We start from the raw sequence: 52,062 nt of genomic DNA, 5'->3' as shown, positions 1-52,062 counted from the left end.
GCCCCACCCGCGCAGTCCCAGAGTCGCGAACTCACGGGACGCACTCAAGAAGGTAGGGCGGCATGACCCCAACCCTCAGCGAACTCACGCCCGAACAGGCCCTGAAACACCTGGAGTTGCTGTTCACCCGGCACCCGTACGGCCTGCTCCAGGGCGACCATTCCGGCCTGCTGCCCGGGCCCGGCGGCGAGGTCGCGGAGACCCGGCCGTACATCATCGGCGACGACGTGCGCCACATGGACTGGAACGCCACCGCCCGCACCACCGTCCCGCACGTCCGCCTCACCCTCGCCGACCGCGAACTCACCACCTGGATCGTGCTTGACGCCTCCGCGAGCATGGACTTCGGCACCGCACGGATGGAGAAACGGGACCTCGCGGTGGGTGCGGCGGCGGCCGTCGCGTTTCTCACCGAGCGCGCCGGGAACCGGCTCGGCGCGCAGCTCACCGGGCCGTACGGCATCCGGCGCATCCCGCCCCGCACCGGGCGGCGGCAGCTCCTCACCATCCTGCGCGCCGCCCTCGACCGGCCGCGGGTGGCACCCGGCGTCCCCGAGCACACGCTGGCCGACGCCCTGCGTGCGCTGCGGGTGCTGCCCGCGCCCGGCCTCGTCGCCGTCGTCTCCGACTTCCTGGAGACCGGCTGGGAACGCCCGCTGCGCACGGTCGCCCGGCGCCACCAGGTCCTCGCCGTCGAGACCGTCGACCCGCGCGAGCTGGCACTGCCCGACGTCGGCCTGCTCACCGTCGTCGACCCGGAGTCCGGACGCCGGCGCGAGATCCCCACCCATGTCCGTGGGCTGCGCGAGCGGTACGCCGCCGCCGCGCTGGAGCAGCGGGCCCTGATCAAGCGGTCCATCAGCCGCGCGGGCGCCGGACACCTCAGGCTCCGCACCGACCGGGACTGGGTGCGTGACGTCGTGCGGTACGTGGAGGACCAGCGACGCCGTGCGGGAGGCGGTGCCGCGTGACACCCATCGGCGCGGGAGAGGAGGAACCATGGGCCTGCGTTCGCCCGGCTGGCTGCTGCTCCTGATACCCCTCGCCGTCCTCGTCGCCGCGTACGTCCTGACACAGCGCGGGCGCGGCCGGTACGCCGTCCGCTTCACCAACCTCGACCTGCTGGACAAGGTCGCCCCCAGCCGGCCGGGCTGGCGCAGGCATCTGCCCGCCGGGGTCTTCTGCGCCACCCTCGGTCTGCTGGTCGTCGGCTTCGCCCGGCCCACGGCCGACGTCCAGGTGCCGCGCGAGCGGGCCACCATCATGGTCGCCTTCGACGTCTCCGGCTCCATGGAGGCCACCGACGTCGAACCCACCCGCATGGAGGCCGCCAAGCGAGCCGCCCTGACCTTCGTCGACCGGCTGCCCGAGCGGTTCAACGTCGGGCTCGTACCGTTCAGCGGCACCACCACGGTCGCCGTCCCGCCGACCACGGACCGCGAGGTGCTGCGCCGGGCCATCGAGACGCTCACCCCCGGCCAGGCCACCGCGATCGGCGACGCGGTCATCGCCTCGCGCGACGCGATCCGGCGCCTGGACCGGCAGGCCGAGACCGACCCGCCGCCCGCCCATGTCGTGCTGCTCTCCGACGGCGCCAACACCTCCGGACGCTCGGTGGAGTCGGCGGCCGAGGAGATCGCCGCCGACCGCATCCCGGTCTCGACGATCGCGTACGGCACCGAGGACGGGATCGTCGAACTGCCGGGCGGCAACGTCCTGCGGGTCCCCGTCGACGGCCCCGCGCTGGAGGACCTCTCGACCCGCACCGGCGGCGACTACCACGAGGCCGCCTCCGGAGCGGAACTGGAAGCCGTGTACGAGGACATCGGCAGCTCCGTCGGCCATCGCACCGAGGAACGCGAGATCTGGCAGTGGTTCGTGGCCGGCGGGCTCGTCACCGCGCTGATCGCGGCCGCGATGTCGCTGCTGTGGTTCTCGCGCCTGCCGTGACATCACCCCTGGAGGTGCAACGACCGTGACCGACCCGTCCCCTCCCGATGCCCGCCCCGGCCTGGGCACGCCGCGCGGCCCGTCGTTCGTGCCCGGCCGCCCCCTGGACCGCCGGGCCCCGAACCCGCCCGCCACACCGGTCACATCGCTCCCGCCGACCTCGTACGCCACCCCGCCACCGTCACCCCCACGGACACCGCGCACCACCCGGCCCCTCGTCGCCACTCTCCTTGCCGCCGCCCTCGCGGGCGGTCTCGCCGGCTACGCGGCCGGGACGCTCGGCGACGACGACCCCGCCGCCCCGGCCGCCTCCCGCGCCTCCGGAGACCTGGAGGCCGTGGCCGCGCGAGTCCTGCCCAGCGTCGTCTCCGTCCGCACGGACGACGGACAGGGCTCCGGGTTCGTCTTCGACGAGCGGGGCCGGATCCTCACCAACGCCCATGTCGTGGCCGGGAGTTCACATGTCCGGGTCGAGTTGCAGGACGGCCGCCGACTCAGCGCGGAGGTGATCGGCGACGACCCCGCGCACGACGTGGCCGTCCTGGAGCCGGAGACCTCGCGCGGACTGCGGGCCGCCGAACTCGCCACCGGCACCCGGCCCGCCGTGGGCGACACCGTCCTCGCCATCGGCTCCCCGCTCGGGCTCAGCGGCACCGTCACCTCCGGCATCGTCAGCGCCCTGGACCGCTCGGTGCGCCTCGGCGACGACGGCGGACAGCGCCGCGCTCTGCAGACCGACGCCTCGATCAACCCGGGCAACTCCGGCGGACCCCTGGTCGACGACGCGGGACGGGTCATCGGCATCAACACGGCCATCGCGACGTTGGACCAACAGAGGGCCGGCTCCATCGGCATCGGCTTCGCGATCCCCGTGGCCGACGCGGCGACCGCCGCCCGCACCATCATCGACGGAGGATGACAGGGGGCAGATCATGCGACTGCTCGTGGTCGAGGACGAGGAGGACCTGGTCGTCGCGCTCAAGGTCGGCCTGGTCAGGGGCGGCTACGCCGTCGATGTCGCCCCGGACGTCGACACCGCCACCGAGAAGCTCGCCGTCAACGAGTACGACCTCGTCCTGCTGGACCTGAACCTGCCCGACGGCGACGGCTTCACGGTCTGCCGCGCCATCCGCGCCACCCCCGGCGGACCCCGCATCCTGATGCTGACCGCCCGCGACCGCCTCGCCGACCGGGTGCGGGGCCTCGACGAGGGAGCCGACGACTATCTCGTCAAACCCTTCGCCCTGCCCGAACTGCTCGCCCGTATCCGCGCCCTCCTGCGCCGCGAGGACGGCGGCACCGCGGTCGTCGAGGTCGGCCGGCTCCGCCTGGACACCGCCCGCTTCGAGGCGTACCGCGGCGAACGCCGGCTCCGGCTCACGCCCAAGGAGTTCGCCGTCCTGCACTACCTGATGACCCGCCCCGGCCGTGTCGTCCCGGCCGAGGAACTCCTCGAACACGTCTGGGACGAGTACGCCGACCCCTTCACCAACACCGTGCGCGTCACGGTCGGCTCCCTGCGCCGCAAGGTCACCGGTGAGGAGGAGCCGCTGATCGAGACGGTGATACGGCAGGGCTACCGGCTGAAGGAGACGCCATGAAGCTGCCGTCGCCGAGGATCCCGCGGCGGATCCGGCTCCCCGCCTTCACCCACACCATCCGCTTCCGTCTCACCGTCCTGTACTCCGGACTGCTCTTCGTCCTCACCGCCCTCGTCCTCGGCGGCACCTACCTCGCCGTCGAACGCAGTGGCGAGGCACGCCCCGTCACCAAGCAGTTCTCCGTCACCAAGATCGTGAACGGGCGGGAGGTGGGGGAGTTCGACGCCGTCAAGGTCGCCGAGGTCGAGGCCGCCGTGAACTACGAGACCCTCGCCAACCTGCGCGGCTTCTCCTTCGCCGTGCTCGGCGGCGTCGCCGTCGCCAGCCTCGCCCTCGGCTGGATCCTCTCCGGCCGCGCCCTGCGCCCGGTCCGCGCCATCTCCCGTACCGCCGCCGAGATCCAGGCCACCGACCTCTCCCAGCGCATCCATCTGCAGGGACCGAAGGACGAACTGCGCGACCTCGCCGACACCGTCGACTCCATGCTCGACCGGCTCGACGAGGCCTTCCGCGCCCAGCGCCAGCTCATCGACGACGCCTCGCACGAACTGCGCAGCCCGCTCGCCATCATCCGCGCCAACCTGGACGCCGTACTGACCGCCGAGGAGTCCGACGAGGCCGAGCGCCGCACCGCGGCCCGCAGCGTGGACCGTGCGACCACCCGGATGACCCGGCTCGTCGAGGACCTCCTCGCCACCGCCCGCCGCAACGCACCCGCCCTCGCCGACACCGACGTCGACCTGGCCGCCGCGGCGGACGATGCCTGCGAGGAGTTCGCGCCGCTCGCCACCGACCGCGACCTCGCCCTGCGCCGCCGCCTCGCACCCGGCCTGACCGTCATCGGCGACCACGACGCCCTGCGCCGGGCCGTGGGCAACCTGCTCTCCAACGCCGTACGCCTGGCGCCGCCGGGCACGACCGTCACGGTGGCCGCCGGCCGGGCCGGCGCCTGGCTGTGGGCCGCGGTACGGGACGAGGGCCCGGGCATCCTCGACGACGACCAGGCCCATGTCTTCGACCGCTTCTGGCGGGCGAAGGGCAAGGCAGGCCATCGGGACCGGCACGCGGGGCTGGGCCTGGCGATCGTCCGGCAGATCGTGGAGTCGCACGGGGGGCAGGTGCGGCTGTTCTCGAAGGTGGGGGAGGGGTCGACGTTCGTGCTGTGGCTGCCGGCGCCGGGAGCGGAGCACACGAACGGCGGGCCGCCCGAAGGGCAGCCCGCCGTCTGAAGTCCCGTTCCGGCGAAGTCCTGTTCCGAGTGGCTACGCCGCCTCTTTGGCCTTGCTGGCGTACATGTCCACGTACTCCTGCCCCGACAGCCGCATGACCTCCGCCATCACGGAGTCCGTCACCGCCCGCAGCACATACCGGTCCCGGTCCATCCCCTCGTACCGGGAGAACTCCATCGCCTCACCGAACCGCACCGTCACCTTGCGCGGCCGCGGCATCCCCGCCCCGCCCGGCTGGATCTTGTCCGTGCCGATCATGGCGAAGGGAACGACCGGCGCACCCGTCATCAGCGTCAGACGCGCGATGCCGGTACGGCCCCGGTACAGCCGGCCGTCGGGAGACCGGGTGCCCTCGGGGTAGATGCCGAAGACCTGGCCCTCCTCCAGGATGCGCCGCCCGGTCATCAGCGCCGCCACGCCGCCCCGGCCGCCGTCCCGGTCCACCGGGATCATGCCGACGCCGGTGAAGAACCAGGCCATCAGACGACCCTTGAAGCCCTTGCCGGTGACGTACTCGTCCTTGCCGATGAACAGCACCTGACGGTCGCAGACCAGCGGAAGGATCATCGAGTCGATGAACGTGAGGTGGTTGCCGGCCAGGATGACCGGGCCGTCGCCCGGAATGTGCTCCGCGCCCTCCACCTGTGGGCGGAACATCAGGCGCATGATCGGTCCGAGCACTGCCTTGATGAGCGCGAAGCGGGACAACGGGCCCTCCGGTGTCAAGGGATTCGTATGAGTCTGTGCAGGTGAGGACGATACTCGCGGTTCAGGGGGTCCCGCACATCGGGTGGGCCGACTTCACCGAGGTCTTACTCGCCGTTGACGCACCTTTACCTGTGGTGATCCGCCGCCGACCGTCCGTAACGCGCGCGCAATGTGTGACGGACATCGCTCCCGGGCGCCGCCGTACGGGTGCCCCGCGGGTCCGCGACGAATCCGACGTGCCGTCACCTCGCCCTTCTCATGCGACATCCGGAGTCCCCCGCGAGTTATGCCCCAGGTCTCCCCCCTGTCATGGACGCGCACTTACCATCGGCCCGCACCGATGAGGAGAAGGCAGGAAGGGCGCTCATGGGAACCCAGGAGAACGAGCAGACGGCGGTCACCGGACGGCGGATGCTGCTCGGCGCGGCCGTACTCGGCGCGGGCAGCGCGGTCCTCGGGCTGTCCGGTACGGCGAAGGCCGCGGAGGCCCGGCACGGAGGCGGTGGAGTGAAGAGCCTGCCCAAGCCGACGATCATCGGCCACCGCGGTGCCAGCGGCTACCGCCCCGAGCACACCCTCGGCTCCTACCAGCTGGCCCTCGACATGGGCGCGGACATCGTCGAGGCCGGAGACCTGGTGCCCACCAGGGACGGCCATCTGGTCTGCCGGCACGAGCCGGAGATCGGCGGCACGACCGACGTGGCGGACCACCCCGAGTTCGCCGACCGCAGGAAGACGAAGTCCCTCGACGGTGTCGCCACGACCGGCTGGTTCACCGAGGACTTCACGCTCGCAGAGCTGAAGACCCTGCGCGCGACCGAGCGCATCCCGGCCAACCGCCCGCACAACACCCTCTACAACGGCCGCTGGGAGATCCCCACCTTCGAGGAGGTCCTGCGCTGGCAGGACGAGCAGACCCGCAAGCGCGGCAAGCAGGTCTGGATCTACCCCGAGCTCAAGCACCCCACCTACTTCCGCAAGCAGGGCCTCGCCCTGGAGGAGCGGGTCGCCAAGGTGCTGCACAAGTACGGCCGCGACCGGCGGAACTCCCCGGTCATCCTCCAGTCCTTCGAGCCGACCAGCGTCCAGCGGCTGAACAAGCTCGTCGACAACCCGCTCGTGGTCCTGCTCTCCGGCGCGACCTCCCGCCCCTGGGACTTCGTGGAGACGGGCGACCCGCGCACGGTGGCCGACCTGATCAAGCCGGCCGGCCTCAGGGAGATCGCCTCCTACGCCCAGGGCATCGGCCCCACCCTGGACCTGGTCATCCCGAAGGACGCGGCCGGCAACCTCACCACGCCCACCACGCTGGTCGCGGACGCGCACAAGGTCGGGCTGATCCTGCACCCCTACACGATGCGCAACGAGAACCCCTTCCTCCCCGCGAACTTCCGCAAGGGCACCGACGCGGACGCCTACGGCGACGTCTTCGGCGCCTACAGGACCTACTTCGCGACCGGCATCGACGGTGTCTTCACCGACAACCCGGACACGGGCCTGCTGGCCCGCGAGGACTTCGTCAACGCCTGAGCCCCCCGCCCCGATTGGGGTGAGCGTCGACCGCCCGGGCAACCTCCTGCCCGGGCGGCCGCGTCGTGCCGGACATGAGGGACGACCTGGTTTCCGCCCTGCGCCCGCTGCTCGTCGCGGAGGCCCGTGCCGAGGCACCCGCCTCCGGAGCGGAGCCGGGCGACCTGGAACAGGCGGTCTGGCTCCGCCTTCTGGAACGCCTCGACTCCGACGGTCCGCCCGTCGACCCGCCCGCCTGGCTGCGCAGGGCGGTCCGCTCCGAGGCGCGCCGAAGCCGCCGTACGGCCAGACATGAGCGGCCCTACGAGAACGAGCCCGTGGACGACACCGATCGCCACGACCCCGAGCACCTCGCCCTCGCCGCCGCCCGCGGCCGGGCCCTGCGCGAAGCGGTCCGCCGGCTGCCCGGCCGCTGCCCCCGTCTCATGGAGGCGCTCCTCTCCCCGAACGACCTGACATACCGGGAAATCGCGGGGGAGTTGGGTATCTCACAGGGCAGTCTCGGCCCGGAACGTTCCAGATGCCTGGGATGTCTGCGCCGATTGCTCACGCCGGAGGTTGCGGCCCGCGGTGCGCGGGGATAGGAGTGAGGGACGACAGGCGATCAGGTGAGCGGGAGGCGTGCGCACATGGGCATGAGCGTGACCATCTCTGCGGCGACCGAGCAGGACGCGGAGCAGATCTTCAGGTTGCAGTACCTGTGCTTCCAGAGCGAAGCGGCGCTGTATGGGAACTACCGCATCGACCCGCTCGTCCAAACCCTGGACTCCGTCCGGGGCGAGGTGGCCGCGGACTGCGTCTTCGTGGCACGGCTCGGCGAAGAGGTGGTCGGCTCGGTACGCGGCAGCGTCACCGCGGACGGCGCCGCCGCCATCGGCAAGCTCTGCGTCCACCCCCGCCTCCAAGGGCACGGCATCGGCGCGCGGCTGCTGCGCGCGGCGGAAGCGGCCCTGACCGAGCAGCGCGGCGCGAAGAGGTTCCGCCTGGAGACCGGCCACCGCAGCGAGGGCAACCTCCGCCTGTACCGCAAGGTCGGCTACGAGACGGTGGGCACGTCGAAGGGCGCCGACGGGGTCCCGATGATCGTCCTGGAGAAGACGGCCGGCGCCTTCGTCGCTACGGCTTGAGGGTTCGCGCCTTGCGGAGCCAGTAGATGGCCGACAGCGGCAGCAGTACGGGGATGAACAGATACCCCATGCCGTAGTCGGACCACACCGTCGCGTCGGGGAACGCCGAGGGCTCCACCAGGGTCCAGGTACCGACGATCAGTACGCCCGCGAGCTCGGCGGCGCAGCACACCAGCGCCGCCCTGCGGGCCGTTTCGCCCCCGCGCACCAAGGTGTAGGTGATGAAGCCGTACACCAGACCCGCCACCGCCGACAGCGAATAGGCGAGCGGCGCCCGGTCGAACTCCGTCGCGATCTGGTACGCCGAGCGCGACACGGCGCCGACGACCATCACGCCGTACAGCCACACCAGCAGCACCCCGGGCCCGCTGATCAGCCGCGTCGGCTTGTCCTCGGCCACGGCCACCTCAGCCTCCCCAGATGTCATAGAGCCGTACCTCGAGCACGGCCAGCACCACACCGCCGGCGGCGACCGTCACCGAACCCCACTTGGAGCGTTCGGCCAGCGACATGAAGCCCGCGGCCGGAATGCACGCGAACGACCCCAGCAGATAGGCGACGAAGATCGTCGTGCCCTGCTCCGGCTTCTCGCCCCGCGCCAGCTGCACGATCCCGACGACCAGCTGCACCAGGGCCAGCACCGTCACCACGGCCATCCCGATGAAGTGCCAGTCCTTGGTCGGCTGGTCACGGTAGGCCGCCCAGCCGCACCACGCGGCGAGCAACAGCGCGGCGACCCCGGTCACCAGCGTCAGGGCATCAAACATGCGGCGAGCCTATTACGGCCCAAAAGACCTGATGCGGCCGCCCCCGGACGGCACCGTAGGGTCGGGGGCATGAAGATCCGTGCACATGCCCTCCTTTTCGACAACGACGGCACCCTCGTCTCCTCCCTCGCCTCCGTGGACCGCTGCTGGGCGCGGTGGGCCGAGGAGTACGGCATCTCGGAGGAGTTCGGCAGGGTCGAGCTGCACGGACGTCCGGCCGTCGAGATAGTCGCCGAACTGCTGCCCGCCGACATCGTGCCCGAGGCCCTCGCCCGCATCGAGGCGATGGAGATCGAGGACGTACCGAACGACGGTGTGCACCTGCTGCCCGGCACCAAGGCCTTCCTCGGCTCGCTGCCCGCCGACCGCTGGGCCGTCGTCACCTCCGCCACCCGCCGCCTCGCCGAGGCCCGGCTCGACGCCGTCGGCATCCTGCCCAAGACGATGATCACCGCCGACGACATCACCCGCGGCAAGCCCGACCCCGAGCCCTACCTCCTCGCCGCCCGTGAACTGGGCGTCGACCCGGCCGACTGCGTCGTCTTCGAGGACGCCCCCGCCGGTCTCGCGTCAGGTCGCGCCGCCGGCATGACCACCGTGGCGTTGACCACAACCCACCCGGCCCACGAGGTCGACGCCGATCTGGTCGTGAAGGACCTGTCGGCCTTGTCCGCGCTGGTCAACGACGGGGCGGTGGAGATCTCCGTCCGAGGCTGACGCCTGTCCACCGCTGTCCGCAATGCGGACAGCGGTTCTTGGTCACCGCAATACGTCTGATTTACTGATCGCATGACCACGACGAGCTGCCGCACCACTGCGACCGAGGCGACCATGACGCCCGGTGCTCGTTGTATGTGTCGCGTGCGCCGAATGTGCGCCTTCTAGAGGGCCCCCGCACCACTCCCTGAGCTCGCGCCCCGAAGCGAGCCGCCGTGGCACGTCCGTACGCCTCATGCCGTACGAGACCGAGTTGCCCGCGCATGACTTCCCTCCCGTACCAGGGCACACCCACGCCCGCGTACTCGACAGTGACGGAACCCCCTGTGATCACGACATCAGGCCTGACCAAGGTCTATCGCTCACACGGCCGCGAGGTCACCGCCCTCGACGGCGTCGACCTGCACGTCCGCGAAGGCGAGGTGTACGGCGTCATCGGCCAGTCCGGCGCCGGCAAGTCCTCGCTCATCCGCTGCGTCAACCTCCTGGAGCGCCCCACCGCCGGCACGGTCACCGTCGCCGGACAGGACCTCACCGCCCTCGCCGGACGCGGTCCCCGGGCCGGCAAGGAGCTGCGGCGGGCGCGCAGCCGTATCGGCATGGTCTTCCAGCACTTCAACCTGCTGTCCTCCCGGACCGTCCAGGACAACGTCGAGCTGCCGCTCGAAATCCTCGGCAAGTCGGGCAAGGAGCGCTCCGACAAGGCGCGCGAACTGCTCGACCTCGTCGGGCTCGCGGACAAGGCCAAGGCCTACCCCGCCCAGCTCTCCGGCGGCCAGAAGCAGCGCGTCGGCATCGCCCGCGCCCTCGCCGGCGACCCCAAGGTGCTGCTCTCCGACGAGGCCACCAGCGCCCTCGACCCCGAGACCACCCGCTCCATCCTCCAGCTGCTGCGCGACCTGAACCGGCAGCTGGGCCTGACCGTCCTGCTCATCACCCACGAGATGGACGTCGTGAAGTCGATCTGCGACTCGGCCGCGCTGATGGAGAACGGCCGCATCGTCGAGTCCGGCACGGTCAGCGAACTGCTCGCCACCCCCGGCTCGGAACTCGCCTCCGCGCTCTTCCCGGTCGGCGGCGAGGCCTCCGCGGACGACCGCACCGTCGTCGACATCACCTTCCACGGTGAGGCCGCCACCCAGCCGGTCATCTCCCAGCTGTCGCGCACCTACAACATCGACATCTCCATCCTCGGCGCCGCCATCGACACCGTCGGCGGCCTCCAGGTCGGCCGGATGCGCATCGAACTGCCCGGCCGCTACGAGGACAACGTCGTGCCGATCGGCTTCCTGCGCGAACAGGGCCTGCAGATCGACGTACTGGGCCAGGAGCCCGTACTGCTCAAGGAAGGTGCCCAGCTGTGACCTGGTCCGAAATGCAGCCCCTGCTGGAGCAGGCGTGTTGGGACACCCTCTACATGGTCGGCTGGTCCGCCCTCATCGCCGTCGTCGGCGGTCTGCCGCTCGGCATCCTGCTCGTCCTCACCGACCGCGGCGGGCTCCTCCAGAACGTCCTCGCCAACAAGGTCATCGGGCAGATCGTGAACATCGCCCGGTCGATGCCGTTCATCATCCTGATGGTCGCGCTGATGAGCTTCACGCGCTGGGTCACCGGCACGACCATCGGCCGTGAGGCCGCCATCGTGCCGCTCGCCATCGGCGCCATCCCGTTCTTCGCGCGCCTGGTCGAGACGGCCGTCCGCGAAGTGGACGGCGGGCTCGTGGAGGCCGTGCAGTCGATGGGCGGCAACACCTGGACCGTGGTGCGCAAGGTCCTCGTGCCCGAGTCCCTGCCGTCCGTCATCGCCGGCACCACGACCACGATCGTCGCCCTCATCGGCTACTCCGCCATGGCCGGCACGGTCGGCGCGGGCGGCCTCGGCGACATCGCCATCCGCTACGGCTTCCAGCGCTTCGAGACCGAGCTGATGTGGATCACCGTCGCGATCCTCGCCGTCGTCATCTCCCTCATCCAGTCCGCCGGCGACTACGCGGCCCGCTCCCTGCACCGCCGCGGCGGCCAGTCGGGCCCGGCGCCGAAGCTGCGGCTGCTGAAGGCATCGACGGCGACCAGCAAGACCGTCTGAGCCCCGCTCACCGCCCCCAGATCTCCCCGTAACACCACCACGGGGTTGCACCACCCTTTAGGAAAGGCACTTTTCGTGCGTAACACCGCCAAGATCACCACCGCCGTCCTCGCCGCCGGAGCCCTCACCCTCGGGCTCTCCGCCTGCGGCTCGGACAAGGACTCAGGCTCCGACGCGAGCGCCCCGCTGACGGTCGCCGCCACGCCCACCCCGCAGGGCGAGATCCTCACGTACATCAAGGAGAACCTCGCGAAGAAGGCCGGCCTCGAACTCGAGGTCAAGGAGTTCACCGACTACGTGACCCCGAACACGGCCGTCCAGCAGGGTGAGGTCGACGCCAACTACTTCCAGCACCAGCCGTACCTGGACGACTTCAACAAGAAGAACGGCACCGACATCGTCGCCGTGCCGGGCGCCACGGTGCACCTGGAGCCGCTCGGCGTGTACTCCCAGGGCGTCAAGAAGCTGACGGACCTGAAGAAGGGCGCCACCGTCGCCCTGCCGAACGACACCACCAACGAGGCCCGCGCGCTGAAGCTGCTCGAAGCCAACGGTGTGATCAAGCTCAAGGCGGGCGTCGGCTACGAGGCGACCCCGAAGGACATCGCCTCCAACCCGAAGAACCTGAACTTCAAGGAGCTGGAGGCGGCCCAGCTGCCGCGCTCCCTCGGTGACGTCGACGCCGCCGTCATCAACGGCAACTACGCGCTGGAGGCCGACCTCAGCCCTGCCGAGAACGCCCTCGTCGCCGAGTCACCCAAGGACAACCCCTACGGCAACTTCCTCGCCGTGAAGAAGGGCAACGAGGACGACCCGCGCGTCGAGAAGCTCGCCGAGCTGCTGACCTCGCCCGAGGTCAAGAAGTTCATCGAGGACAAGTACGACGGTGCGGTCGTCGCGGCGTTCTAAGAGGTCAAGCGTTATCTGACGGTGCGTTTACCGCGTATCGCCACGCACGGGGTCCACTCCTTCACTTGGTGTGGACCCCGTGGTGCAGTTCAGTGCTTTCATGCTGCATGCTGGGCAGTTCAGCAGGCCTTGAACGTTCGTCGAAGGTTACGGAGCGTCGCATGACTAGCACCTTCCCCAACATCTCCATCAGCACGGAGCGGTTGGTGCTGCGCCCCCTTGACGAGGACGACGTGCCCGCGCTGGCCGAGATGATGAACGACGAACAGGTCGGCGCCTGGACCGACGTCCCGCAGCCCTTCACCGAGGAGGGCGCCCGCACCTGGATCGCCGAGTACGCCCCGACGGAGCGCGAGGCCGGACGCGGACTCGACCTCGCCGTCACCGAGTTCCTCACCCAGCGCCTGGTCGGCGTGGTCCAGCTGACCAAGACGAACTGGCATGTGCGCGCCACCGAGCTGTCGTACATCGTCGCCCCCTGGGCCCGCGGCGAGGGCTACGCCTCCGAGGCCGCGCTCGCCACCGCCCAATGGCTGTTCACCGACCAGAAGTTCGAGCGCATCGAACTGCGCACCGCCGCCGACAACACCGCCTCCCAGCAGGTCGCTCAGAAGATCGGCTGCATCAGCGAGGGCGTCCTGCGCAACGCGTGCATAGCGCACGTCCGCACGGACGACGGCACCTGGGCCGACGTACGCACCGACTTCATCGTGTGGAGCCTGCTGCCGGAGGACCTCGACGGCGCCGGGGAGCAACTGGCCGACAGCGGCGGCTTCACCTCGTTCGGCGAGTGGAACTGACGAAAAACGACCCCACGGGCAGGGGCGGTACCGCACCGGTGACCAGGTACCCTCACGGAGCCTGCCCCTCGGGCCGACCTACGACGACCTGCGCAAACCCTGGAGACTGACGACGATGGCCGACCGCGTCACGGTGATCGGGTGGGACGGCTCGCCGCTGACCGCAGCGGCCCGCTCCGCCCTGGGAGCCGCCACGCTCGTGGCCGGTGCCGCCCACCACCTGGCGCTGCCCGAGGTGCCGCCGGCCGCCGAGCGCATCCGCCTCGGCAGCGTCGCCCTCGCCGCCCGCCGCATCGCCGGCCACCGCGGCACCGCGGTCGTGCTGGCCGACGGCGACCCCGGCTTCTTTGGCGTCGTACGGACCCTGCGGGCGCCCGAGTTCGGCCTGGAGGTCGAGGTCGTCCCCGCGGTCTCCTCGGTCGCCGCCGCCTTCGCCCGTGCCGGTATGCCCTGGGACGACGCGCAGGTGGTCGTCGCACACCGCCGCACCCTGCGACGCGCGGTGAATGTGTGCCGCGCCCACACCAAAGTCGCCGTTCTCACCTCGCCCGGCGCCGGACCCGCCGAACTCGGCCTGCTCCTCGAAGGCGTCCACCGCACCTTCGTCATCTGCGAGGAACTCGGCACGGAACGCGAGCAGGTCACCGTCGTCACCTCCGACAAGGCCGCCGACCACACCTGGCGCGACCCGAACGTCGTCATCGTCATCGGCGGCCCGGCCGGCGCCGCGGAATCCGGCGGCTGGATCGCCGGCCGCGACCCGGGCACCGGTCCGCGCGGCTGGACGCTGCCCGCCGAGTCCTACGGCGGACTCATGAGTGAGAGCGAACTCGAACCGCTGCGCGCGGCCCAACTCGCCCGGCTCGGCCCGCGCGTCGGCGACCTCGTGTGGGACATCGGCTGCGGCAGCGGCGCCTTCGCCACCGAGGCCGCCCGGGCCGGCGCCGCCGTCATCGCCGTCGACCGCGACCCGCAGGCCTGCAGCCGCACCGAGGCGAACGCACGCGCCTTCGGAGTGCAGCTCCAGATCGTCCACGGCACCGCCCCGCACGTCCTGGAGAACCTCCCCGAGCCGGACGTCGTGCGCGTCGGCGGCGGGGGAGCGGCCGTCGTCTCCGCCGTCGCCGACCGGCGCCCGCAGTGCATCGTCACGCACGCCGCGACCCGCGACGACGCCGAACTCATCGGCCGTGGACTCTCCGAACACGGCTACGACGTCGAGTGCTCCCTCCTCCAGTCCGTCGAACTCGACACCCGGGCCTGGACCGAGCGCGAGCGCAGTGTCGCCTTCCTGCTCACCGGGCAGTTGGGGCGGCGCGCGGCCTCACGTTGAGGAGCGACGGTCGCACGACGGGCGGAGACCGCCCGATCGCACGGTGTGACCATCCGCCCTCCCGGTGATCCTGTTGTCGTACCGCGCGCGGTAGGCTGGCCGATCGTTGTACCGCACTCGGTCGCCCGGCTATTCGTCGGTCAATGTCCGGAAAAACATGCCCTGTTTGGGGTGGGTGTGGTACGGCGAAACCGGGGGACGCGCAACGTGGCGCAGTCCACATCGGCCTGTCGCGGATCAAGCTGTCGCGACGGACGAATGGCCACGACAATGCCACTCAATGGCTTTGTCGCCTTTTTGGGACGGGTCGTTCGTGCCGCTGGGCATGCACGCTCGTTCTTCACTGCGGGGGCGGTCGGTGCGCCGTTCCCGGTGAGCTGGTCGTATAAGCACTAACCGATGGGCGAGGGGTACGCATGACCGACACCGGCCAGGTCCCGGGCGAGGGACTGCCGGAGAGCGCAGGCACGGTGGACCAGCCGGGCGCCCCCGCGGCGCACGGTACGTACACCTACCTCTCCGAGACCACCGCCGAGGACGAAGACCTGCTGATGCCCGGGCCCCAGGGCGCCTGGGGCAACGAGGTCGCCCCGCCCATGCCGGAGCCGGTCGTCGAAACCGTGCACGAGCCGGGCCCGCACGAGATCTCCGGCCGTGACAGCGGCTCGGTCGACCTCAGCGGCGTCCGCCTCCCGGGCCCGACGGCTCCGACGTCACCGATCCCGCCGATCACCCCGCGCCGCCCCCTGCACCTCGGACCGCCGATCCCGGACGCCTCCGCGAGCCCGGTCCGCTCCCTCGCCGACCGCGGCGCCGTCGGCGCACCGGTCCGCCAGGCTCCCGAGTACCTCGACGCCACGGTCCCGCAGCCGGCGGCGCCCTGGGGTGCGCAGGCCCAGACTCCGGCCCCCGGGCCGTCGAGCACCGAGGCACCGGCTGCCGAAACGGTTGTTCCCACCGAGCGGCCCGGTGGCGTGGCACGGACGGCTGCGACCCGGGTCCCCGCGCCCGCTCCACAGGAGGGCGAGGAGGGCGTTCACGCCGGACAGCAGCCGTCGGTCGCCGAGACGGCGCCCGGTCCGGACGGCACGCAGGGGCCGGCGGCCGCGGGTGCCGTCGGGGTCGCCGGGGGCGGGGTCGTTCCCGGTGCCGAGGGTGCCGGGGAGGGGGCCGGGGTCGTGCCGACTCCCGTCGGTGACCCGGTCGCGCCGGTGGCCGGCGGTGGCGGGGCCGGGGTCGTGCCGGCTCCTGGTGGTGACCCGGTCGTGCCCGTCGTCGGCGGTGGCGAGGCCCTGGCTGCCGACGTCGCGCCGGTGAGCGAGGCTGTCCCGGCTGCCGGGCCGATGCCCGGCGGGGACGGTGGTCAGGTTCCGGGCGTCGGCGGGGCTCCGGAGGGTGGCGCTGGGATCGGGCAGGCTCCGGTCGGGGCTGAGGCCGCCGGGGTTGCCGAGGTTCCGGCTCCGGACGCTGCCGAGCCGCTCGTCTCCGGAGAAGCGCCTTTGGATGCGGCCGCCCCGGTTGCCGAGGGCATGCCGGTTGCCGAGGTCCCGCCGGTCGTGGAGGGCACCGTGCCCGAGGCCGCCGCGCTTCCCGAGGCGTCTGCCGCCGAGGCCGGTGAGGCTTCCGGCGCCGGGGTCGCTGACGCCGGCCAGGTTGCCGCTGGCTCCGCCGGTGATGTCGCTGCGGTTGCCGAAGGCGGCGTCGCCGGGACAGGTCAGGTCGCCGAAGCCTCCGTGGACGGCACCGGTCAGGTCGCCGAACCCTCCGTGGACGGCACCGGTCAGGTGGCCGACGCTCCCGCTCCGCAGAGCCAGCCGCCTACCGGGGTATCCGCCTCCGATGCCGTGCAGGTGCCCGGTGGCCCGGTTGCTGACGCCGTGCACGTGCCTGGTGCCGCGGCTGCTGACACTGCTGAGGGTTCCGGCTCCGCCCCGGCTCCTGGCGCCGCCCAGGTTCCTGGCGCCGCCCAGGTTCCTGGCGCCGCCCCGGCTCCTGGCGCCGCCCCGACTCCTGGCACCGCCCCGGCTACTGGCGCTCCAGCTTCCGACACCGCCGAAGTTTCTGGAGCCCCGGTTCCCGGCGCTCCAGCTTCCGGTGCCGCCGAGGTTTCCGTAGCCCCGGTTCCCGGCGCTCCCGTTTCGGGCACCGCCCAGGCTCCTGGCGCCCCGGCTCCGGACGCCGCAGCCCTCGTACCCGCCGAGGCCTCCGCGCAGATCGCCGAGCCCCTCACCCCGCAGGCCGTCCCCTCTCCCGAGGCCGTCCCCTCTCCCGAGGCCGCCGCCTCTCCCGTGGCCGCCCTGCCGCCTGAGGCCGCGCTGCCGCCCGAGGCTCAGTTCCCGGACGCCGCGCAGGCACCCGAGGCAGCTCAAGCCCTCCCGGATGCCGCGCAGGTTCCCGAAGCCGAAGTGCCTGAGCACCGCGAGGCCACTCAAGCCCTCCCGGACGCCTCTCAGGCTCCCCAGCTCGCGGGAGCGGAGCCTGTCGCACCGCCCCCGCAGGCGGCCGACGCCGTAGCCGCGCCCGTTGTCCCGCCCGCCGACGCCGACGCCGCGGCCGCCGCCGAGGCAGAAGCAGCGCCCGCCGACGCCGTTGCCGCGCGCGCCGACGCCGCAACCACGCCCGCCGCCGGTGCCCCCGCGGCCGTAGCCGCCGATGCGACCCCGCACCCCATGGCCGCGGATCAGACCGCCCAGCAGAACGAACCCCCCGTTCCGGCCGAGCTGCCCGCTCAGGAGCCGCAGCAGGCGCAGGTCCCCGAGGCCGGGCCGGACGTCAACCTCGCGCAGGCCCAGCAGCAGCCGACGCAGGACGGAGTTCCGGTGAATACCGACGCCGACCCCGCCGCACAGGCCGTGGACGCGAGCGCGCCCGCCGCCGACGCGGAAGCCCCCGTAGCGGATCCCGCGGCAGCCGTGGTCACCCCGCCGGCTCCGCTCCCGGACGCCCCGCAGACTCCGGACGGTGCCGCCGAGTCGGCCGCCGGCCCCCAGCCGCTCGCCGCGGTCGGCGCCCCGGGCACCGTCGGATCCCGTACGACCCCGGCGCAGGGCGTGCCGGTCGAGAACCCCGAGCCGTTCGTCGCCGAACCCGCCGGCCCGCAGCTCCGATCCCAGGCGCAGCCCGTGCAACTCGCGGAGGACCCCGCGCGACCGGCCGTCGAGCCGACGGAGTCCGGAGGGGCTGGGGCCGTCGCCGTCCTGCCGGGTGGCATCCCGCAGGAGCCCGTGCCCGATCAGCCCATGGGGCAGTTCGTGCCGGTCGAGGGCTCGGTGCCGACCACCCCGCACCTCGCCCCGACCCCGCCGCAGCCGATCGTGCTGCCGGTGGCGGAGGGACCGGGCCCTGTCGTCACGGTGCCCGGGCCCCGTGACGGCGACCCCGAACTCGTACAGCACGCGGACGACCTGGACACCCGGGCCGCCGATCAGGAAGACCAGCAGGAGCAGGCGGAAGCGAGTACGGCCGTGGTCGAGGAAACACGACAGCCCACCGGCCCGGCGGCGCCCGCCTACGACGACGCCGAACGCGCGGCCGTCCTCAAGGTGATGCGCGAGCGCCGCGACATCCGCAACGGCTTCCGCAGCGACCCCATCCCGCACGAGGTCCTGCTCCGGGTGCTGGAGGCCGCCCACACGGCGCCCTCCGTCGGGCACTCGCAGCCCTGGGACTTCGTCGTCATCCGCTCCGCGGACACCCGGCGCACCATGCACGAGCTGGCGATGCGCCAGCGCGACGCCTACGCCAAGTCCCTCCCCAAGGGCCGGGCGAAGCAGTTCAAGGAACTGAAGATCGAGGCCATCCTCGACACCCCGGTGAACATCGTCGTCACCGCCGACCCCACCCGCGGCGGCCGCCACACCCTCGGCCGGCACACCCAGCCGCAGATGGCGCCGTACTCCGCGGCGCTCGCGGTCGAGAACCTCTGGCTCGCCGCCCGCGCCGAGGGCCTCGGCGTCGGCTGGGTCAGCTTCTTCGACGAGCGTGAGATGGTCCGCGCGCTGGGGCTGCCCGAGCATCTGGAGGTCATCGCCTATCTGTGCGTCGGGTACGTCGACGAGTTCCCGGACGAGCCCGAGCTGCTCCAGGCCGGCTGGTCCAAGCGCCGCCCGCTGTCCTGGGTCGTGCACGAGGAGACGTACGGCCGCCGCGCCCTGCCCGGCGAGGAGCCGCACGACCTGCTCGCCGAGACCGTCGCCCAGATCCGCCCGCTGGATGCCAAGGCGCTCGGCGAGGCGTGGGAACGGCAGAAGCGGATGACCAAGCCGGCCGGTGCGCTCGGCATGCTGGAGATCATCTCCGCGCAGCTCAGCGGCCTGTCCCGGCAGTGCCCGCCGCCCATCCCGGAGCCCGCCGCCGTCGCGATCTTCGCGGGCGACCACGGCGTGCACGCGCAAGGAGTCACCCCCTGGCCCCAGGAGGTGACCGCCCAGATGGTCGCCAACTTCCTCGGCGGCGGCGCGGTCTGCAACGCGTTCGCGGGGCAGGTGGGCGCCGAGGTGTGCGTCGTCGACGTCGGTGTCGCGGCCGACCTTCCCGCCACACCCGGCCTGCTGCCCCGCAAGGTCCGCGCGGGCACCTCGGACATGACGACCGGCCCCGCGATGACCCGCGAGGAGGCCAAGCAGGCCATCGAGGTCGGCATCGAGACCGCCCGCGACCTGGTGGCCGCCGGCAACAAGGCGCTGCTCACGGGCGAGATGGGCATCGCCAACACGACCGCGTCGGCCGCCCTGATCTCCGTCTTCACGGGAGTGGACGCCGCCGAGGTCACCGGCCGCGGCACCGGCATCAACGACGAGACGCTGGCCCGCAAGACCGAGGTCGTGCGCCGCGCGATCGAGCTCCACCAGCCCGACCCGGCCGACCCCATCGGCGTCCTCGCCGCGATCGGCGGCTTCGAGCACGCCGCGCTCGTCGGCCTCCTGCTGGGCGGTGCGTCACTGCGTACGCCGGTGATCCTCGACGGCGTGAGCGCCGGTGCCGCCGCCCTGGTCGCCCGCGCGATCGCCCCCGAGGTCCTCGCCGCCTGCATCGCGGGCCACCGCAGCGCCGAGCCCGGCCATGTGGCCGCCCTCAACAAGCTGGGCCTGCGCCCACTGGTCGACCTCGACCTCCGCCTCGGCGAGGGCACGGGCGCGCTTCTGGCCCTGCCGCTGGTGCAGAGCACGGCGCGGGCGATGCACGAGGTGGCGACGTTCGACTCGGCCGGGGTCACCGAGAAGTAGACACGCGACTGGGGGACCCGGGGGCGTGCAACCCCGGGTCCCCCAGTCACGTCGCTGCGGTCGCCCAGCCATCGGACACTTGAACCGCCGAAACCGGCCGCAGCATAAAATCCGCACGTCAGGGCATCGCACCGCCGCCGAAAGAGGAGCCGCACCCTCATGGCCGAACACCCCGCCTACCCCGTAGGCCTCCGCCTCACCGGCCGCAGGGTCGTTGTCCTCGGCGGCGGCCAGGTCGCCCAGCGCCGCCTCCCGGCCCTCATCGCAGCCGGCGCCGACATCGTCCTCGTATCCCCCGAAGCGACCCCGTCGGTCGAGGCGATGGCGGACGCGGGCGAGATCACCTGGAGGAAGCGGACGTACGAGGACGGCGACCTCGCGGACGCCTGGTACGCCCTCATCGCCACCGGCGATCACGAGGCCAACACCACCGCCTCCGCCGAGGCCGAGCGCCATCGCGTGTGGTGCGTCCGCTCCGACGACGCCGACGCGGCCACCGCCTGGACCCCGGCCACCGGCCACAGCGAGGGCGTCACGGTCGCCGTCCTGACCACCGACGCACGCGGCCGCGACCCCCGTCACACCGCAGCCATCCGCGACGCGGTCGTCGAGGGCCTGCGCGACGGCACGCTCGTCGCCCCGCACCACCGCACCCGCACACCCGGCGTCGCCCTGGTCGGCGGCGGCCCCGGCGACCCGGACCTGATCACCGTGCGCGGCCGCCGTCTGCTCGCCGAGGCCGACGTCGTCATCACCGACCACCTGGGCCCGCGCGACCTGCTCGCCGAACTGCCCGCGAGTGTCGAGGTGATCGACGCGGCGAAACTGCCGTACGGCCGCTTCATGGCCCAGGAGGCCATCAACAACGCGCTGATCGAACACGCCAAGCAGGGCAAGTCGGTGGTCCGCCTCAAGGGCGGCGACCCCTTCGTCTACGGCCGTGGCATGGAGGAGGTCCAGGCGCTCGCCGAGGCCGGCGTCCCGTGCACGGTCGTGCCCGGCATCTCCAGCTCCATCTCGGTCCCGGGCGCCGCCGGCATCCCGGTCACGCACCGGGGCGTCGCCCACGAGTTCACCGTGGTCAGCGGGCACATCGCCCCGGACGACGAGCGCTCCCTGGTCGACTGGCCCTCGCTCGCCAAGCTGACCGGCACGCTGGTGATCCTGATGGGCGTCGGCACGATCGGGAAGGTCGCCGAGACCCTCGTCGCGCACGGCAAGTCCCCCGACACGCCCGTCGCCCTGGTCCAGGAGGGCACCACGGCCGCCCAGCGCAGGGTCGACGCGACCCTCGCGACGGCGAGCCAGGCGGTGCTCGACCACGACGTCAAGCCGCCGGCGGTCATCGTCATCGGCGACGTGGTGAACGTAGGACCGAGACCTTCCGAGTAACCGCGGGTAACCCAACCCGTCCCGAACCGTTGGCACCACACCCAGGACAAGGCAGTATCACCCTGTGGCCGATCTCATCACCGTCGATGACCCGACCGACCCCCGCCTGCGCGACTACACGGGCCTGACCGACGTCGAACTGCGCCGCAAGCGCGAACCGGCCGAGGGTCTGTTCATCGCCGAGGGCGAGAAGGTCATCAGACGGGCGAAGGACGCCGGCTACGAGATGCGGTCGATGCTGCTGTCGGCCAAGTGGGTCGACGTCATGCGCGACGTCATCGACGAGCTCCCGGCGCCGGTGTACGCGGTCAGCCCGGAGCTCGCCGAGCAGGTCACCGGCTATCACGTGCACCGCGGCGCGCTGGCGTCGATGCAGCGCAAGCCGCTGCCGACCGCGACCGACCTGCTCCAGACCGCCCGCCGCGTGGTGGTCATGGAGTCGGTGAACGACCACACCAACATCGGAGCCATATTCCGCTCCGCCGCCGCCCTCGGCATGGACGCGGTCCTGCTCTCGCCGGACTGCGCGGACCCGCTGTACCGCCGGAGCGTCAAGGTCTCCATGGGCGCGGTCTTCTCGGTGCCGTACGCCCGCCTCGACACCTGGCCCAAGGGCCTCGAATCGGTCCGCGAGGCCGGCTTCACGCTCCTCGCCCTCACCCCCGACGAGAAGGCCAAGACCCTCGACGAGGCAGCCCCGCACCGCATGGACCGGGTCGCGCTGATGCTCGGCGCCGAGGGCGACGGCCTCTCCACCCAGGCCCTGGTGGCCGCCGACGAATGGGTCCGCATCCCGATGGCCCACGGAGTCGACTCCCTCAACGTCGGCGCGGCGGCCGCGGTCGCCTTCTACGCGGTGGCCACCGGCCGCCCCCGGCTCTAGAGCCACGGCACAGGAGGCGAAAGGGGAGACCCGGCGGACGCCGCCGACCGGGCGCTCTACTCAGGAATCTCGAACGTCGAGTCGTACTGCTCGGACATCGGCTCCTCGTCCAGCGGCTCGAAGTCCGGCTCCACCTGCTCCTGCTTCGGACGCACGACGTCACCGCCGCCGCTCCCTTCCCCGCCGAGTCCGCGGTCCGGCCCCTGACAGCCCTGGGCCGCCGCGATACCGAGCGCCACGAGCAGCGTCACCACGACGAACACGAACAGCCGCTGCCGGAGCAGCTGAGGATTGGCGGGCCGCCGCCCCGTCCCCGTGTTCCGGGGAGCCGGGCGTCCATTGCCGCCGCGCGGGGCGGGCCGGCCGCCGTTGGGCGAGCGGGGCGAGGTGCGGGGACCGGGCATCGACCGGGCCCCGGGGCGGGCCGACGCCGTCCCGCCCTGCGGACCGCCGTGACCCTTCGGCGGCCTTGCCGTGTCGCGCGCGGGGCCCGGGACGCGCGGGGTGCCGTTGCCCCTTGGCAGGCCGGTGCCACGGGACGGGGCAGGCCCCTGCGCCCGCCGCTGGGCACGCTGCTGATCGGCATAGGTGTCGGCGAGCCGCCCGGTCGGCCGGTCCGACTCCGGGGAACGCTGGGCCGGCGGGCGTACGTCGGCGAAGCCCTGCGCCTCACGGGCGGCGATCTCCTTCAGCCGCAACGACAGCTGAAGTGTGCTGGGCCGGTCCTCCGGGTCCTTCGCCAGGCAGGCGCGCACCAGCGGGGCCAGCGCATCGGGCACCCCGTGCAGCTGCGCCTCCTCATGCACGACGCGGTACAGCATCACCTCGGAACTGCCGTGCCCGAAGGGTGAGTCACCCATCGACGCGTACGCGAGCGTGGCGCCCAGCGAGAAGACGTCCGTGGCCGGGGTGACGGCGGCTCCGCGCACCTGCTCCGGGGCGAGGAAGCCGGGCGAGCCGACCGCCGTACCCACATGCGTCAGGGTCGAGGCCCCCGTCGCCCAGGCGATGCCGAAGTCGATGATCCTCGGCCCCTTGGGGGACAGCAGGATGTTGGACGGCTTGAGATCCCGATGAACGACCCCGGCCTCATGAACGGCGACCAGCCCTTCACTCAGCGCGGCCCCGACGGCGGCGACCTCCGCGGCGCCGAGCGGGCCCGCGTCGACGACCTTGTCGTGCAGGGAGGGGCCGGGCACGTACTGCGTGGCGAACCAGGGGCGGTCCGCCTCGAGATCGGCGGCCACCAGCCGTGCCGTACAGCCGCCGCGAATCCGCCGTGCCGCCGAGACCTCACGCGCGAAGCGCGAGCGGAACTCCTGATCCTCCGCCAGATCGGGCCGGATCACCTTGAGCGCGACCCGCTGGCCCTTCTTGTCGGAGCCCAGGTAGACAACGCCCATGCCGCCCGCGCCGAGCCGTCTGTGAAGCCTGAACGAGCCGACGACGCGCGGGTCCTCGCGCCTCAGGCGCATCATCGCCATGTTCATCCCCGCTGCCCGGTCCGTCTGACGAGCCACAGCTTACGTTTCCGCGGGCCGCCGTGCGCAGAGGCCGCGCCCTCTCGGCCCGATGGATTGTCAGTGGTGGGTGGGAGACTTGAAGGGTGGTCAGAGGGTGGGTGAGCAGGGCGACTTAGCGGCAGGTGTGCCCCCAACCACCCGTGACAGAAGGGGGATTGAGCCCGTGAAGGGTGATCGCGTGGAGATAGTCGTGGACGCCGGGGACACGACGCGCACGTACGAGGTGGTGGCGAGCAGGGCGGGCCGCAGGGTGGAGACGGCGGTGCGTCGAGGTGTCGTGGAAGTGAGCGAAGTCACCCGAAGCGGATCGGTCGTACGTACGGCCCGCTTCATGGCGAACCGGGTCCTCGCGCTGGTCGAGCAGCCGATCCCGCGCGAGGACGGCTCGGAGAGGAGCCATGAGAAAGCGGGGCACACCGGGCGTCCCCTCGGGGAAGACCCCGAGACCTAGGACCTCGTCTCCACCCAGGGGAGTACTCCGCAGGTCATGGCTCATCCTCCGGGAGGCCCGCCAATCGGTACGAGGGCATGACGTGCCGGGGCGGCCACGCGCCTAGATTTGAGGTCAAGCGGCGGGTGCAGCACTCGTCCCCCGAGGTCAGACACCCGCCGCTGCCAACGACAACTGACACAGGTCAGGAGAGGGACCATGGCCCAGACGGCACCGCGGACAGTGATCCGCATGCAGGAGCGCACGCTGCTGCGTCCCCGTCGCCAGGGCCGCCGCCACCCCCTGGTGGCGACACTCATGGCCCTTCCCCTGGCGGCCCTTCTCCTCCTCGTCTTCGACGGCTGGGAGACAGTGGCCACACAGGCGTCGTCCGTGGGCGTGATGCTGGGGCGCTGAGCGGCGACCCCAGGCCCGGAAGAGCGGTCCGGGCGGGGACATCCACCCATGAAACCCCGTGGGGACGGGGGTGCGGCGGACGGCACAAATGCCGGCGCAGCTGGGGAGCTGCGCCGGCATTGCTTTTCCCTGAAACACCGGGGCCTGTGAGCCACGGCTCCCTTGGGATGCCGAACTCATCATCCAGCCTTCTCGGCGCCGGCCCGTATCATCCAGCCCGTCCGGCGTTTGAGGACGAGGCTCGTTCAGGGCCGAAGCGGGGGTCTGGGGGCGGCAGCCCCCAGCGAGGGCCCCTGGACGCCGAGCACAGAGACAGCCCCCGGCACCCGGCGCACCCGGTACCCGACGGCAGCCAACCGCGCACAAGGGACACCCGTGACCCCGAACCCCCTCCTGCCCGACCTCACCGCACGAGCCATAGCCGCGGCTCACTCACGTACGTCCGCCTGTCCCTGCGGAGCAACCGTCACGCTCGCCGAACGCCCCGACGCCACCGTCGTCCGGCACGCCGACACCGTCGCCAAGGCCCACGCCCCCGGCGTCACCGTCACCGACCTGGCGCCCCGCCTGGCCGCCGCCACCCGCCTCCTCGAGATCTTCCTGCCCCCGCTCACCCCCATACCCGTCGACCTCCACGACCGGCCCGTGACCTTCTGGCCGTACGGCACCCCCGTGGACCCGGAAGATCCGGACGCGGCCCCCTGGGAAGCGGCGGCAACCCTGCTCGCCCACCTCCACCGCACCCCCGCCCCCGCCCCGCTCCCTCCCATGCGCGGCCCCGCCAAGGCCGCCCTGGCCCTGTCCCGCCTCCGCGCGACCACCGACGCCACCCTCACCGCCCCCGTCCTGCGCGCCTGGGCCACCCTCCCCGCCTGGGCCCGCGACGAGGCACCCCAGCCCGACACCGCCACCCTCTGCCACGGCGACCTCCACCTCGGCCAGCTCGTCCGCCACCCGGTCCCGGACGGCCCGTGGCTGCTCATAGACATCGACGACCTCGGCGTCGGCGTCCCGGCCTGGGACCTGGGCCGACCGGCCGCCTGGTTCGCCTGCGGGCTGCTGCCGCCCGACGAATGGCACCGGTTCCTGACCGCCTACCGCGTCGCCGGCGGCCCGGCCGTGCCCGCCGACGGCGACCCCTGGCCCGCGCTGGACGTCGCCGCCCGCGCCCTCACCGTGCAGACCGCCGCCCGCGCGATCACCAAGGCGGCGGCCGAGGATCGCGTCCTGGACGAGATCGAGCAGGCCCTCGTGGACGCCTGTGACCGAATGGCTTCCGTCCCCCCGGAGTTGGTCCGAGAAGAGGCGAAGTAGGGTGCAACCGACCGCAGCCGGACAGAGTCTGTCCTGGCGATACACGAAGCAGGACCGACCGGCGAGGAGTTGAGCCGACCATGCAGTGTCCGAAGTGCCATGCACCGATGCACACGTACAACCGCAATGGTGTCCAGATCGAGCAGTGCAGTGGCTGCCGCGGGATCTTTCTCGACTACGGCGAGCTCGAGGCGCTGACCCGCCTGGAGTCGCAGTACGCCCAGCCCGCCCCGCCGCCCCCGGCCGCCCCGCAGGCCTACCCGGCCGCCGCCCCGCAGGCCCCCGCCTGGGGCGCCCCGCACGGTGGCCACCACGGTGGTCACTACGGCCACAAGCGGCACAAGAGCTTCGGCCACATGCTGTTCTCCAGCTGAGCGGCTGATCCGCACCAGGCCACGTACGAGGTCACGAAGAAGCCCCCGGTCGCAGGACGACCGGGGGCTTCGGTGTGTGGACGATACTGGGATTGAACCAGTGACCTCTTCCGTGTCAGGGAAGCGCTCTCCCGCTGAGCTAATCGTCCTCGGGACCACAACCCGCAGGTCGTGGGTGCAGCGTGCGCGATACTGGGATTGAACCAGTGACCTCTTCCGTGTCAGGGAAGCGCTCTCCCGCTGAGCTAATCGCGCGGGTTCGGATCTTGTCGTAGGTGCTGAAAGATCCAGTGGACGATACTGGGATTGAACCAGTGACCTCTTCCGTGTCAGGGAAGCGCTCTCCCGCTGAGCTAATCGTCCTTGGAGGTGGAGACGGGATTTGAACCCGTGTAGACGGCTTTGCAGGCCGTTGCCTCGCCTCTCGGCCACTCCACCAGGAGTGTAGGGGTTCGGGAAGATCCCCTGTTCCTTCGAGCGGACGACGAGGCTCGAACTCGCGACCTCAACCTTGGCAAGGTTGCGCTCTACCAACTGAGCTACGTCCGCTTGTCGTTTCGTTCCGCTCCCGCGGCCCGGCGACGTGTTGAACTCTAGCGGATTCCGGGGCCAGCACAAAAACGCGTTTGTGCAGCGTGCTGCGCTGCACCTGCTCAGGGACCCGACGGAGCTCTCCGAAGCGACATGGCCAGGTCACCCGCAGGACACCGGCCATAGACTCGACTGCGTGCTCGACCTCCCTCCCCTCGCCCGATTCGGTGACCGCGTCGCCACCGGTCTCCTCGATGTCACCAGCGATCCCGCCGCCCTGGACTCCAGCGGATTCTGGGCCGTCTGCGCCGACTTCGAGGGCGCTCTGACCTGCGCCCGCTTCCGGGACGTGCGCGAGGAGCCCGTGCCCGCGCCGGTGCCGGGGGACTGGCTGGGCCCTGCGGTCGGCGACTGGACGTCGTCGCTCGATCGCGCCGCGTACACGACGGGCGTACGGCGCATTCGCGAGTACATCGCGGCCGGCGCGGTCTATCAGGCCAATCTGTGCCGGGTGCTCAGCGCGCCGATCGGGGCGGGCGCCGATATGGACGCCCTGACCGCGCTGTTGGCCCTCGGCAACCCGGCGCCGTACGCAGGAACGATCCGGCTGCCGGGGCACGGGGTCGAGATAGCCACGGCCTCTCCCGAACTCTTCCTGCGGCGCGACGGGCGTGTCGTCGAGTCCGGGCCGATCAAGGGCACCGGGCGCACCGAGGCGGACCTGCTGGAGAAGGACTTCGCCGAGAACGTGATGATCGTGGACCTGGTGCGCAACGACATCGGCCGGGTGTGCGCCACCGGGACCGTGACCGTCCCCGATCTGTGCGCCGTGGAGAAGCACCCGGGCCTCGTCCACCTGGTGTCCACCGTGCACGGCGAGCTGCGCGCCGACGCCGGCTGGCCGGAGCTGCTCGACGCCGCCTTCCCGCCCGGCTCGGTCACCGGCGCACCCAAGTCGAGCGCGCTGCGGATCATCGACGAGCTGGAGACGGCGCCCAGGGGGCCGTACTGCGGCGGTATCGGGTGGGTCGACGCCGACCGGGGTGTCGGCGAGCTGGCCGTGGGGATCCGTACGTTCTGGATCGACCGGGACGAAGGGATGCTTCGGTTCGGGACCGGCGCGGGGATCACCTGGGGATCGGATCCCGAGGGGGAGTGGCGGGAGACCGAGCTGAAGGCGTCCCGGCTGCTCGCGGTAGCGTCGGGAGCGTACGAGGTGAGTGGAGAGGGACTGCAATCGTGAGGATCTGGCTCGACGGCGGGCTCCAGGACATCGAGTCCGCCCGTGTCTCCGTCTTCGACCATGGGCTGACCGTGGGCGACGGCATCTTCGAGACCGTGAAAGCGGTGGACGGCCGTCCGTTCGCGCTGACCCGGCACCTCGACCGGCTGACCCGCTCGGCGTTCGGCCTCGGCCTGCCCGAGCCCGACCACGACGAGGTCCGCCGCGCCTGCGCCGCCGTCCTGGAGGCCAACCCGATGCCGCTGGGCCGGCTGCGCATCACCTACACCGGCGGCCACGGCCCCCTCGGCTCCGACCGCGGAGAGCACGGCCCGACCCTCGTCGTCGCCCTCGGCGAGACCACCCGCCGGCCCGACTCCACGGCCGTCGTCACGGTCCCCTGGACCCGCAATGAACGCGGCGCACTCACCGGCCTGAAGACCACCTCGTACGCCGAGAACGTCGTCGCACTCGCCCGCGCCCATGAACACGGCGCGAGTGAAGCGCTGTTCGCGAACACCGTCGGCCAACTCTGCGAGGGCACCGGCTCGAACGTCTTCGTCGTCCTCGACGGCGAGATCCACACCCCGCCGGTCGCCTCGGGCTGCCTCGCGGGCATCACCCGCGCGCTCACCGTCGAGTGGACCGGCGCCAGGGAGACCGACCTGCCGCTGGACGTGCTGGAGCGGGCCGAGGAGATCTTCCTCACCTCCACCCTGCGGGACGTCCAGGCCGTGCACCGCGTCGACGACCGCGAACTGCCGGGCGCACCGGGCCCGGTGACCGCCAAGGCCATGCGGATCTTCCAGGAGCGGGCCGGGGACGACCTGGATCCCTGAGGACCGGAAAATTGGGCTGCCGCGGGTCGGCAGGGTGGGTAGAACACCTCTGATGACCACGACCCTGCGGCCGACCGAGCCGCTTCAGCACCACGCGGACGGGACGCGCTCGCGCCGCTACCAGGTGTGCGTGAACAGCCGTCCCGTCGGCGGGATACGCCTCGCCACGCACGCCGAGTACGGCCCGCGCGTGGGCCGTGTCTCCGAGCTGCGTATCGAGGAGGCGGACCGAAGGCGCGGCCGTGCCACAGTGGCCGTGCTGGCCGCCGAGGAAGTCCTGCGGGGCTGGGGCTGCGAACGCGTCGAGGCGTCCGTGCCGGACGCCGCCGCCGTCGCGCTCCGGCTCGCCCAGGCCCTCGGATACGTGGTGCGCAGCCGCAACATGTCGAAGCGGCTGAACGGCACCCCGCCCCAACTCCCCGCCGACACCGCGCCACGGCCCATGACCGAGGCGGAGTTCGGCCCCTGGCTGGCCCATGGGCGTGAGGGGTACGTGGGCGACCTGGTCGAGAGGGGCGTGCCCGCCGACGACGCCCACCGGAAGGCGGACGCCGGGTACGCGAAGCTCCTGCCGGACGGGCTGGCCACCGAGAACACGCTGATCAGCGTGCTGGAGCACGAGGGCCGGCCGGTGGGCAGGCTGTGGCTGGGCCTGTGGCCCGACACCGCGTACGTCCTCGACGTCGAGGCCGACGAACGCGTCCGCGGTCGCGGCCACGGACGTGCCCTGATGCTGCTGGCCGAGGCACAGGCCGCGGAGGGCGGGAAGGACCGCATCGGCCTGCATGTCTTCGCGGGCAACGCCCCGGCCGAGCGGCTGTACGAGTCCCTCGGCTACGAGACGACCGCGTACAACCTGGGCAAGGGGTTGGTGTAGCGCCGAGAAGGGACTTGAGGAGAGACCGGGGCCGGGCGGGATGGGTTCTCATCGCGCCCCGAAGGGGTGCGGGGAACTGCGCGACCAGCCACGACGCACCCGCGGACAAACGACGGCCCAGAGCGCGAATCCCGCCGAGCGCTACGCCAGCAGTCGCTCCGCGATCTCCTCGATCCGCGCGCGCAGACCCTCCTGGCTCTTGCCGCCGTCCAGGCGCTCGCCGTCGATCACGTACGTCGGCGTGCCGGTCACGCCGATCGCCTTGCCCTCGGCCTGGTCGGCGTCGACGATCAGGATGTGCCGGCCGTCGATCAGCGCGGTGTCGAATTCCTCGGCGTCCAGACCGAGTTCCCGGGCCACCTCGACCAGGAAGGGTTCTCCCTTACGGTCCAGCTCCTCGACCCGGCCCAGCACGGCCTCGACGTACGGCCACCCCTTGCCCTGCTCGAAGGCCTCCTCGGCGGCCTGTGCGGCGGCGAAGGCGTGCTTGTGCTTCTCCAGCGGGAAGTGCCGCAGCCGCAGCTCCAGCCGGTCGCCGTAGCGTGCGCGCAGGGCACGGAGATCGTCCAGGGCCGTGCGGCAGTCGGGGCACTGGAGCTCGCACCAGACGTCGAGGACGGGGGCGGCGGGACGGTCGGGGGAGGAGTCGCTCATGGCCCCAGTCTCCCAGTCGTCGCGCGGTCGACCCAATCCGGCCCGGTGCTTCGGCGGGGGGCCGGTCAGGGTGCCGTGAGGTGACCGGCACCTGCGGAGGAGAGGACCCGGAGATGTCCCTGATGTCGGGCCGAGGCATGGCCGGGCGGGGGCGGAACGGTGCAGGATGGAAGGGACGAAGTGCCCTGTCCCGACCCAGCGTGCCTGGAGGCCCGGATGATTGCCGAGACCGTCTGTTCAGCCGTCGCCGCGGCCGGCCTGGGCATCGCGGCGGTCACGGCGTACCGCAAGCGTTTCCTCGCGGCCACGCGCATCGCCGCGTACTCACTGGTGCCCCTCGGCCTGGTGATGACCGGAGTCGTCGAGTGGCTGGCGGACACCGCGTTCAGTCCGACGGCCTGGGCGGGCTTCGGGGTCCTAGGGGTGTCCTGGCTGCTGTTCGCGACCACCCGGGCGGTGGAGCGCCGCCGCGGCGGCACCCGCAAGGAGCGCAAGGAGGCCCGCGCCGCCGCGCAGCGCGACGCGGTGGCTCCCACGGCCTCGGCGCCGTCGCTGGGCCCCGGCTCCCGTCCGTCCACCCGGCCAGCGACCGCGCCCAAGGCGGAGAGCGGGGACGACTTCAGCGACATCGAGGCCATCCTCAAGAAGCACGGCATATGACCCCTGCACAAGGGCTGAAACGACACAGTGGGTCGTGCCGCGGCCGTAAGTGATCAAGACTCGAAGCGGACATCGCGGAATCCAGCGAACTCCCGCTCATTCCGGGCGTGTTGATCGCGCGGTGACGTGGTCTTACGTCATCATCGCGGCGAGATGCTGGACACGACACAGAGCGAGGCCACACCGTCTCAGGACGAGCCTCGCGGGTGCCTCTTCGCCCTTTCCCAGCCACCGCTGATGATCTTCCTTGCGGTGATCGGGTGTCTGCTGCTCATGGCTGCGCTGCACGATCTGCTGCTGCTCTGAGCCGTACCCGCGGCCCCCGGCGCCACCCGCCGGGGTCCGCGTCGACACACATCTCGTGCCGGGCGGGCCCGATCAGCCGGCGGCTTCCTTGCGGCGCGCTCGGTAGGCGGCCACATGCAGACGGTTTCCGCAGGTCCGGCTGTCGCAGTAGCGTCGCGACCGGTTGCGGGAGAGATCCACGAAGGCGTGCCGGCAGTCGGGCGCCTCGCAGCGCCGCAGCCGCTCCTCCTCGCCGGCGACCACGAAGAACGCCAGCGCCATGCCGCAGTCCGCCGCGAGATGGTCGGCCACGGAGGCGCCGGGGGCGAAGTAGTGCACATGCCAGTCGTAGCCGTCGTGGTCGGTGAGCCGCGGGGTGGTGCCCGCGGCGGCGACCAGCTCGTTGATCAGGCCCGCGGCGATCCGGGCGTCCGGGGCCGCGAAGATCGCGGCGAACCGCCCGCGGACCTTCCGCACCGCCGACAGATCGAACTCCGAAAGGACTCCGACGTCACTGATTTCGTGCTTTCGTACGAAATCTCCTAGGGCGGCGACATCCGGCAGTCCGTCCGACGTCTCGTCGTCCTCCGGCACGGTGTTCACCAGGTCCACCACGGCATCGAGCGCACACCGGGTGTCATGGGTGATCAGCACGTTTCGCTCCCTGGCCTGGTGGTCGGGCGGGGTGCCCGCCGATGCTGGCCGATGGTAGTGGCTCTTCGAGCCCCTACCCGGGCCGCGCCCGTGCGCGGCTCCGATTACAACGCCGCAGCGGCGCCAACGGTTCCCGCGCGGGCGGCTCAGTCGCCCCTCGTGCGCCTCTCGCGCCTCGCGGGCCCCCTGGCCCACACGCACACCAACGCCGCCCCCGCGGTGCGGAGACGGCGCTGCTGCGTGCCGTATGCGGTTGTCTTGGCCCGAGCCGTCACCCCGAGTCGACGGCGCCGGGCGGCTTGTGGGGACCTCGCCCTAACTTTCCGCCAGGATGTGGGACAACTCCTGATCGAGGTCGAAATGCCGATGCTCCGTGCCGGGAGGCACGGCGGCATCCGTCCGCTTCAGGAACGACTCCAGAGCCCGCGCAGGCGCCTCCAGCAGCGCCTCGCCCTCCGGAGAGCTCAGGGCGATGCAGACGACGCCCTGACCATGACTGCGCGACGGCCAGACGCGGACGTCGCCGGTGCCGGTGGGCCGATGCAGCCCCTCCGCGAGGAGGTCACGGGCGAACACCCACTCGACGGTCTCTTCTGCTCCGGTGTGGAAGGTGGCGTGCACGGCGTAGGGGTCGGCCGTGTCGTACCGCAGGCCTGCGGGGACAGGCAGGGAGGACTCGCTCGACACAACGAGGCGCAGGTGCAGCTCGCAGCTGACCGTGGTGTTCATAAGCGCCAGGGCCTTTCGCTCAGTGTGCGCTCGGGGATTCGCACGTCGGCGAAATCGACATGCCACCTACGGTGCCGTTGTAAACCCCTCTGAGTGTTTTGCGTGTCTTTACGTAACTCTTCCGGCCGAGAACCTGTTCGCGAGGTACGCCCATTCCGGTGACTCGTTTCGGTCCGGTAGGGTTTGGCCGTATGAATACGGGGAGTAACGAGCCGGGCGATGTTGCCATGGCTGCAGACGAGACCGAAGTGGACGGAGTGAAGGACGACAGCGAGCAGGGCCTGGGCTCGAGAGCGCCGGAGTTCATCAAGGCGCGCCGTGTGCTGCACCTGAGCTGGCAGGTGGGCGTCTTCATCATCGGTCTCGCGATAGTGGGCGCCGGCATCGTGATGCTGCCGCTGCCGGGCCCCGGGTGGGTCGTGATCTTCGGTGGCATGGCGGTCTGGGCGACCGAGTTCGTCTGGGCCCAGCTCGTGCTGCGCTGGACCAAGCGCAAGGTCACCGAGGCGGCGCAGAAGGCGCTCGACCCCAAGGTCCGCCGTCGCAACATCATCCTGACGACGATCGGACTCGTGATCATCGGCGTGCTGGTCGGGATCTACCTCTGGAAGTTCGGCATCGTGATGCCGTGGAAGATCAAGGACCAGTGATCCACCAGGGGGTGCGGACGTCGGCCCGTGCGCCTTCGCGCTGGTCACCCGCACCCCCTGACATGGGGTAATGTTCTTCCTGCGTCCGGGCGATTAGCTCAGTGGGAGAGCGCTTCGTTCACACCGAAGAGGTCACTGGTTCGAACCCAGTATCGCCCACCCGGATCCGGCGGCCCGTCTGCGAGAGTGCAGGCGGGCTGTCGGCGTTTCCGTATCCGTTCCGCATCGAGCGCCTCGATCGCGTCCTCGCGAGCGGGGTCCCGTGAGTGCCCTCCCGGCGTGACCGCACGCCCCCCCCACCTGCGACATCACCCCGCCGCCCCGGTCAACGCGATCTCACGCGCCGTCAACCGGCCGCGCAGGCCCGCAAGAAAATCCTGTCCGAATCATTGACGCACCCCCAGGCCCTCCGTAACTTGTGCCAGCAAGCGCTTACTTGAAACGATTCATGCAGGCGGCAACGACGCTGCGGGGAGGGCCCGACTGTGGGAACCAACAGGAATGTCGACCGGCGCACGATCCTGAAGGCGGCCGGTGCCACGGCCGCCACGATCGGGCTCGCCTCGACCACGGCGTGCGGGGGCGACGGGGGTGCCTCCGCCGACGGGACGGTGACGATCCGTTACGCGTGGTGGGGTGCCGAGGACCGCGCCGAACGGATCAACAAGACCATCGCGCTCTTCGAGAAGAAGTACCCCAAGATCAAGGTCAAGACGGACTTTCAGCCGTACACCGACTTCTGGAAGAAGTTCAACACCCAGGCCTCCGGGGGGAATCCGCCGGACGTGTTCCAGAATGCGATTGGATTCCTGCGCAAATACGACGCGAAGAATGTGCTGCTCGATCTGAGCGAGCAGGTCGAGGCCGGCAACCTCTCCATGGACGGCTTCCGCGCGGGCCTGGACAAGTTCGGTGAGATCGACGGAAAGCTCCTCGGTGTCCCGGTCGGCTCCAACTCCATGGCCCTGGTCATCGACAAGCCCGTCTACACCAAGGCGGGCGTGAAGCCGGAACAGGGCTGGACCTGGGACGACTTCGACGCGGCGATGAAGAAGATCCGCGACAGGACCGGACGCGCGGGCGACAGCGGCATGTACGGCGTCATGTATCTCTACGACCTCTACCTCCGCCAGAACGGCAAGGCGTTCTTCACCGAGGACGGACTCGGCTTCACCGAGGCGGATCTGACGGACTGGTGGACCAAGGCCGAGAAGGGCGTCGAGGAGGGCGTCTACGCCGACGCCAAGAAGGTCGCCCAGATCAAACCCAAGTCGGCGGTCTCCGCCGAGCTCGCCGGAGGCGAGTTCACCTGGGACAACTTCACCGTCCGCTATACCTCCGAGGGCAAGAGCGAATACGGCCTCGCGCCCATCCCGACGACGGACGGCAAGAAGACCGGCCAGTACCTCGGCTCCCTGATGCTCAGCGCCTCCAAGCGCACCGAGCACCCCAAGGAGGTCGCCCAGTTCATCGACTTCATGGTGCACGAGCCCGAGGTCGCCAAGATCATGGGCTACGACCGGGGTGTGCCCGCGACCCAGGCCCAGTTCGACGCGTTCCAGCCGACGGACGAGGTCAACAAGGGGATCGCCGCCTACGAGACCTCCCTCGTCGAGGCGGGCGTCCTGGAGCCGATCACCCCGCACCCGAACGGCGCGGACATCTGTGAGGCGGCCTTCCTGCGCATCGCCGAGGAACTCGCGCTCGGCAAGCGCTCGGTCGACGAGGCCGTCAAGCAGTTCTTCACCGAGTCGAAGACGGCTCTCGTCGTCTGATGGGGATGACCGTGACACACGCCCCTGCCACGGAGGACCTGACCAAGGTCTCCGAGCCGCGGCACGGACCGGTGAAGCCCGAGCGACCCGCCGCCCTCAAGCGGCGCGTCCGCCGGGAGAACCTGGCCGGCTATCTCTTCATGTCCCCCTGGATCGCCGGGTTCCTGCTGCTCACCGCGGGCCCGATGATCGCCTCGCTCTACTTCGCCTTCACCGACTACAACCTCTTCGACGCGCCCCGGTGGATCGGCCTGGACAACTTCTCCGAGATGTTCGGCGATCCCCGCTGGCGCCACTCGGTGCAGGTCACGCTCTGGTACGTCGTCGTCGGCACGCCCCTGAAGCTGCTCGCGGCACTCGGCGTGGCCCTGCTGCTCGCCCAGAAGCGGCGAGGCCAGGCCTTCTACCGGGCCGCCTTCTACGCCCCGTCACTGATCGGCGCGAGCGTCTCCGTGGCCATCGTATGGAAGGCGATCTTCTCGGACGACGCGATCGTCGACCGTACGCAGAAGATCTTCGGGATCGACGTCGGCGGCTGGACGGGTGACCCGGACCTGATCATCTACAGCCTGGTGGCGCTCACCGTCTGGCAGTTCGGCGCCCCGATGGTCATCTTCCTCGCCGGCCTCAAGCAGGTCCCGCGCGAGCTGTACGAGGCGGCCGAGGTCGACGGGGCGGGCCGGTTCCGCCGGTTCTGGAACATCACGCTGCCGATGATCTCCCCCGTCCTCTTCTTCAACGTCCTGCTGGAGACCATCCACTCCTTCCAGATCTTCAGCTCGGCGTACATCGTCGGCGGCGGCGCCGGAGGCAACGCCTGCGGTCCGGCCGACGGCTCGATGGTCTATACCTGCTACCTCTACGTCCAGGGCTTCGAGAACAGCCGTATGGGCCTGGCCTCCGCCATGGCCTGGATGCTGCTCGTCGCGGTCGCCCTGGTCACGGCGGTGCTGTTCTGGTCCCAGAAGCGCTGGGTGCACTACGAGGAGGGCGCCTGATGAGCACCCACAATCCGTCGACCGCTCGGGCGGCCGGGGCGCTGCGCCGCAGGCTGCCGGGGTCCGCCGCCTGGCACATCGGATCCCTGCTGATCCTCGCGGTGATCCTCTACCCGGTGATCTGGGTCATCGGCGGTTCCTTCAAGAACAGCGAGGACATCGTCGGCAGCCTGGACCTCCTCCCGGGCGACCCGACCTTCTCCAACTACACGAGCCTCGCCGACGGCATCGCCGACATCTCCATCTCCACCTTCTTCTTCAACTCGCTGTTCCTCGCCGTGGGCTCGGTGATCGGGATCGTGGTGTCCTGCTCGCTGACGGCCTACGCCTTCGCCAGGATCAGGTTCGCGGGCCGGAATCTGCTGTTCACGCTGATGATCGGCACGCTCCTGCTGCCGTACCACGTGCTGCTGATCCCGCAGTACGTGCTGTTCCGCAACATGGAGATGATCAACACCTACACCCCGCTGCTGCTGGGGAAGTACCTCGCCACTGAGGCGTTCTTCGTCTTCCTGATGGTGCAGTTCATGCGGAATCTGCCGAGGGAGCTCGACGAGGCGGCCCGCCTCGACGGCTGCGGGCACTTGAGGATCTACTGGTCGATCATGCTGCCGCTGTGCCGGCCGGCTCTCATCACCAGCGCGATCTTCACCTTCATCAACGCCTGGAACGACTTCATGGGCCCGCTGATCTACCTCAACGAGCCCGACAAGTACACCGTCTCCCTCGGTCTGAAGATGTTCGTCGACCAGGAGGGGCTGGCGAACTACGGCGGCATGATCGCCATGTCGCTGGTGGCCCTGCTGCCGGTCCTCGCCTTCTTCCTGGCCTTCCAGCGGTATCTGATCGACGGTATGGCGACGTCCGGACTGAAGGGCTGAGGCGGTCACGATGACAGGGACACGGGTGAAGGCGCGTGGGGATTCGGTCTTCGCGGAACGGTTCGCCGTGTTCGCCGAGTGCCTGCTCACTGGTGTGTGGATCACGGTGGCCTCCCTCGGCCTGGTCACCTTTCCCGCCGCTCTTGCCGCGGGCGCGCGGCATCTGCACCGCCGGATCGCCCACGAGAGCGAGGGCCTGCGGGAGTTCGTGGCCGACTTCCGGGTGGCCGTGCGCGGCGGATGGGTCGTCGGGCTCGCCGGTTGGGCCGCGGTCGCCGCCGTCCGGGTTGACGTCCAGGCCGCGCGGGCCGGGATTCCCGGAGGGCCGCTCGTCGGGGCGATCGGGCTGTTCGCGCTGATCGGTGCCGTCGTGGCCCTGCTGCGGGCGGTGGCCCTGTGGACGCCGGAGGCCGGCTGGTGGGCGCTGCTCACGGGCGGCGGGCGCCGGACCGTGCTCGACCCCGCCGGGTCCTTTCTGATCATCGGAGGGCTGGCCGTGGTGGCCGCCTCCGCCTGGTTCGCCGCGCCGCTGGCGGTCCCCGTGCTCGGGGCCGTCGTGGCGGCGGCCGTCGCCGTGGAGGAGCGGTACCGGCACCGCTGACGCGCGGTGCCCCCCTGCAAGGCCGGCGCCCCGCGCGCCGCACCTCTCTCTGTCATGCCCCTGACCACCCCCTGCACGCGCACGGAAAGGAAAGGCCATGTCCCCCATCCCCCGCAGGTCCCTCCTCAAGGCGGCCGCGGTCGCCGGAGCCGCCGCACAGTTCAGCTGGGCGCTCGGCGCGAACGACGCGCAGGCCGCGCCAGCAGCCGAGGCCGCCGACGCGGAGCCCGTGACCCTGGACTGGCTGGAGGACGGCGGCCTCGGCGCCGCACCCGGCTCCACCGTCGGCGTCCCCTGGCCGAGGGGCGCCTACCAGGAGGACCAAACGTTCGCGCTGACGGACGCCGACGGCAAGGCTGTCCCCGTGCAGTCCTGGCCGATCGCCCACTGGCCCGACGGCTCCCTCAAGTGGACGGCGCACGCGGTCGGTTCGGGCGAGGGCAAGCTCACCCTCACCGCGGGTGAGCCCGCGGCCCCCGCCAAGAAGGTCACCGTCGACAAGAGCGGCGGCACCATCGACGTATCGACCGGCGTCATCACCGTGAGGATCGGCAAGTCGGGCGCGACCCTCGTCAAGTCGGTCACCCGAGGCTCCACGGAGATCGCCAGGAACGGCCGGCTCGTGCTGATCCGGCAGCCCGAGATCGAGGACGAGGACCAGGGCGCGGTCCGCACGGAGCGCTTCGAAGGCGCGATCGCCGAGGTCACCGTCGAGCAGGAGGGACCCGTCCGCGCGGTCGTCCGCATCGACGGCAAGCACCGCAAGGGCAGCCGCAGCTGGCTCCCCTTCTCCATCCGGCTCTACTTCTACGCGGGCGCCGACTCCTTCCGCATGGTGCACACCATCACCTTCGACGGCACGCAGGAGCCGGGCAGGGCGAGCGGCGACTTCATCCGCGGCATCGGCGTGCGCTTCACGGTGCCGATGCGGGACCAGTCCTACGACCGCCACATCCGCATCAGCGGAGAGGGCACCGGCATGCTGCGCGAGGCCGTCAAGGGCATCACCGGACTGCGCCGCGACCCCGGGGCCGCCGTACAGGCGGCACAGTTCGCGGGGGAGAGGCTGCCCGACCCCGCCACCTGGGACCAGCGCGTCACCACCCGCCTGCAGTACATCCCCGAGTGGGGCGACTACACCCTCTCCCAGCTCTCCGCCGACGGCTTCACCCTGCGCAAGCGCACCAAGAAGGGCTACGGCTGGATCGGCGCCGGCGGCGGCCGGCGGGCCTCCGGGTTCGCCTACGTCGGCGGCGTCAGCGGCGGACTCTCGCTCGGACTGCGGGACTTCTGGGAGAAGTACCCCGCCCAGCTCGACATCCGCGACGCCCACACCGACGCGGCCGAGGTCACCATGTGGCTCTGGTCGCCCGAGGCCCAGCCCATGGACCTGCGCTTCTACCACGACGGCATGGGCCAGGACACCTACCCCGAGCAGCTCGAAGGGCTCAACATCACCTACGAGGACTACGAGCCGGAGTTCGGGACGCCGTACGGCATCGCCCGTACGTCCGAGCTGCTGTTCTGGGCCAACGCCTCGACGCCCGCGCCGGAGACCCTGGCCCGCCAGATCGACGCCGTACGGGTGTTGCCGCAGCTGGCCGCGCCGCCCGAGCAGCTCATCAAGGCCAAGGTCTTCGGGCCGGGGCTCTACTCCGAGCCGGACCGCTCCACACCCGCCAAGGCGAAGATCGAGGACCACCTCGACTTCCTCTTCACCTACTACAAGGACCAGGTGGAGCAACGCCGTTGGTACGGCTTCTGGGACTACGGCGACATCATGCACACCTACGACACCGTCAGACACCAGTGGCGGTACGACATCGGCGGCTACGCCTGGGACAACTCCGAGCTCTCGCCCGACCTCTGGCTCTGGTTCGCGTATCTGCGCTCCGGCCGCGCGGACATCTTCCGCTTCGCCGAGGCGATGACCCGGCACACCGGCGAGGTCGACGTCTACCACCTCGGCGAGTGGGCCGGCCTCGGCACCCGGCACGGAGTCCAGCACTACGCCGACAGTGCCAAGCAGCAGCGCATCGCCAACACGACGTACCGCCGCTACTACTACTTCCTCACCGCGGACGAGCGGGTCGGCGACCTCATGCACGCCAATGTCGACTCCGACGAGACCTTCCTCGTCCTCGACCCGATCCGCAAGATCCGCACCGAGCCGTACACGCCCGACCGGCACGCGCTGTCGATCGGCTTCGGCACGGACTGGAGCGGGCTCGTCTCGGCGTGGCTCACGGAGTGGGAGCGCAAGGGGCCCAAGTGGGAGAAGGCACGTGCGCGCGTGCTGTCCACGATGGAGACCATCGCCGCGCAGCCGAACGGGTTCGTGCAGGGCAGTGGGCTGTACGACCTCGACACGGGCAGGTTCGCGATCGCCGCGGAGCCGGTGGTCGGAGTCTCGCACCTGTCCGCCGTCTTCGGGCTCAACGAACTGTGCGCCGAACTCATCGACCTCGTCGACATGCCGAAGTTCAACGAGGCGTACTTCGACTACTGCCGGTACTTCAATGCCACGAAGGCTGAGCAAGCGGCTCGGTACGGCTCCAACTTCGGGTCTCTGCTGCTCTTCCAGGGGCATTCGCGGCTGGATGCGTATGCCGCAGTGCAGACCGGGGACGAAGCCCTTGCCGAGCGGGCCTGGGAGAAGTTCTACAACTCCGACGGGTACAAGGAGGCTGCGCCCTGGAAGACGGAGGAGTTGAGCGGGCCGGTGACCCTGGTGGCGGGTAGTGAGGCGAGTTGGGTGTCCACGAATGACACGGCGTTGTACGGGCTCGCTGCCATTGAGAATCTGGCGTTGCTCGGGGACAGGATGCCGTAACAGGTTGTGGGGAACTGCGGGTCCGTTGTGGCTGGTCGCGCAGTTCCCCGCGCCCCTGTCAGAGGCGTTTCAGTGCATGTTCGCCAGGAAATCCCGCATCCTTCGGGCGTTCCTGAGGCGTTGCTCGTACGTTGCCCCGATGGCCAGCAGGAGAAGGCCGGCCAGGGCCGGCGGTACCCAGCGGGGGAGGGCGTCGGTCACCTGGGCGATGTACGGGGCGAGTTCGTGCAGGGCGTCCAGGGCCAGTACCGCGCCGCCCAGCAGGAGCGGTGCCTGGAGGTGGTGGCGGGCGCCCAGGAGGGTGACCGTCAGGGCCGCCAGGCCCAGGAGCAGGGGGCGGGTCCACTGCGGGTCGCCCCAGGCCGCGAGGAGGCTCGGCACGAGCGTGGCTGCGAGCCCGGGGCCGTAGGCCGTCCAGGACGAGGTCTGCGGATCGCGCCGCCTGCGCAGGGCGCCGACCAGCAGGGCCGGGACGGTGACCGGCAGCGTGTACGCCTCGGGCGTCGCGACGTCCCAGGCCGCCAGGCGCACCCACGTGGCCAGCACGAACAGCGCGGCTGAGGCGTAGGCCACGGACCGGCGTTCCGGGCGTATCGCCGTACCGGCGGTGACCACACCGCACAGCGCCAGCACCAGGGCCAGCATCGGCAGGTCGGCCGGGGCCGCGGCCAGCGCGACGGCGAGCAGCGCGACGAGTGCGCCCGTCACCTCGACCGGGACCGTCGCCCGCGCCGCACCGAGCCGCGCCGCGAGCAGGGCCGCGGCCGCCGGGACCGCCAGGACCAGCAGGGCGATGTACTGCGGCTGCCAGCCGGCCGCGGCACCCGCCGCACAGGCCAGCCCGGCGGCGTACGCGAGCCCGGCGGGGGCCGTGACCGGAGCGAGGTGCGCCTTCCAGGAGGCCGCCGCGAAGAGCGCCGTCAGCGCGGCGAGCACGGTGAGGGTGGCGGCCTCGCTGGTCAGGGCGAGGAAGGCGAGGGGGAGGGAGGTGAGGAGAGCGAGGACCGTGGCGGTCGTCCGCGGAGTGGGCACGCCGAGGGCAGTGGCCGTGGTCGCCGCGGGCTCTTCCGCGGAGGCGGAGGCCGCGGGTTCCTCCGTGGACGCCGCCGACATCTCCTCCTCCGGCTGCTCGGACGGCCGTATCCACGCGGCCGCTGCGAGCGCGCCGGCCGTCGTGACCGTGAGGGCCACCAGGCCCACGGCGTAAGGGACTTCGAGCACCGCCGGAAGCACCAGTGCCGTCGCCCACGCCAGAACCAGCACACCGGTCAGGGCCCGGGTCCGCCACGCGGCGTCGCGCGCCGCGAGGAGCAGTACGGCCGCGACCATTGCCAGGACGACCGGTACTGTCTCCGTGTCCGGCGGCCACGGAGCGTCGACCGCCATGGCCTGCCGGACATCACCGGGCGCCCCGGACCACACCTGCTCCACCCAGGCCACCGGACCCACCAGCGCGATCGCCACCGGCGGCAGCGTCCACAACAGGGCGAGTCCCTGTACGGCGGCGGAGGCCCGGGTGAGCCCGTCGCGCAGCGCCTGCGGCAGCCGGTCCGCCCGCACCGCCGCCAACAGGGCGATCCCGCACACCAGATACGCCGGAACCGTCCACGCCTCCGGCAGCAGTGGGCGGGCCGTGCCGCCGAACGCGGCGACCGTGAGGAGACCGGCGCCGACGGAGAGGCCGAGCGCCTGCTTCGCGGCGACCTCCCGCAGCGCCGCCGTGACCGCGATGCCCGCGGCCAAGAGGAGGAGCGCCGCCGCACGGGCGGCGGCGCTCGGGCCGGTGGCCGTCCAGGACAGCCAGCCGGCGGCCCACACGCCCCACGCGCCCATGCCGTAGGCACCGATCACCGCGGTGATCCGTACGGCCCCGGCGGGCACCCGGAGCGCCACACCCGCGTCGAACCCGGCCGTCACCAGCACGGCGGAGGTGACCCAGAACGGGCTCGCGTCCGCCGCCACCGCCCAGAGAACGAGCGGGAGTTGGGCGGCCGACAGTGCGGCGGGCAGGGGCAGACGCAGCTCGGAGGTGCGCGGCGCCAGGCCGTACGCCGTCCACAGCGCAGCAAGCACCGCCGAAGCGGCCGCGAGGTAGCCCGTGGGGTCCACGCCGGCCAACCCGACCTCGTGCAGCGCGTAGGCGTCCAGCACCGTCAGCGCGAGCCCCAGGCCCGCCACCGACTCGGCGGTCGAGCGCAGCCCGTGCTTCAGCAGCGGCACCGGCGCGGCGAGCACCGCCACGGTGACCCCGCCGAGCACCAGGGCCCGCCCGGCGATCCCCATGTGGCCCCAGCTGACCAGCGTGAACGCCATCGCGGCGATGGTGAGCAGGACACCGCCCAGCACCAGCAGGACGTTCTGGACCCGGGGCCCCGAGGCCTCGGGACGGGGCGGTCCGGCCGTGGTGGGTGCGGAGCGGGGAGCCGCCGTTTGCAGTGCGGTGACCAGCCAGGCTCGGCGGTGCAGCAACTGGGCCCGGCGGGCGTCCAGTTGGCGCAGTTCGAGGTCGAGGAGCCGCAACTCCTCGGCCGGGGACGGAAAGTGCGTCATGGCAGGAGTGTGGTCCGCGTCACCCCGTAGGGCATGAGTGCGCGTACTCAGAACGTACTCAGATACGGCGGGAACCCGCCGGCGGGGGCAGACTCGGCCCATGGACTGGAGCCACTACCGCTTCCTCAGCCTGTGGGCCCTGCCCGCGCCGCCCGCCGCCGTCTACGACGCCCTCGAGCGGGCCGAGGACTACCCCCGCTGGTGGCCCCAGGTGCGTGAGGTGACCCGGACCGACGACACCAGCGGTGTGATCACGATCCGCTCCGTCCTGCCGTACGCCATGACCTTCAGCGTGCGCGAGGTGCTCCGGGACCGTGCCGCCGGAGTGCTGGAGATCGCCATGAGCGGGGACATCGACGGCTGGGCGCGCTGGACCGTCACCCCGCGCGGCGGCGGCAGCCTGGCTCGCTACGAGCAGGTCGTCGACGTGAACAAGCCGCTGCTGCGGCGGCTCGCGGTACCCGGGCGGCCCGTCTTCCGTGCCAACCACTGGCTGATGATGCGGGCCGGTCGGCGCGGACTGACGGCCTACCTTGCCGGTGGTCATCAAGCGGTTTGAAGGAAACGCGCCGGGACCTGTATTGTTCAGTGCGTTCCCGGGCGATTAGCTCAGTGGGAGAGCGCTTCGTTCACACCGAAGAGGTCACTGGTTCGAACCCAGTATCGCCCACGTTCGCGAGAGCGACGTGTGTCCGCAAACAACGCGGACCACGTCGCTCTCTTTGTGTTTTGAGCGGCTTCGCCGCGCGGAGTGGGGGCTCCGCCACCCACACCCCCGACCGGCGTTGCCGTCGGCCGGGCCGCGAGGCCTATGCCGCCGCCGGCAGGTCCGGGCGCAGTGGCCACGCCGGGTCCACCGCCTCCTCGCTGCCGCTGCGGGCGAACCACGCCTGCAGGCCACGTGCCTGTGCCGCGTGCCACACCGCCTGGAGCGTGTGCAGTTCCGCGGGGGACAGGCGCTCCAGCCGGGCCGCGAAACGCCGCCCCACGGCCCGTACCACCTCCAGCGACGCCAGTGCGTCGGCCGCCGCCTCGTGCGCGCCGTCCAGCGTGACGCCGTAGTGCGCGCACAGGTCCGTCAGGGTGCGACGGCCCTTGCGGTAGCGGTCCAGGTGTTTGTCGAGGACACGCGGGTCCAGCACCAGCATCGGCGCCGTCTCGAACCAGTGGTCCAGGGACGACGCGCGATGGCGGCGCAACTCGCGGTCCAGCAGCGTCAGATCGAACGGTGCGTTCATCACCACGATCGGCCGGTTCACCGCGGCCTGCGCCGCCAGTTCCTCGGCTATCTCCTGCATCACCGGCGCCGGCCAGCGGCCGTTGCGCTGAAGATGCTCATCCGTCAGTCCGTGTACCGCCGTCGCCGCCTCCGGCACCGGCACACCCGGGTTCACCAGCCACCGGGCCACCCGAGGCCGGGCGCCCGGGGCGTCCTGGACGACGACGGCCGCCGAGACGATCCGGTCGGTCTCGACGTCCACGCCTGTTGTCTCCGTGTCGAATGCCGCCAGCGGGCCCTCATACCAGCACGCCATACCTACACAACCCCTCGTTCACCCACGGCAGCTGACGTACCGTCTTCTGCCCGTTTGGTGATACCCGGGCCGTTTGCGGCGTACGCCGGGAGGACACAACAGGAGTGCGGGTCTTTGCAGTTCAGCGGCCCGGTACGGGGATTCACCTGGCGTGGAAGGCTGTTGGTCATGGCGATAGCGCAGCCCGAGCGGGGCGGGCTGCTGCCCGAACGCACGGGCCCCCATCGCGGTTCACTCGCCACTACCGCCTGTATGGAGACACTGCAGGTGGGCTATCTGCACGCCGTCGCCGCGGCGTCGGGATGCTCGCTGTCCCAGCCCTTTCCGGACAACGGCATCGACTGGCACGTCAGCCACAGCGCACCCGGCCACACGGTCGACGACGAGGTCACCATCAAGGTGCAGCTCAAGGCCACCTACCAGCTCGCGCCGAACCCGCCCGCCCGTCTCCCACCGCCACCCTCAACGGAGGGGGCTGCGCCCCCGCCCCTCCAGATCCGCCGGTTCTTCTCCTTCACGCTCGACAACGACCATCTGGCGAAGCTCGCCCGTACCCCGGTCTCGGTGCACAAGATCCTGGTCGTGATGATCGTCCCGCGGTCGCAGGAACAGTGGCTGCGCGCCGGCCACGACCGGCTCGACCTGCGGCACTGCTGCTACTGGGTCAACCTGGCCGGACACCCGATCACCGGGCGGCGCCGCACCACCGTGCGGATACCGACCTCACGCATCTTCGACGACCGGGCGCTCTGCGAGATCATGACGCGGGTCGGGACGGGAGGCAAACCATGACGCATCGCCCCCTGGAGGAGCCGGTACGACCAGTGCGGCCGCACCCGGCCGACGCGTCCTGGGAGCGTCCCCCCGAGCCCGGGGAGGTCGACCCGGCGGTCCTCAGTGCCCTGCTGCACCGGCACGGCTGGCAGCGGCGCGGGGGAGCGGCGGGACGCTACGGCCGCTGGACCCCGCCCGGCCCCGGCGGCAACGGCACCAGCCTGCTGGTGCCCGAGTCCCGCGCCTTCCCCGACAGCGACGACCTGCTCGGCGAGGCGCTCATCGCCCTGTCCCGCAGCGGTATGCCCTCCGCGCGCGAGGTGCTGGTCGGGCTGGCCGTGCCCAGCGACGAGGTCCGCTGGTGGCGGGACGCGCCGAGCGGGCCCGCGGGGGCCGCGCCCTGGACGGTGGAGGAGGAACTGCGCACCGCCGCACGGCAGTTGCTCCTCGCCGCCGCGCTCGCCACACGTGCGCGTGCCGGCTACTACGGCGCCCGGCACCGCCGCTCGGCCGCCGCGATGCTGGAGAGCGTCCTCGTCGGCTCCGGCGCTGGCGGTCACCACCTCGCCGCCTTCGTGCCGGTCGGCGCCGCGCGCCCGCTCGCCGTCCGCCTCCACCAGGCCCTGTACGCCGCCCGCGAGGCCATCGACTACCAGCGGGCCACCGGCGGCATGGACGCCTTCGACGGGGCCGTCGAGGCGGGCGTCAGCCGAGAGCTCACCGAAGCGCTGGTGGTGCTGGTGCGCGGCACCGAGGGCGCCCGCATCGCCGTCGACTGGTCGCCCGCGGCCGGGGTGCCCGCGGACTGCGCGGCCGGCGTCGAGCCCGTCGAGTTCTCGCCGGGCGACCTGCCCGTGCTGCGCGAGGCCGGGGCCCGCTATCTGCGCGAGGAGCCGTCGGTACCGGTCAGGATCACGGGCGCCGTCGTCCGTATGCGCAGATCGGGGCCGCGCGGGGAGGGCACCGTACGGCTGCGCGTCATCGCGGGCGCCGAGGTGCCGCACGTCCGGCTGACCCTCGACGAGGAGGCGTACCGCATAGCGGGCCACGCCCACCTCGTCGGTCTCCCCGTCCGCGTGCACGGCCGCCTGGAGAGCCGCGGCGGCTTCCGCAAGATCACCGACGCCTCCGGTGTCGTACCGGTCCAGGTGGACGAGGCCGAGCGGGACCGCCTGATGAAGTCGCTCCAGGAGGACCTGGACTTCTTCGAGGAGGCGTGCGGCGGGGAGGACGCGGGGGACTGAAGGGGCTGGGGGACCGGGGAGCCGTGGGGCCGGAGGTGACCGTTTCGCGGTCGGCCGTCCGAGGTCGGTACGATCGCGTAATGCGCGCGCTCCTGGTATGGCGCCGCACCCCACCTTCAGTCAGGAGAGACCGGTGTCAGACGTCCGTGTGATCATCCAACGCGATTCCGAGCGGGAAGAGCGCGTGGTGACAACGGGGACTACGGCCGCCGACCTCTTCGCCGGCGAGCGCTCGATCATCGCCGCGCGCGTGGGCGGCGAGCTGAAGGACCTGTCGTACGTGCTCGCCGACGGCGAGGAGGTCGAGGGTGTCGAGATCTCCTCCGAGGACGGTCTGAACATCCTGCGCCACTCCACCGCGCACGTCATGGCGCAGGCCGTGCAGGAGCTGTTCCCCGAGGCCAAGCTGGGCATCGGCCCGCCGGTCAAGGACGGCTTCTACTACGACTTCGACGTCGAGAAGCCATTCACGCCCGAGGATCTCAAGGCCATCGAGAAGAAGATGCAGGAGATCCAGAAGCGGGGGCAGAAGTTCGCCCGCCGCGTCGTCACCGACGAGGCCGCCCGCGAGGAGCTCGCCGCCGAGCCCTACAAGCTGGAACTGATCGGCCTCAAGGGCTCCGCCTCCTCCGACGACGGCGCGGACGTCGAGGTCGGCGCCGGTGAGCTGACGATCTACGACAACCTCGACGCCAAGACCGGCGACCTGTGCTGGAAGGACCTCTGCCGCGGTCCCCATCTGCCGTCGACCCGGAACATCCCGGCGTTCAAGCTGATGCGCAACGCCGCCGCCTACTGGCGTGGCAGCGAGAAGAACCCGATGCTCCAGCGCATCTACGGCACCGCCTGGCCGTCCAAGGACGAGCTGAAGGGGTACCTCGACTTCCTCGCCGAGGCCGAGAAGCGAGACCACCGCAAGCTGGGCAACGAACTCGACCTGTTCTCGATCCCGGAGCAGATCGGCTCCGGCCTCGCCGTCTTCCACCCCAAGGGCGGCATCATCCGCCGGGTCATGGAGGACTACTCGCGCCGCCGGCACGAGGAGGAGGGCTACGAGTTCGTCTACACCCCGCACGCGACGAAGGGGAAGCTCTTCGAGACGTCCGGGCATCTGGACTGGTACGCCGAGGGCATGTACCCGCCCATGCAGCTCGACGAGGGCGTGGACTACTACCTCAAGCCCATGAACTGCCCGATGCACAACCTGATCTTCGACGCGCGCGGCCGCTCCTACCGTGAACTGCCGCTGCGCCTCTTCGAGTTCGGCACCGTGTACCGGTACGAGAAGTCGGGCGTCGTGCACGGCCTCACCCGCGCGCGTGGCTTCACCCAGGACGACGCGCACATCTACTGCACCCGTGAGCAGATGTCGGAGGAGCTCGACAAGACGCTCACCTTCGTCCTCGGCCTGCTGCGCGACTACGGTCTGACCGACTTCTACCTGGAGCTGTCCACCAAGGATCCGGAGAAGTTCGTCGGCTCCGACGAGGTCTGGGAGGAGGCGACCGAGACGCTGCGCCAGGTCGCCGAGAAGCAGGGGCTGCCGCTCGTGCCCGACCCGGGCGGCGCCGCCTTCTACGGGCCGAAGATCTCCGTCCAGACCAAGGACGCCATCGGCCGCACCTGGCAGATGTCGACCATCCAGCTCGACTTCAACCTGCCGGAGCGCTTCGACCTGGAGTACACCTCCGCGGACGGCTCCAAGCAGCGCCCGGTCATGATCCACCGCGCGCTGTTCGGCTCCATCGAACGGTTCTTCGCGGTGCTCCTGGAGCACTACGCGGGCGCCTTCCCGGCGTGGCTGGCCCCGGTCCAGGCCATCGGCATCCCGATCGGCGACGGGCACGTGGACTACCTGGAGAAGTTCGCCGCGGCCGCCAAGAAGAAGGGCCTGCGCGTCGAGGTCGACTCCTCCTCGGACCGTATGCAGAAGAAGATCCGCAACGCCCAGAAGCAGAAGGTGCCGTTCATGGTCATCGCGGGCGACGAGGACATGGCCAACAACGCCGTCTCCTTCCGCTACCGCGACGGCTCGCAGGAGAACGGCATCCCCTTCGACGACGCCATCGCGAAGATCGCGCAGGTCGTCGAGGAGCGGGCGCAGGTCTGATCCGGCCGAACACGATCAGGAAGCCCCCGGGAGCGCTCAGCTCTCCGGGGGCTTCTTGTCGCTCTCGCGGGAGAAGATCTGCAGCAGCCAGGAGGAGAACGATCCCGTCACCGCACCGAGCAGGGCCAGCCCGCCGGCCATCATCACCATCGCGATCGTCCGGCCGCCGGTGGTCACCGGGGTGATGTCGCCGTAGCCGACCGTGCTGATGGTCTCGGCGGCCCACCACACCGCGTCCCCGAACGTGCGCATGGTGGCACCGGGCGCGCCGCGTTCCTGCTGATAGACCGCGAGGGCACCGGCGAAACCGAGGAGCAGGGTCGACAGGCTCGCGTAGGCGATCACGCGCGCGTGCAGCGCGAGCCGGGGTTCCCCCTGCCGGTGCTGGATGGCGTCGTAGAGCGGAACGATCCGCAGCGGCCGCAGCAGCGGCAGGAGCACCACGACCGTGTGCAGGAAGTGCGTCCTGGCGAAGTGCAGGAAACGCCCGCCGACCAGTCGCCAGCGCACCACGTAGTCCACGGCGAACAGCAGCCAGAGCGCGACCATCGTGTACAGGCACACGTCCTTCCAGAAGGACGGCATGCTCACGGCAAGGACGCGAGCGGCATAGGCGGCCAGGAACAGCAGCGACGCCAGGAACAGCGAGATCTCGGTGCGCTGCTCCCAGCGGGCGTAAGGGCTGTCGTCGTCCACCGGCTCAGCTTGGCCGGTGCCGGCCCTCCCGTCGCCCCGGCGACACGCCGTGAATGGTCGAAGCCATATGCTTCACGCATGACGAGTGAGCCGGAGCAGCAGTGGGGAGTGGGGATCCAGGACGCGTTCCAGCGCCTGTGGACGCCCCATCGGATGGCCTACATCCAGGGTGAGAACAAGCCGACCGGTCCCGGTGCCGAAGACGGCTGCCCCTTCTGCTCCATCCCGGCCAAGTCCGACGAGGACGGCCTGGTCGTCCGGCGCGGGGAGCAGGTGTACGCGGTCCTCAACCTGTACCCCTACAACGGCGGCCATCTGATGGTCGTGCCCTACCGTCACGTCGCCGACTACACCGACCTCACCGAGCCGGAGACGATCGAGCTCGCCGCGCTGACCAAGCAGGCGATGACGGCCCTGCGCACCGCCTCGGGCGCCCACGGCTTCAACATCGGCATGAACCAGGGCACGGTCGCCGGCGCCGGCATCGCGGCCCATCTGCACCAGCACATCGTCCCGCGCTGGGGCGGCGACACCAACTTCATGCCGGTCGTGGGCCACACACGGGTGCTGCCCCAGCTCCTGGCGGACACGAGGAAGATGCTGGCGGAGGTCTGGCCGACGGCCTGATCTCTCGGCCGACGGTTGCCTCCATCAGCCCGTCCGGCGTCTGAGGACGAGGCCGTCCAGGCCGAAGGTGGGTCTGGGGGCGCAGCCCCCAGGGGCGTGCGCCCGGACCCATCTCGAAGCGGCTCAACCGCCGGAGGCCTACGCGTCGTACACGTCGGCCTTCCGGGGCGACGGATCCTGCACGGCCGTGCTCAGGAACGACGACCGCGCACCGAACTTCTCGGTGTCCACGCCGTTCTCGGCCAGCACCTTGATCGCCGCGGCGTGCACCACGCGCAGCACCGGAGTGGCCGCGCGCAGCGCGTCGTCCGCCATGAACCGGTGCCGCCACGGCTGGTCCGCCCATGCGTGCCGGACCCCGAACGGCTCGGGCAGCCCGATCGTCCCGCCGAGCCAGTTCAGCAGCGGCGGATACCAGGAGATCGGGGCCCGCACCGCCAGCCGTACCACCTCGTCGGTGTTGACCAGCGGCAGCTTCACCTTGCGGGTCTCCCACGGCTTGAGCGACTTGGCGACCTCCTTGGTCGGCGCCTCGGGCTTCTCCTGGAACAGCCCGTTCACCGGACCGAGGGCGTGCCCGGTCACCTCGATGCGCAGAGTCTCGTGCAGCACGGTCACCGTGATCAGCATCGTGATGATCAACTGGCCGTCCCACAGCGTCCACTGGACGCCCAGATAGTGCCGGTCGCCGCTGCCGAACTGCTGCTTGTTGCAGATGTCCTGTATGGCATGCGACTTGACCTGGTACGCCTCGACGTCCGTGCCCTCCGGCCGGGACACAGCCTTCGCGCCCTCGGCGATCGGCGTGACGACCCAGTGCCGTATCGAAGGCTTCGGGAAACCACCGGTGTTCAGCGGGCCGCGCTCCAGCATCCGCAGCTGGTCGTGGACCGCGCGGATCACGTCCCAGCTGCGGAAGGGGTGGATCTCACGGGTGGAGTCGGCGGCCACCAGGTCCTCGGCCAGCTGCCAGCTGCCCCAGCGCGTGCCCATGCCCAGTATCCCCTTGGGCCCGGCGTAGAACACGGAGTTGGACTGCTGCTCGGCGCTGAGCTTGGCGAGGGACTGGCGCAGCTGCTCGGCCTGGGTCTCGGTGGGGCTGGTCGGCACCGCCTCCGGCACCTTCGCGCCGACGCTGCTGCCGGCCAGCAGGCTGTCCCACCGCTCCCGCAAGTCCCGCGCGGTGCGCTCGCAGACCAGCTTCGCCCAGAACCAGCCGACGACCGGCATCAGGACGCAGGCTCGCGCGTACCAGGCCCAGAAGCCGGTGAACGGCATCCGCAGCAGGAAGATCACGGCGAACACGCCCGCCGCGGCCAGGAGCACGGAGCCGAGCGCGCCGCCCCGCTTCTCGTCCCGCTTGACGATGGTGGTGCGCAGCGTGAAGACCAGCAGCCACAGCAGGAGCCCGGGCAGAAACAGCACACCGCACAGGACCATGATGGCGCTCAGCATCCGGTCGCGGGTCTTGCGGATGTTGTTGGCGGCCAGCGCGTGCTCGACCACGACCTGCGGCTCGGTGCCGAAGGACTGGATCAGGGGCTTGCGGCCGGGGCCGATCATGCGGTCCACCACGGCCCGCGAGTAGGCCTCACCCAGGTTGGGCCGGAAGATCTTCGCCCACTTGCGACCGGCCTTGACGTCGGTCTGGTGCCATTCGTTGTCGGCCTTCTTGATGTCCTCGTACGGGTTGTCCCGATAGGCCGCCGAGGCCAGCGCGAACGTCGCCGTCTGACCCTCGCCGGCCGTGCGAGGCACCTGCGGACCGAAGATGTCCGCGTAACCGCTCTCAACGGTCATTCCCGCCCCCAGTCGCCGCACTGTCGCTTCTGCGGCCTTCCCGACTTCCGTACCGCGCACACCTGTTGATCAATGATCAGAGTATCCCCCGCCACCGACAATCGTCGGCGGACGGCCGAAGCCGCCCGCCGACGCGGAGGGGAGAACTGGGGTGCGCCCGGCGCGGAGAGGAGAACTCCGCCGCGCCCGGCGCCAACTGCTAGGCGTCGCGCGCCTCTTCAC

Annotated in this window: 49 protein-coding genes and 7 tRNA genes (1 of these 56 only partly in view); 39 read left to right on the top strand and 17 right to left on the bottom strand. The window is 71.2% G+C overall.

From position 1 onward, the window contains the following. Window positions 1-62: 62 nt before the first annotated feature. From ACFPQ9_RS37420 to ACFPQ9_RS37400, 5 genes are read left to right on the top strand one after another with little or no spacing between them, the layout of a single operon-like run. Window positions 63-971, top strand: coding sequence for a DUF58 domain-containing protein (locus ACFPQ9_RS37420; RefSeq protein ID WP_380863370.1), 909 nt, complete (start codon window positions 63-65; stop codon window positions 969-971). A 28-nt stretch (window positions 972-999) separates the two neighbouring features. Then, window positions 1,000-1,950 carry a VWA domain-containing protein gene (locus ACFPQ9_RS37415; protein ID WP_380863368.1) on the top strand — a complete coding sequence of 317 codons (951 nt, stop codon included), beginning with the start codon at window positions 1,000-1,002 and terminating at the stop codon, window positions 1,948-1,950. 25 nt (window positions 1,951-1,975) lie between these two features. Beyond that, on the top strand, window positions 1,976-2,869 hold the full coding sequence (locus ACFPQ9_RS37410) for a S1C family serine protease (RefSeq protein ID WP_380863366.1): 894 nt from the start codon (window positions 1,976-1,978) through the stop codon (window positions 2,867-2,869). A gap of 13 nt (window positions 2,870-2,882) precedes the next feature. Continuing rightward, a complete protein-coding gene (locus ACFPQ9_RS37405) occupies window positions 2,883-3,551 on the top strand; it encodes a response regulator transcription factor (RefSeq protein WP_380863364.1) in 669 nt (222 codons plus the stop codon). Next, window positions 3,548-4,780 carry a sensor histidine kinase gene (locus tag ACFPQ9_RS37400; RefSeq protein WP_380863362.1) on the top strand — a complete coding sequence of 411 codons (1,233 nt, stop codon included), beginning with the start codon at window positions 3,548-3,550 and terminating at the stop codon, window positions 4,778-4,780. The genes ACFPQ9_RS37405 and ACFPQ9_RS37400 overlap by 4 nt, the downstream gene beginning before the upstream one ends. Window positions 4,781-4,813: 33 nt before the next feature. Here ACFPQ9_RS37400 and ACFPQ9_RS37395 read toward each other — a convergent pair whose 3' ends face one another. Further along, window positions 4,814-5,488, bottom strand: a complete 675-nt coding sequence (locus ACFPQ9_RS37395) for a lysophospholipid acyltransferase family protein (RefSeq protein ID WP_346182974.1) — start codon at window positions 5,486-5,488, stop codon at window positions 4,814-4,816. Window positions 5,489-5,854: 366 nt separating this feature from the next. Between ACFPQ9_RS37395 and ACFPQ9_RS37390 the strand changes: the two genes are divergently transcribed. The 3 genes from ACFPQ9_RS37390 to ACFPQ9_RS37380 all read left to right on the top strand — a co-directional run bounded on the left by ACFPQ9_RS37390 (window position 5,855) and on the right by ACFPQ9_RS37380 (window position 8,145). Next, window positions 5,855-7,018 (top strand): glycerophosphodiester phosphodiesterase, encoded by a 1,164-nt coding sequence (locus tag ACFPQ9_RS37390; RefSeq protein WP_380863359.1) that lies wholly within the window; start codon window positions 5,855-5,857, stop codon window positions 7,016-7,018. Window positions 7,019-7,092: 74 nt separating this feature from the next. Beyond that, complete coding sequence (locus ACFPQ9_RS37385) at window positions 7,093-7,602, top strand: sigma-70 family RNA polymerase sigma factor (RefSeq protein ID WP_380863357.1); 510 nt, start codon at window positions 7,093-7,095, stop codon at window positions 7,600-7,602. A gap of 45 nt (window positions 7,603-7,647) precedes the next feature. Continuing rightward, the gene (locus ACFPQ9_RS37380) at window positions 7,648-8,145 is read left to right on the top strand and encodes a GNAT family N-acetyltransferase (RefSeq protein WP_380863355.1); all 498 of its coding nucleotides are present in this window, start codon (window positions 7,648-7,650) and stop codon (window positions 8,143-8,145) included. Here ACFPQ9_RS37380 and ACFPQ9_RS37375 read toward each other — a convergent pair. Then, on the bottom strand, window positions 8,135-8,572 hold the full coding sequence (locus ACFPQ9_RS37375) for a hypothetical protein (protein WP_380863353.1): 438 nt from the start codon (window positions 8,570-8,572) through the stop codon (window positions 8,135-8,137). The two genes, ACFPQ9_RS37380 and ACFPQ9_RS37375, sit on opposite strands and share 11 nt — an antisense overlap. Continuing rightward, window positions 8,553-8,912, bottom strand: a complete 360-nt coding sequence (locus ACFPQ9_RS37370) for a hypothetical protein (protein ID WP_272114697.1) — start codon at window positions 8,910-8,912, stop codon at window positions 8,553-8,555. Before ACFPQ9_RS37370 ends, ACFPQ9_RS37375 begins: the two co-directional genes overlap by 20 nt. 69 nt (window positions 8,913-8,981) lie before the next feature. On the opposite strand from ACFPQ9_RS37370, the gene ACFPQ9_RS37365 reads away from it, so the two are divergent. From ACFPQ9_RS37365 to ACFPQ9_RS37325, 9 genes are all read left to right on the top strand, one after another. Beyond that, the gene (locus ACFPQ9_RS37365; RefSeq protein ID WP_380863350.1) at window positions 8,982-9,629 is read left to right on the top strand and encodes an HAD family hydrolase; all 648 of its coding nucleotides are present in this window, start codon (window positions 8,982-8,984) and stop codon (window positions 9,627-9,629) included. Window positions 9,630-9,955: 326 nt separating this feature from the next. Continuing rightward, complete coding sequence (locus ACFPQ9_RS37360) at window positions 9,956-10,993, top strand: methionine ABC transporter ATP-binding protein (protein ID WP_380863348.1); 1,038 nt, start codon at window positions 9,956-9,958, stop codon at window positions 10,991-10,993. Continuing rightward, the gene (locus tag ACFPQ9_RS37355) at window positions 10,990-11,715 is read left to right on the top strand and encodes a methionine ABC transporter permease (RefSeq protein WP_380863346.1); all 726 of its coding nucleotides are present in this window, start codon (window positions 10,990-10,992) and stop codon (window positions 11,713-11,715) included. Before ACFPQ9_RS37360 ends, ACFPQ9_RS37355 begins: the two co-directional genes overlap by 4 nt. A 75-nt stretch (window positions 11,716-11,790) precedes the next feature. After that, window positions 11,791-12,624 (top strand): MetQ/NlpA family ABC transporter substrate-binding protein, encoded by an 834-nt coding sequence (locus ACFPQ9_RS37350; protein ID WP_380863344.1) that lies wholly within the window; start codon window positions 11,791-11,793, stop codon window positions 12,622-12,624. A gap of 161 nt (window positions 12,625-12,785) precedes the next feature. After that, complete coding sequence (locus tag ACFPQ9_RS37345; protein WP_380863342.1) at window positions 12,786-13,424, top strand: GNAT family N-acetyltransferase; 639 nt, start codon at window positions 12,786-12,788, stop codon at window positions 13,422-13,424. Window positions 13,425-13,539: 115 nt separating this feature from the next. Further along, window positions 13,540-14,757, top strand: coding sequence for a precorrin-6y C5,15-methyltransferase (decarboxylating) subunit CbiE (cbiE, locus tag ACFPQ9_RS37340; protein WP_380863340.1), 1,218 nt, complete (start codon window positions 13,540-13,542; stop codon window positions 14,755-14,757). A gap of 416 nt (window positions 14,758-15,173) precedes the next feature. After that, window positions 15,174-19,982, top strand: coding sequence for a nicotinate-nucleotide--dimethylbenzimidazole phosphoribosyltransferase (gene cobT / locus ACFPQ9_RS37335; protein WP_380863338.1), 4,809 nt, complete (start codon window positions 15,174-15,176; stop codon window positions 19,980-19,982). A 159-nt stretch (window positions 19,983-20,141) separates the two neighbouring features. Continuing rightward, a complete protein-coding gene (gene cobA, locus ACFPQ9_RS37330; protein WP_380863336.1) occupies window positions 20,142-21,374 on the top strand; it encodes a uroporphyrinogen-III C-methyltransferase in 1,233 nt (410 codons plus the stop codon). A gap of 64 nt (window positions 21,375-21,438) precedes the next feature. After that, entirely contained in the window at window positions 21,439-22,257 is an 819-nt protein-coding gene (locus ACFPQ9_RS37325; protein ID WP_380863334.1) for a TrmH family RNA methyltransferase, read from the top strand. A gap of 56 nt (window positions 22,258-22,313) precedes the next feature. Here ACFPQ9_RS37325 and ACFPQ9_RS37320 read toward each other — a convergent pair whose 3' ends face one another. Next, entirely contained in the window at window positions 22,314-23,747 is a 1,434-nt protein-coding gene (locus ACFPQ9_RS37320) for a serine/threonine-protein kinase (RefSeq protein ID WP_380863378.1), read from the bottom strand. 196 nt (window positions 23,748-23,943) lie between these two features. On the opposite strand from ACFPQ9_RS37320, the gene ACFPQ9_RS37315 reads away from it, so the two are divergent. The 4 genes from ACFPQ9_RS37315 (at window position 23,944) to ACFPQ9_RS37300 (ending at window position 26,315) form a co-directional block, all read left to right on the top strand. Beyond that, window positions 23,944-24,231 carry a hypothetical protein gene (locus tag ACFPQ9_RS37315; protein ID WP_380863332.1) on the top strand — a complete coding sequence of 96 codons (288 nt, stop codon included), beginning with the start codon at window positions 23,944-23,946 and terminating at the stop codon, window positions 24,229-24,231. Between the two features lie 198 nt (window positions 24,232-24,429). Continuing rightward, window positions 24,430-24,627 (top strand): hypothetical protein, encoded by a 198-nt coding sequence (locus tag ACFPQ9_RS37310; protein ID WP_062722625.1) that lies wholly within the window; start codon window positions 24,430-24,432, stop codon window positions 24,625-24,627. 375 nt (window positions 24,628-25,002) lie between these two features. Next, window positions 25,003-25,941, top strand: a complete 939-nt coding sequence (locus tag ACFPQ9_RS37305; protein WP_380863330.1) for a phosphotransferase family protein — start codon at window positions 25,003-25,005, stop codon at window positions 25,939-25,941. Between the two features lie 80 nt (window positions 25,942-26,021). Continuing rightward, window positions 26,022-26,315 carry a TFIIB-type zinc ribbon-containing protein gene (locus ACFPQ9_RS37300; protein WP_380863328.1) on the top strand — a complete coding sequence of 98 codons (294 nt, stop codon included), beginning with the start codon at window positions 26,022-26,024 and terminating at the stop codon, window positions 26,313-26,315. Between the two features lie 77 nt (window positions 26,316-26,392). Here ACFPQ9_RS37300 and ACFPQ9_RS37295 read toward each other — a convergent pair. The 5 genes from ACFPQ9_RS37295 to ACFPQ9_RS37275 form a co-directional block, all read right to left on the bottom strand. Next, window positions 26,393-26,464, bottom strand: a tRNA-Val gene (locus ACFPQ9_RS37295). 34 nt (window positions 26,465-26,498) lie between these two features. Continuing rightward, window positions 26,499-26,570: transfer RNA gene (locus ACFPQ9_RS37290), tRNA-Val, on the bottom strand. Window positions 26,571-26,606: 36 nt separating this feature from the next. Continuing rightward, window positions 26,607-26,678 (bottom strand) — tRNA-Val (locus ACFPQ9_RS37285). A gap of 1 nt (window position 26,679) precedes the next feature. Then, window positions 26,680-26,753, bottom strand: a tRNA-Cys gene (locus ACFPQ9_RS37280). Window positions 26,754-26,791: 38 nt separating this feature from the next. Then, window positions 26,792-26,864 (bottom strand) — tRNA-Gly (locus ACFPQ9_RS37275). 178 nt (window positions 26,865-27,042) lie between these two features. On the opposite strand from ACFPQ9_RS37275, the gene ACFPQ9_RS37270 reads away from it, so the two are divergent. Genes ACFPQ9_RS37270 through ACFPQ9_RS37260 form a run of 3 tightly spaced genes read left to right on the top strand, consistent with a single transcriptional unit; the run spans window position 27,043 to window position 29,784 of the window. Then, window positions 27,043-28,089, top strand: a complete 1,047-nt coding sequence (locus ACFPQ9_RS37270; protein WP_380863326.1) for a chorismate-binding protein — start codon at window positions 27,043-27,045, stop codon at window positions 28,087-28,089. Next, complete coding sequence (locus ACFPQ9_RS37265; RefSeq protein ID WP_380863324.1) at window positions 28,086-28,907, top strand: aminotransferase class IV; 822 nt, start codon at window positions 28,086-28,088, stop codon at window positions 28,905-28,907. The genes ACFPQ9_RS37270 and ACFPQ9_RS37265 overlap by 4 nt, the downstream gene beginning before the upstream one ends. 52 nt (window positions 28,908-28,959) lie before the next feature. Further along, complete coding sequence (locus tag ACFPQ9_RS37260) at window positions 28,960-29,784, top strand: GNAT family N-acetyltransferase (protein ID WP_380863322.1); 825 nt, start codon at window positions 28,960-28,962, stop codon at window positions 29,782-29,784. A 141-nt stretch (window positions 29,785-29,925) separates the two neighbouring features. On the opposite strand, the gene ACFPQ9_RS37255 is transcribed toward ACFPQ9_RS37260, so the two are convergent. Next, window positions 29,926-30,438, bottom strand: coding sequence for a DsbA family protein (locus tag ACFPQ9_RS37255; protein WP_380863320.1), 513 nt, complete (start codon window positions 30,436-30,438; stop codon window positions 29,926-29,928). 216 nt (window positions 30,439-30,654) lie between these two features. Here ACFPQ9_RS37255 and ACFPQ9_RS37250 point away from each other — a divergent pair, with 216 nt between their 5' ends. Then, window positions 30,655-31,098 carry a hypothetical protein gene (locus ACFPQ9_RS37250; RefSeq protein ID WP_380863318.1) on the top strand — a complete coding sequence of 148 codons (444 nt, stop codon included), beginning with the start codon at window positions 30,655-30,657 and terminating at the stop codon, window positions 31,096-31,098. Between the two features lie 153 nt (window positions 31,099-31,251). Beyond that, window positions 31,252-31,404 carry a hypothetical protein gene (locus ACFPQ9_RS37245; protein WP_163017197.1) on the top strand — a complete coding sequence of 51 codons (153 nt, stop codon included), beginning with the start codon at window positions 31,252-31,254 and terminating at the stop codon, window positions 31,402-31,404. 72 nt (window positions 31,405-31,476) lie between these two features. Here the strand turns inward: ACFPQ9_RS37245 and ACFPQ9_RS37240 are convergent, their stop codons facing one another. Both ACFPQ9_RS37240 and ACFPQ9_RS37235 read right to left on the bottom strand, forming a co-directional pair. Beyond that, window positions 31,477-32,037, bottom strand: coding sequence for a CGNR zinc finger domain-containing protein (locus tag ACFPQ9_RS37240; RefSeq protein ID WP_380863315.1), 561 nt, complete (start codon window positions 32,035-32,037; stop codon window positions 31,477-31,479). A 315-nt stretch (window positions 32,038-32,352) separates the two neighbouring features. Beyond that, window positions 32,353-32,766 carry an SsgA family sporulation/cell division regulator gene (locus tag ACFPQ9_RS37235; RefSeq protein ID WP_004002642.1) on the bottom strand — a complete coding sequence of 138 codons (414 nt, stop codon included), beginning with the start codon at window positions 32,764-32,766 and terminating at the stop codon, window positions 32,353-32,355. Window positions 32,767-32,957: 191 nt separating this feature from the next. On the opposite strand from ACFPQ9_RS37235, the gene ACFPQ9_RS37230 reads away from it, so the two are divergent. From ACFPQ9_RS37230 to ACFPQ9_RS37200, 7 genes are all read left to right on the top strand, one after another. Continuing rightward, window positions 32,958-33,416, top strand: coding sequence for a TIGR02611 family protein (locus tag ACFPQ9_RS37230; RefSeq protein WP_380863312.1), 459 nt, complete (start codon window positions 32,958-32,960; stop codon window positions 33,414-33,416). An 87-nt stretch (window positions 33,417-33,503) separates the two neighbouring features. Further along, window positions 33,504-33,575 (top strand) — tRNA-Val (locus tag ACFPQ9_RS37225). Between the two features lie 326 nt (window positions 33,576-33,901). Then, window positions 33,902-35,191 (top strand): ABC transporter substrate-binding protein, encoded by a 1,290-nt coding sequence (locus tag ACFPQ9_RS37220; RefSeq protein ID WP_380863310.1) that lies wholly within the window; start codon window positions 33,902-33,904, stop codon window positions 35,189-35,191. After that, on the top strand, window positions 35,191-36,189 hold the full coding sequence (locus ACFPQ9_RS37215; RefSeq protein WP_380863308.1) for a carbohydrate ABC transporter permease: 999 nt from the start codon (window positions 35,191-35,193) through the stop codon (window positions 36,187-36,189). The genes ACFPQ9_RS37220 and ACFPQ9_RS37215 overlap by 1 nt, the downstream gene beginning before the upstream one ends. Beyond that, window positions 36,189-37,070, top strand: a complete 882-nt coding sequence (locus ACFPQ9_RS37210) for a carbohydrate ABC transporter permease (RefSeq protein WP_380863306.1) — start codon at window positions 36,189-36,191, stop codon at window positions 37,068-37,070. Before ACFPQ9_RS37215 ends, ACFPQ9_RS37210 begins: the two co-directional genes overlap by 1 nt. A 10-nt stretch (window positions 37,071-37,080) precedes the next feature. Then, a complete protein-coding gene (locus ACFPQ9_RS37205) occupies window positions 37,081-37,671 on the top strand; it encodes a hypothetical protein (RefSeq protein ID WP_380863304.1) in 591 nt (196 codons plus the stop codon). A gap of 97 nt (window positions 37,672-37,768) precedes the next feature. After that, entirely contained in the window at window positions 37,769-40,504 is a 2,736-nt protein-coding gene (locus ACFPQ9_RS37200) for an exo-rhamnogalacturonan lyase family protein (RefSeq protein ID WP_380863302.1), read from the top strand. A 69-nt stretch (window positions 40,505-40,573) separates the two neighbouring features. Here ACFPQ9_RS37200 and ACFPQ9_RS37195 read toward each other — a convergent pair whose 3' ends face one another. Next, the gene (locus ACFPQ9_RS37195) at window positions 40,574-43,054 is read right to left on the bottom strand and encodes an SCO7613 C-terminal domain-containing membrane protein (protein ID WP_380863300.1); all 2,481 of its coding nucleotides are present in this window, start codon (window positions 43,052-43,054) and stop codon (window positions 40,574-40,576) included. A 100-nt stretch (window positions 43,055-43,154) separates the two neighbouring features. Between ACFPQ9_RS37195 and ACFPQ9_RS37190 the strand changes: the two genes are divergently transcribed. Both ACFPQ9_RS37190 and ACFPQ9_RS37185 read left to right on the top strand, forming a co-directional pair. Beyond that, on the top strand, window positions 43,155-43,613 hold the full coding sequence (locus tag ACFPQ9_RS37190; protein ID WP_380863298.1) for an SRPBCC family protein: 459 nt from the start codon (window positions 43,155-43,157) through the stop codon (window positions 43,611-43,613). 39 nt (window positions 43,614-43,652) lie between these two features. After that, window positions 43,653-43,724, top strand: a tRNA-Val gene (locus ACFPQ9_RS37185). A gap of 139 nt (window positions 43,725-43,863) precedes the next feature. Here ACFPQ9_RS37185 and ACFPQ9_RS37180 read toward each other — a convergent pair. Further along, a complete protein-coding gene (locus tag ACFPQ9_RS37180; protein WP_380863296.1) occupies window positions 43,864-44,589 on the bottom strand; it encodes a 3'-5' exonuclease in 726 nt (241 codons plus the stop codon). 168 nt (window positions 44,590-44,757) lie between these two features. Here ACFPQ9_RS37180 and ACFPQ9_RS37175 point away from each other — a divergent pair, with 168 nt between their 5' ends. The 3 genes from ACFPQ9_RS37175 (at window position 44,758) to thrS (ending at window position 48,717) form a co-directional block, all read left to right on the top strand. Further along, window positions 44,758-45,381 (top strand): DUF4365 domain-containing protein, encoded by a 624-nt coding sequence (locus ACFPQ9_RS37175; RefSeq protein WP_380863294.1) that lies wholly within the window; start codon window positions 44,758-44,760, stop codon window positions 45,379-45,381. Then, window positions 45,378-46,607, top strand: coding sequence for a hypothetical protein (locus ACFPQ9_RS37170; protein ID WP_380863292.1), 1,230 nt, complete (start codon window positions 45,378-45,380; stop codon window positions 46,605-46,607). The genes ACFPQ9_RS37175 and ACFPQ9_RS37170 overlap by 4 nt, the downstream gene beginning before the upstream one ends. A gap of 133 nt (window positions 46,608-46,740) precedes the next feature. Then, window positions 46,741-48,717: a threonine--tRNA ligase gene (thrS, locus tag ACFPQ9_RS37165; protein WP_380863290.1), complete on the top strand. Its 1,977-nt coding sequence runs from the start codon at window positions 46,741-46,743 to the stop codon at window positions 48,715-48,717. 36 nt (window positions 48,718-48,753) lie between these two features. On the opposite strand, the gene ACFPQ9_RS37160 is transcribed toward thrS, so the two are convergent. Further along, complete coding sequence (locus ACFPQ9_RS37160; protein WP_380863288.1) at window positions 48,754-49,413, bottom strand: potassium channel family protein; 660 nt, start codon at window positions 49,411-49,413, stop codon at window positions 48,754-48,756. 78 nt (window positions 49,414-49,491) lie between these two features. Here ACFPQ9_RS37160 and ACFPQ9_RS37155 point away from each other — a divergent pair, with 78 nt between their 5' ends. Next, window positions 49,492-50,040, top strand: a complete 549-nt coding sequence (locus ACFPQ9_RS37155) for an HIT family protein (RefSeq protein WP_380863286.1) — start codon at window positions 49,492-49,494, stop codon at window positions 50,038-50,040. A gap of 138 nt (window positions 50,041-50,178) precedes the next feature. Here ACFPQ9_RS37155 and ACFPQ9_RS37150 read toward each other — a convergent pair whose 3' ends face one another. After that, window positions 50,179-51,840, bottom strand: coding sequence for a hypothetical protein (locus tag ACFPQ9_RS37150; protein ID WP_380863284.1), 1,662 nt, complete (start codon window positions 51,838-51,840; stop codon window positions 50,179-50,181). A gap of 199 nt (window positions 51,841-52,039) precedes the next feature. Then, window positions 52,040-52,062, bottom strand: partial view of an elongation factor G-like protein EF-G2 gene (locus tag ACFPQ9_RS37145; RefSeq protein WP_380863282.1) — the end only. The gene runs 2,173 nt beyond the window's last position; only the last 23 of its 2,196 coding nucleotides appear in the window; its start codon lies off the right edge, out of view — the gene reads right to left on this strand; its stop codon occupies window positions 52,040-52,042.

It is taken from the genome of Streptomyces coerulescens (assembly GCF_042657965.1).
In the GTDB taxonomy this organism is placed as follows: domain Bacteria; phylum Actinomycetota; class Actinomycetes; order Streptomycetales; family Streptomycetaceae; genus Streptomyces; species Streptomyces coerulescens.
This window is presented reverse-complemented; position numbering and strand designations above follow the sequence as displayed.

Excerpts from the sequence above, each read along its gene's own strand:
- ACFPQ9_RS37205 (WP_380863304.1), top strand. The coding sequence starts at position 37,081 with ATGACAGGGACACGGGTGAAGGCGCGTGGGGATTCGGTCTTCGCGGAA.
- ACFPQ9_RS37385 (WP_380863357.1), top strand. The coding sequence starts at position 7,093 with ATGAGGGACGACCTGGTTTCCGCCCTGCGCCCGCTGCTCGTCGCGGAG.
- ACFPQ9_RS37380 (WP_380863355.1), top strand. The coding sequence starts at position 7,648 with ATGGGCATGAGCGTGACCATCTCTGCGGCGACCGAGCAGGACGCGGAG.
- ACFPQ9_RS37310 (WP_062722625.1), top strand. The coding sequence starts at position 24,430 with ATGGCCCAGACGGCACCGCGGACAGTGATCCGCATGCAGGAGCGCACG.
- ACFPQ9_RS37155 (WP_380863286.1), top strand. The coding sequence starts at position 49,492 with ATGACGAGTGAGCCGGAGCAGCAGTGGGGAGTGGGGATCCAGGACGCG.
- ACFPQ9_RS37300 (WP_380863328.1), top strand. The coding sequence starts at position 26,022 with ATGCAGTGTCCGAAGTGCCATGCACCGATGCACACGTACAACCGCAAT.
- ACFPQ9_RS37370 (WP_272114697.1), bottom strand. The coding sequence starts at position 8,912 with ATGTTTGATGCCCTGACGCTGGTGACCGGGGTCGCCGCGCTGTTGCTC.
- ACFPQ9_RS37420 (WP_380863370.1), top strand. The coding sequence starts at position 63 with ATGACCCCAACCCTCAGCGAACTCACGCCCGAACAGGCCCTGAAACAC.
- ACFPQ9_RS37405 (WP_380863364.1), top strand. The coding sequence starts at position 2,883 with ATGCGACTGCTCGTGGTCGAGGACGAGGAGGACCTGGTCGTCGCGCTC.
- cobT (WP_380863338.1), top strand. The coding sequence starts at position 15,174 with ATGACCGACACCGGCCAGGTCCCGGGCGAGGGACTGCCGGAGAGCGCA.
- ACFPQ9_RS37175 (WP_380863294.1), top strand. The coding sequence starts at position 44,758 with ATGGCGATAGCGCAGCCCGAGCGGGGCGGGCTGCTGCCCGAACGCACG.
- ACFPQ9_RS37250 (WP_380863318.1), top strand. The coding sequence starts at position 30,655 with ATGATTGCCGAGACCGTCTGTTCAGCCGTCGCCGCGGCCGGCCTGGGC.
- ACFPQ9_RS37190 (WP_380863298.1), top strand. The coding sequence starts at position 43,155 with ATGGACTGGAGCCACTACCGCTTCCTCAGCCTGTGGGCCCTGCCCGCG.
- ACFPQ9_RS37415 (WP_380863368.1), top strand. The coding sequence starts at position 1,000 with ATGGGCCTGCGTTCGCCCGGCTGGCTGCTGCTCCTGATACCCCTCGCC.
- ACFPQ9_RS37180 (WP_380863296.1), bottom strand. The coding sequence starts at position 44,589 with ATGGCGTGCTGGTATGAGGGCCCGCTGGCGGCATTCGACACGGAGACA.
- ACFPQ9_RS37150 (WP_380863284.1), bottom strand. The coding sequence starts at position 51,840 with ATGACCGTTGAGAGCGGTTACGCGGACATCTTCGGTCCGCAGGTGCCT.
- ACFPQ9_RS37375 (WP_380863353.1), bottom strand. The coding sequence starts at position 8,572 with ATGACATCTGGGGAGGCTGAGGTGGCCGTGGCCGAGGACAAGCCGACG.
- ACFPQ9_RS37390 (WP_380863359.1), top strand. The coding sequence starts at position 5,855 with ATGGGAACCCAGGAGAACGAGCAGACGGCGGTCACCGGACGGCGGATG.
- ACFPQ9_RS37195 (WP_380863300.1), bottom strand. The coding sequence starts at position 43,054 with ATGACGCACTTTCCGTCCCCGGCCGAGGAGTTGCGGCTCCTCGACCTC.
- ACFPQ9_RS37320 (WP_380863378.1), bottom strand. The coding sequence starts at position 23,747 with ATGAACATGGCGATGATGCGCCTGAGGCGCGAGGACCCGCGCGTCGTC.
- ACFPQ9_RS37170 (WP_380863292.1), top strand. The coding sequence starts at position 45,378 with ATGACGCATCGCCCCCTGGAGGAGCCGGTACGACCAGTGCGGCCGCAC.
- ACFPQ9_RS37230 (WP_380863312.1), top strand. The coding sequence starts at position 32,958 with ATGAATACGGGGAGTAACGAGCCGGGCGATGTTGCCATGGCTGCAGAC.
- ACFPQ9_RS37365 (WP_380863350.1), top strand. The coding sequence starts at position 8,982 with ATGAAGATCCGTGCACATGCCCTCCTTTTCGACAACGACGGCACCCTC.
- ACFPQ9_RS37255 (WP_380863320.1), bottom strand. The coding sequence starts at position 30,438 with ATGAGCGACTCCTCCCCCGACCGTCCCGCCGCCCCCGTCCTCGACGTC.
- cbiE (WP_380863340.1), top strand. The coding sequence starts at position 13,540 with ATGGCCGACCGCGTCACGGTGATCGGGTGGGACGGCTCGCCGCTGACC.
- ACFPQ9_RS37260 (WP_380863322.1), top strand. The coding sequence starts at position 28,960 with ATGACCACGACCCTGCGGCCGACCGAGCCGCTTCAGCACCACGCGGAC.
- ACFPQ9_RS37400 (WP_380863362.1), top strand. The coding sequence starts at position 3,548 with ATGAAGCTGCCGTCGCCGAGGATCCCGCGGCGGATCCGGCTCCCCGCC.
- ACFPQ9_RS37210 (WP_380863306.1), top strand. The coding sequence starts at position 36,189 with ATGAGCACCCACAATCCGTCGACCGCTCGGGCGGCCGGGGCGCTGCGC.
- cobA (WP_380863336.1), top strand. The coding sequence starts at position 20,142 with ATGGCCGAACACCCCGCCTACCCCGTAGGCCTCCGCCTCACCGGCCGC.
- ACFPQ9_RS37215 (WP_380863308.1), top strand. The coding sequence starts at position 35,191 with ATGGGGATGACCGTGACACACGCCCCTGCCACGGAGGACCTGACCAAG.
- ACFPQ9_RS37345 (WP_380863342.1), top strand. The coding sequence starts at position 12,786 with ATGACTAGCACCTTCCCCAACATCTCCATCAGCACGGAGCGGTTGGTG.
- ACFPQ9_RS37200 (WP_380863302.1), top strand. The coding sequence starts at position 37,769 with ATGTCCCCCATCCCCCGCAGGTCCCTCCTCAAGGCGGCCGCGGTCGCC.
- ACFPQ9_RS37235 (WP_004002642.1), bottom strand. The coding sequence starts at position 32,766 with ATGAACACCACGGTCAGCTGCGAGCTGCACCTGCGCCTCGTTGTGTCG.
- ACFPQ9_RS37245 (WP_163017197.1), top strand. The coding sequence starts at position 31,252 with ATGCTGGACACGACACAGAGCGAGGCCACACCGTCTCAGGACGAGCCT.